This window comes from Salinisphaera dokdonensis CL-ES53, from assembly GCF_040361215.1.
In the GTDB taxonomy this organism is placed as follows: domain Bacteria; phylum Pseudomonadota; class Gammaproteobacteria; order Nevskiales; family Salinisphaeraceae; genus Salinisphaera; species Salinisphaera dokdonensis.
In genome coordinates this window covers 854487-910649 of record NZ_APND01000001.1, presented here as the reverse complement: position 1 = coordinate 910649, position 56163 = coordinate 854487, and the positions used below count along the sequence as shown (strand labels likewise).

Genomic DNA, 56163 nt, shown 5'->3' with positions numbered 1-56163 from the left:
GCTCGCCGAGCTGCAGACCGAGATCGAGGCGTTGCGGTCGTTGGTCTATCGCTGCTGCGAACGCTATATCGCCGATCCAAACGACAGCGGCGTGCTGCAGCTGGCGTCCATGGCCAAGCTCAAGACCGGCCGGCTGGTGCGCGAAGTCAGCGACGCCTGCCTGCAGTACTGGGGCGGGCAGGGCTATATGTGGGAAGCCGAGGTCTCGCGTGCCTATCGCGATACGCGGCTGGTTTCGATCGGCGGCGGTGCGGACGAAGTCATGCTCGGCATCATCTGCAAGACCATGGGCATTCTGCCCGGCCAGCGCGGGTAGTCGTCGTGGCCATCCTGCCTACAACGGTCGAGCCGAACTCCGATACCTACAAGCACAACCGCGAGGGCATGCTCGGCGCCGTCGAGGCGCTACGCGAGATCGAGGCCAGCGTTCACGCCACCGAGCAGAGCAAGGCCGCGCGTTTTCGCGAGCGCGAGCAACTGCTGCCGCGCGATCGGGTCAATCTGCTGCTCGATCGCGGCTCGCCGTTTCTGGAACTGTCCACGCTTTGTGGCTACGGCTGTCACGACGACAGCGACGGCTCGCTCGCCGGTGGCAACAGCATCTGCGGCATCGGCTATGTGTCCGGCGTGCGCTGCATGATCAATGCCTCCAACAGCGCCATCAAGGGCGGCACGATGACGCCCTGGGGCGTGCAGAAGACGCTGCGGATCCAGGAGATCGCGCGCCTGCAGAAATTGCCCGTCTTGTCACTGATCGAATCCGGCGGCGCCAATCTGCTTTATCAGGACGAGATGTTCGTGCCGGGCGGGCGTACCTTCGCGAATCAGGCGCGGCTATCGGCCCAGGGCGTGCCGCAGATCACCGTTGTGCACGGCTCGTCCACCGCGGGCGGCGCCTATATGCCGGGGCTGTCCGACTACGTGATCATGGTGCGCGGGCGCGCGAAGGTATTTCTCGCCGGCCCGCCGCTGCTCAAGGCCGCAACGGGCGAGATCGCCGACGACGAGGAACTCGGCGGCGCGGACATGCATGCCGGCACGGCCGGCACCTGCGAATACCTGGCCGCGGACGATGCCGACGGTATCCGCCAGGCACGCGAGGTGGTCGCCCGGCTGGACTGGAACGCCCGGCAGCAGATCTCCGCGCTGCCGGCTTTCGATACGCCGCATCACGATATCGACCAACTCTGCGGCATTGTCGGCGACGACCACCGCAAGCCTTACGATTGCCGCGAGGTCATCGCCCGGCTCGTCGACGGCTCCGACTTCGACGAGTTCAAGGCCGATTTCGATGCCCAGCTGGTCTGCGGCCATGCGGCCATCGAGGGGCGCACGGTGGGCTTTCTCGGCAACAACGGGCCGATCACCACGAAAGGTGCGAACAAGGCCGCCCAGTTCATCCAGCTGTGCTGCCAGTCCGATACGCCGCTCGTTTTCCTGCAGAACATCACCGGCTACATGGTCGGCAAGGACGCCGAGCAGGGCGGCATGGTCAAGCACGGCTCTAAGATGATTCAGGCCGTGGCCAATGCGCATGTGCCCAAGATCACGCTGGTAATCGGCGGCTCCTTCGGCGCCGGCAACTACGGCATGTGCGGACGCGGGTTCGACCCGGATTTCATCTTTGCCTGGCCCAATTCGCGCACCGCGGTCATGGGCGGCGAGCAGGCGGCCGGGGTGATGCGTATCGTCACCGAAGGCAAATATGCGGCCCGCGGCGAGCCGGTGCCGGAGGGCATGATCGAGAAGATGCATGCCGGGATCACTGCCAAGTTCGAGGAACAGGCCCATGCCTTCTACGGCAGCGCGCGGCTGTTCGACGACGGCCTGATCGACCCGCGCGACAGTCGCCGCGTGCTGGCGTTCACGCTGTCGATTTGCCGCGAAGCACGTCGCCGCGATCTCTCGGCCAACAGCTTTGGCGTGGCGCGTTTCTGATGACAGCGCATGTCGACACGCAGCGCGTCGGCCGCCGGTCATATTCATTCCTGGCGGCGCCGCGCATTCATCCGGAGATGGTCTGATGTCGTTACCGCAAACCCGTCACCTCGCACTTGATCTGGCCGACGGCGTGCTCCGGGTCACGCTCGATCGGCCCGATGTCTCGAACGCGCTCAACGGCGAAATGGTCGAGGAGCTCGCGGCAACGGTCGAAGCGATCCGCGACGATCGCAGCGTGCGCGCGCTCGTTCTGCAAGGCCGGGGGCGGCATTTCTGTGCCGGCGCGGATCTGAAATCGATTGCCGGTGATAGCGGGGCCGAGGCCCGTTCGCGCGTGGTCGCTTTCAATCGTCGTTTTGGCGAGGTGCTAGCCCGGATCGACAGCGCACCGCAGGCGGTGGCCGTGGTGGCCCAGGGCGCGGCGCTCGGCGGCGGCTTCGGCCTGTTGTGCGTCTCCGATATCGCGGTCGTCACCCGCGACGCGAAGATGGGCATGCCCGAAACACGCCTCGGACTGCCGGCTGCCCAGATCCTGCCGTTCGTGGTCGCGCGTATCGGGCTGACGCAGGCGCGCCGTATCGCCATGTGCGGGCTGCGCTTCGACGGCGCCGAGGCCTATCGACTGGGCGTGGCCCATGAGCTGGCAGACGATGCGGATGATGCCGCGTCGCGCCTCGAATCCGTACTGGCCGACATTCGTGCCTGCGCGCCCGGCGCGAATGCGGCCACCAAACAGATTCTCGGCGCGCTCGGTGTCGCGCCTACGCCCGAACTGCTCGACACGGCCGCCGAACGCTTCGCCGACTGTCTGACCGGCGACGAGGGCCGTGAAGGCACTCGCGCCTTCACAGAGAAACGCCCGCCGTCCTGGGTCAGCGACCAATGAGCCGCCCGCCTGTTCTGCTGCCGTCGCGCTGCGATGTATCCATAGAGTTCGACACATGACTGATTCCCGAGGCTCGGTGATGACACCTTTCGACCGTGTACTCGTCGCCAATCGCGGCGAGATCGCGGTGCGTATCGTGCGTGGCGCGCGAGCGGTCGGATGCCAGAGCGTGGCCGTCTATTCCGCCGCCGACACCGAAGCCTTGCATGTGTGCGAAGCCGACTCGGCGGTCGCGATCGGCGGCGCACCGGCGGCCGACTCCTATCTGTCGATCGAGCGGCTGATCGCGGCAGCGCGTGCAAGCGGCGCCCAGGCGATTCATCCCGGCTACGGTTTTCTCGCCGAGAACGCCGACTTCGCGCGTGCCGTGGAAGCGGCCGGGCTGGTGTTCGTCGGACCCGGCGCCGAGGCCATCGAACTCATGGGCCGCAAGCGTGAAGCCAAGCAGCGCATGATCGCGGCCGGCGTACCTTGCGTGCCCGGCTATGGAGGCGCGGATCAGTCCGACGAGACGTTGATCGTCGAGGGCAAGCGCATCGGTTTTCCGCTCATGGTCAAGGCTTCGGCTGGCGGCGGCGGTCGTGGGATGCGGCTGGTCCAGCGCGAAGCGGATCTGGCCGAGGCGATCAAGGGCGCGCGCTCGGAAGCGAGTAACGCCTTCGGCTCGGACGAGCTGATCCTGGAAAAAGCCGTGCTGGGCGCGCGTCACGTCGAGATTCAGGTGCTCGCCGATCACCACGGCCACGTCATCCATCTGGGCGAGCGCGACTGTTCGGTGCAGCGTCGGCACCAGAAGGTCGTGGAAGAAGCGCCGTCCCCGGCCGTGGACGAGACGCTGCGTGCGCGTATGGGTCAGGCGGCCGTCGATGCCGCTGCCGCCATCGGCTATCGCGGCGCGGGCACGGTGGAATTCCTGCTCGATGCGACCGGCGACTTCTACTTCATGGAGATGAATACCCGGCTTCAGGTCGAGCATCCAGTCACGGAGATGATCACGGGCCTAGACCTCGTCGCCTGGCAGCTGCGTATCGCGGCCGGCGAGCGGCTGACCTTGACCCAGAGCGACGTGCAGTTCGATGGCCACGCGATCGAAGTGCGCCTGTGCCTGGAGGATGTCGCCGAGGATTTCATGCCGCAGACCGGTCTCGTGCGGGCATGGCGGGCGCCGAGCGGGCCGGGCGTGCGGGTCGACCACGGCCTGTTCGAAGGCCAGACGATCACGCCGCACTACGATTCCATGGCGGGCAAGATCATCGCCTGGGGCGAGACGCGGGAGATCGCGCGCCGGCGCCTCGTCGCGGCGGTGGCGGATACGCTGTTGTTCGGGCCGACCAACAATCGCGATTTTCTGGCCCGGATTCTGGGCCACCCCGTGTTCGTCGCGGGCGAGGCGAATATCGGTTTCGTTGGCGACCATATGGCGGATGCCACGGCGGCCCAAGCGCCGACCGCAGAACACCGCGCGCTCGCCGCAGCGGCTCTGCATGCGCACGGCACGGCTGAAATCGCCGGCCGCGCCGGGCTCGCGCCCGAACTGCTCGACTGGCGTAGCGCCAATAGCAACGAAACTCCGTTGACGCTGGAGCAGGCGGGCGAGCGCCATGAACTGCGTCTGCGCGGCGCGGGCAGACGGTACGAGGTCTGTGTCGACGAGGTGTGGATCGCGCTCGAACTCGGACGGCGGCGGGGCACGAGACTCGACTACACCCTGAACGGCGTGGCGCGTCGCGCGGACGTGTTGTGTCGCGACAATGCGGTGTGGCTGTCGGCCGCGGGGCGCACTGCGGTTTATACCGACGTCCTGCGCTGTCCGCCCGATCGGTCTGCTGGCGGCGGGGACGGGCGAATCGATGCACGCATGGACGGGCGCATTCAGCGTGTCGATGTGGCCGTCGGTGACCGCGTTGTTGCCGGCGACATCCTGCTGGTGCTGGAAGCGATGAAGATGGAGTTCTCGATCACTGCCGATATCGACGGCGTGATTGAAAGCCTCGGTTGTGCCCCCGGCGACCAGGTCGCGGCCCGACAGTTGTTGGCAGTGATCACGCCGGATAACCTCTGAGGCCGTATTTGCCCAGCGCTTCCCCGATGCCTCGACGGTCTCGTTTCCCCTCCGTCTCGCTCGCCTTGGTCGGCGCCAGTATGCTCGCGGGTTGTGCAAGCACGCCGGTTTACGACTTCGTCGATCCGGCGCATCGTGACGCACGCTATGACGGCTTTCTCGCCTATGCGGCGTTCGAGGATCTGGCACTGCGTGCGGCCTTCGAGGATGCAGTCTGCACTCGGCTTTTCAAAGCCGGCCATGCCTGCGAGACGATGCTGTCGGCGGCACCGCCGACCCGCGAGCAGGACGCCGCCAGCCGTCATGCGGCAAGCCGGCGTAGTGGTGCGCAGGCCACGCTGCTGATCAATGTGGCCGACACCCAAAGTCCGGAACGGGCCTCACTTGCCCACGGCCAGCCCGCCTATGAAATCAGCCTGCTGGATAACGCACGGCAGGAAGTGGTCGCACGCTTTGCAACGGAATCCCAGGCAAAACGCGGTATGTCGACTCGGAAGCAGGCCGATCGTCTGGCGCGTCGACTGGTCGGCGCGTTGGAGCGCGAATCGCTGCTGTTCGAGCGGCCGTAAAGACGGCCATGGCACGCGCCTCGGGCGTGTTCTAAGAAGGGACTGTGGAGCGGCGGACGAGATTCGAACTCGCGACCTCGACCGTGGGAGGGTCGCGCTCTACCAACTGAGCTACCGCCGCGGCACCCGCACAGCTAACGTCATCTCTCGATCTTTTGCAAGCGTCGGCGCGGCGCTTTTCGCAACGCGCCGGGCGGCGCTTGCGTATCCAGATACGAGTTAACGAAATCGCTGGCAGCGCAAGCGATAGCGGCATAGGCTGGATACGCCGGATCGCGATGACCGGAATCGGCTTCAACAGGTGATGAGGTGTTCGATGAACAAGGCGTTGATCACAGGCGGCACCGGTTTTGTCGGCCGACACCTGTGCACGTCGCTGCTGACCGACGGCTGGTCAGTGGAAGTGGTCACGCGGGATACCGCCGCCGCGGCGCGAGTGTTGCCGGAAGGCGCGATGCCGGTGGCGGCCCTCAAGGTCGCCCAGCCGGCCGATGTGGTGATCAATCTCGCGGGCGAGAACCTCGCGGACGGGCGCTGGACCGAGTCGCGCAAGCGCGAAATGCGCGAAAGCCGGCTCCGGATCACCCGCGAGCTAACCGAAGTCATCGACAACTGGCCAAATCAGCCACAGGTACTGGTCAGCGGGTCGGCGGTCGGCTACTACGGCGCGCGCGGCGATGACGTGCTCGACGAGCGCGAGCCGCCGGGCGACGAGTTCCAGTCGGAACTGTGCGTAGCCTGGGAGCAGGCGGCACGCCGGGCCGAGGCGCAGGGCGTGCGGGTATGCCGTATCCGTACCGGTATCGTTCTCGGCGCCGACGAGGGCGCGCTGGCCAAGATGATTACACCGTTTCGGTTCGGGCTTGGCGGCCACTTCGGCAACGGCCACCAGTTCATGCCGTGGATTCATATTCGCGACGAGGTGGCGGCGATCCGTTTCCTAGCCGAAAACCCTGAATGCAGCGGTGCCTTCAATCTCACCGCGCCACGGCCCGTTTCGAACCGCGAGTTCACGACGACGCTTGCGCGCGTCTTGCACCGGCCCAAGCTGGCCTGGGTGCCCGGGCCGATGCTGAAACTGATGGTGGGCGAGATGGCACATCTTCTGCTCACCGGCCAGCGGGCCATTCCAGACGCACTCGAGCGCGCGGGTTTCAATTTTGAATTCAAGACATTGCAGCCGGCGCTGAGCGATTTGCTCGGCGATTGAGCCTATGGCCGAACAGATTATCGCCGCACTCGAAAAGATAGTCGGCGCCAACCAGGTATTGCGCGGGGATCGAGCGAAACCCTATCTGACCGAATGGCGGCGCGCCTTCCAGCCGGTGGCGCTCGCTGTCGTCCGACCTGGCAATACCGGCGAGGTCGCAGCGCTGGTGCAGAGCTGTGCCGACTTCGATTGTGCCGTGGTGGCCCAGTCCGGCAATACCGGACTGGTCGGCGGGTCGGCGGCAAGCGACGCGCGCCGGCATGTGATCGTGAATCTCGAACGCATGGACCGGGTGCGCGAAATCGATGCCGATAACGCGACGATGACCGTCGAGGCCGGCTGTACGCTCGCCGACGCACAGCAGGCCGCGGCCGATGCGGGCCTGTATTTCCCGCTCACCCTGGCTTCGCGCGACCGGTGCCGGATCGGTGGCAATCTCGCCACCAATGCCGGCGGGCTGAATGTCGTTCGCTACGGAAATACCCGCGATCTGGTGCTCGGCCTGGAAGTCGTGCTGGCCGATGGGCGGGTCTGGCATAACCTGAGCGGACTGCGAAAAGACAACAGCGGTTTCGACCTCAACGACCTGTTCGTCGGCAGCGAGGGTGCGCTCGGCGTGGTCACCGCGGCGGTGTTCAAGCTATACGACCCTGTCGTGCAGCAGGTCACGGCGCTGTTCGCGCTCGACGCGCCGGAGCAGGCAGTCGCCTTGCAGCGACGCCTGATTGCAGCGTCCGGGCACAATCTCACCGGTTGCGAACTGATGTCGCGACAGGCGGTGTCGCTGGCCTGCACGCATATCGAGGGCTGCCACGAGCCGTTCGAGGTGGATCACGACTGGTATCTGCTTGTGGATCTGGCCAGCTCGGCACAGGGCCATTGGCTGCACGAAGTAATGGCCCAGGTGGTCGAGCATGCACGGCGCGACGGGCTGCTCTCAGACGTGGTCATTGCGCATGACGACGAGCGCGCGGCGGCCCTGTGGCATCTGCGTGAGTCGCTGCCGCCCGCACAAGTGGCCGAAGGGGCATCGATCAAACACGACATCTCGCTGCCGATCTCGAAGTTGCCGATGTTTCTTGCGCGAGCGCTACCGGCGGTGCGAGAGGCGCTGCCGGGCGTGCGGCCGTGCCCGTTCGGCCACGTCGGCGACGGCAATCTGCATTTCAATCTGTCGAAACCGGCAGGCGCCGACGATGAGACGTTTCTCGCGCAATCGGAGACGGCCCACACCGTGGTGCACGATATCGTGGCCGAGATGGGCGGTTCGATCGCGGCCGAGCACGGCATTGGCCGGCTTAAGGTCGAGGCGCTTTCGCGCTACAAGCAACCGGTCGAGCGGGACATGATGCGTGCTATCAAGGCCGCGCTCGATCCCGACAACCGGCTCAACCCGGGGGTGATTGTCGACTGACCCGGCTTGGGTCAGCTCGACGCGACACCCCCTCTAGCCGCTGGCCATGCCGGCTGCGTTGACCAGCGCAATCAGCGGTTGCGGGTAGATTCCGAAGAAGGCGACAGCGGCGGCAAGCAGCAGCACCATGATGCCGCCGGACTGCTGGCCCCAGCCGGAAACCGCGTCGCGCCGGCTTTCGCCCGGCTCGTCGAGGAACATGATGACCATCATGCGCAGGTAGTAGTACAGGCCGATGGCACTGCCGGCCACGATGCCGCCCGCCAGCCACCACAGGCCGGATTCGACGGAAACCGCGATCACGTAGAACTTGCCGAGAAAGCCGGCGGTCATGGGGATGCCGGCCAGCGACAGCATCATCACCGTGAACACCGCGGCCAGATACGGCCGACGCCAGAACAGGCCGCGATAGTGATGCAGTGCGCCGGCGTCGGTGCCTGAATAGGGGCTGGAAACGAGCGTGACCACACCGAAGGCGCCGAGCGTGGTGGCGACATAAGTCGCGAGATACACGCCGACGGCTTCGGTGCCCAGATCGCCGCCGGCGACGATGGCGGTCATCAGATAGCCCAGATGCGCGATCGAGGAATAGCCGAGCAGACGCTTGACGTTGCGCTGTCGCAGGGCGAGCAGGTTGCCGATCATCATCGAGGCGAACGCGATCACGCCCATCAAGGTCAGCAGCCAGTCGTTGGCGGCCGGTGCGGCGAGGGTGAAGAAACGCAGCAGCAGGGCGAAGACCGCGACCTTGCTCACCGTGGCTAGGAACGCCGAGACGGGGCCGGGCGCGCCTTCGTAGACGTCCGGCGTCCAGACATGGAACGGCACGAGCGACAGCTTGAACGCGAGTGCGACGACCATCATGCCGACGCCGATCAGAACCCACGACTGGTGCGCGCCGCCGTTGGCCATGCCGTCGACCAGGCCCACATATTCGAGCGAGCCGGAGGCCGCGTAGAGCAGCGCCATGCCGAACAGCAGGAAGGCGGACGCCGCGCCCGAGAGCACCATGTACTTCAGGCCGGCTTCTAGCGAAATACGATCCCGGTAGGCATAGGCGACCATGCCGTAAAGCGGGACCGACAGCAGTTCAAGGCCAATGAACAGCGAGGCGAAATGCCGGCTTGCGATCAGCGCCAGTGCGCCGCCGGCCGAGCACAGCAGTAGCAGATAGAACTCTTCGCGCCGGTCCGGAAGCGTTTCGAGATAGGCATGGGCCAGCGTCGTACACGCCAGCGAGGCGACAAGCACTATGGCGCCGAACAGCACCGAGAAGTCGTCGATGATGAACAGCGGCGTGACCTGGATCGGGGTGACCTGCAGCACGCCGATCAGCGACAGCAGCGCCGCGTTCAAGCCGATCACGGTCAGCGTGGCCGCGGTGAAATGATGCCGGCGTACCGCGATTGCCAGCATCACGGTCACGATGGTGGCGCAAAGGATGAGCAGGGGCGCCAGCGCGAGCACATGGGTGAAGAACTGAGTCATGACGCCTTTCGCCTAACGGGTCGGCAACGGAGAGACGGCGAACCAGTCGGTGACCTCGGTCATCGCCGTCTGCGAGATATCAAGCACGGTATTCGGGAACAGCCCCACCCAGAGGGTGAGCACGAGCAACAGCAGCATCATGCTGTACTCGCGTGGGTCGAGCCCGCCCAGCGATGCTTCCGACTTGGGTGTGCCCCAGTACACGCGGTGCATGAGCACCAGCGAGTAGATGGCCGCGAGTATCAGCCCGCCGCTGGCGAGCACCACCACCCACGGCACGCTTTCGAAAGCACCGAACAGGATCAGGAACTCGCCGATGAAGTTACCGGTGCCGGGCATGCCCAGCGAGGCCATGACGAACACCAGCGCGAAGCCGGGTAGCGCGCCCATACGGCCGAACAGGCCGCCCATCTCGCTCATGTTGCGGGTATGGATACGCTCGTATATCTGACCGGAGATGATGAATAGCCCGGCCGCGGAGAACGCGTGGGCGACCATCTGCACGATCACGCCCTGTAGCGCGAGCAGCGTGCCGGAATAGATGCCGATGAGCACGAAGCCCATATGCGAGATGCTCGAACAGGCGATCAGGCGTTTGACGTCAGTCTGTGAGAAGGCGAGCAACGCGCCGTAGTAGATGCCCACGAGGCCGAGCGCCATCGCGACCGGCGCGAACTGCGCCGAGGCTTCCGGAAACAGCGGAATCGCGAACCGGAGCATGCCGTAGGCTGCAGTCTTGAGCAGGATGCCGGCCAGATCGACCGAACCGGCGGTCGGCGCCTGGGCATGAGCATCCGGCAGCCAACCGTGCAGCGGCACCACCGGCAACTTCACCGCGAAGGCGATGAAGAAGCCCAGCATCAGAACGTAGGAGATCGCGCCGGTCAGCGGCGTGTCACGCAGCACGACGTAATCGAAAGTGAACACGCCGGTCTGGCTGTAGTGGGCGAACACCAGGCCGAGGATTGAGACCAGCATCAGCAGGCCGCTGGCCTGGGTGTAGATGAAAAACTTCATCGCCGCGCCGATTCGGGTATTGCCCTTCGATCCGCTATGTCCCCATAGCGCGATCAGGAAATACATCGGCACCAGCATCATTTCCCAGAAGAAGAAGAACAGGAAAAGGTCGATGGCCAGGAACACGCCGATCACGCCGCCGATGATCCAGAGCAGGTTCAGATGGAAAAAGCCGATCCGGTTGGTGATCTCGCGCCACGAGCAGACCACGGCCAGCACGCCGAGAAAGCCGGTCAGCATGATCATGATCAGCGACAGGCCGTCGATCGCCAGATGGAAGGAGATGCCGAAGCGCTCGATCCAGCCGAGACGGAACTCGCGCACCCAGCTCGGCGAATCGCCCACCGTGCCGGCCAGCGAATAGTCGCCGGTCATCCACAGCCAGAGCGCGAGGCCGACCACGATAAGCATGGTCAGCAGCGCGATCCAGCGCGGCACCTGGGAAGGCGCATGGCGGCTCTCCAACTGCCAGCACAGCAGGCCGCCGATGAAGGGAACGAAAAGAAGCCAGCACAGGATCATTGAAAGCGTTCCTTATCCGAACAGCAGAGCCGCGAGCAGCACTGCGGCGCCGGCGAACAGCGATATGGCATACCAGCGCAGCCGGCCGTTCTGGGTCGTGACCAGCGCGCTATTGAGCATTAGCGCGAACTGCGGCGCGATATTGACCGTCGAGTTGATCCAGTCGCGCCGGTGCAGGCGGGTGAGCATCAGATAGGGGCGCACGAACACGAGGTCATAGAGCGTGTCGAAACCCCAGGCGTGATGCCAGAAGCGCCACAGGCGCATGCCGACCGGACCGGAGGCCATGTGTTCGGCCTTCTCGCGCTTGCCGAGGAACAGGGCGGCCGCCACGCCGAGGCCGACTATGGCCACTACGCTGGACAGCAGCTCGATGATGATCTTGATCGTGCCGTGCTCGCCGCCTTCATGCACCGGCAACACATCGGCCAGCGGCGGATGAATCCAGGCGCCAACGAAGGTCGAAAGAATGGCCAGCACGATCAGCGGCAGATGATGGGCGATGCCCGTGCCGGCGTGTGCGTGCAGCTTCTCCTCGCCATGGAAGGCGATGAAGATCATGCGGAAGGTATAGAGCGCGGTAAGGAACGCACCGGCCAGACCCGCGAACCACAGGATGTAGTGGCCGTTGGCGAACGACATCCAGAGGATCTCGTCCTTGGAGTAGAAGCCGGCGGTGATCAGCGGCAGGGCAGCCAGGGCCGCGCCGCCGATGATGAACACCCAGTAGTCCAGCGGTAGCCGCTTGCGCAGGCCGCCCATCTTGAAGATGTTCTGTTCGTGATGACAGGCGATGATCACCGAACCCGAAGCCAGGAACAGCAGCGCCTTGAAGAAGGCATGAATCATCAGATGAAAGATCGCGGCGTCCCAGGCGCCCACGCCCAGCGCCAGGAACATGTAGCCGATCTGGCTCATGGTCGAATAGGCCAGCACGCGCTTGATATCGGTCTGACAGAGCGCGGCAAAGCCAGCCAGCAGCAGCGTCAGCGCGCCGATCACGCCCACCAGCGTAAGCACCGCCGGAGCGAGCTCGAAGATGACGTGCGTGCGCGCGATCAGATAGACACCGGCGGTGACCATGGTCGCAGCATGAATCAATGCCGAGACCGGCGTGGGGCCGGCCATGGCATCGGGCAGCCAGGTCTGTAGCGGCAGCTGGGCCGACTTGCCGACCGCGCCGCCGAGCAGCAGCAGGGCGGCGATATTTGCCATCGTATCGCCTTCGGCCCAGGCCTTCGGCGCCTCTTCCAACAGCGTCTGGATATCCAGGGTGTCGAAGGTGGTGAACAGCAGGAACAGGCCGATGGCTAGGAACACGTCGCCGATACGGGTGATCAGGAACGCCTTGAACGCCGCCCAGGCGTTGGCCTCGTCCTTGTAGTAGTAGCCGATCAGCAGGTAACTGCACAGGCCCACGCCTTCCCAGCCGAGGAACAGCAGGAACAGGTTGTCGCCGAGCACCAGCAGCAGCATGGCGACGATGAACAGGTTCATGTAGGCGAAGAAGCGCCCCATGCCCGGTCCGCCTTCCAGGTCGTGCTTCATGTACCAGCCGGCGAACAGGTGGATTAGAAAACCCACCCCCGTGATCACGCCGAGCATGGTCGCCGACAGGCCGTCCAGATAGAGCGCGAAGGCGGGCGTGAAGTCGCCGACGGACACCCAGGTCCAGAGCGTCTGGCCATAGGCTTCGCCGCTGGCGGCAAAGCCGTAGATGATCATCGCCGAAACAAGCGCCGACAGGCCGATTGAGCCGGCGCCGATCGTCGCCGCGGCGCGATCGGACATACGCGGGAAGAACGACAGCGTCACGCTGCCGAGCAGGGGGAACAGGACTGTCAGGGCAAGCAGGTTCATCCGTGCATCTCGCTGGCGGCGTCGATGTCGATGGTCTTGAAGCGGCGATAGAGCTGCAGCAGCAGGCCGAGCCCGATGCTCGCCTCGGCGGCGGCGAGTGTGATGACCAGGATGAACATCACCTGGCCGTCGGGCGCGCCGTGGGCAGAGCCGGCGACGATGAAGGCCAGCCCGGCCGAGTTCAGCATGATCTCGAGCGACATGAGGATGAACAGCGTGTTGCGGCGCGTGACCAGCCCGATCAGGCCGAGCGTGAACAGCAGGGCGGCCAGCACCATGCCGTGTTCCATGGGAATACCGCTCATTGTTCGCCTCCCAGGTGACGGCGTCCGCGGGCCGCGGCGACGCGCTTGCGTTCGGCGATGTCGCGATCGTCACGTCCCAGATGGGCCGCGACCACGAGTGCGGCCAGCAGCACGAAGGCCGCCAGCTCGACCACCAGTACGTACGGCCCGAACATCGCCCGGCCCACGCGCTCGGCCATGAGCGGCGTGCTGTCGACGGTGCCCAGAGAACTGCCGCCGGCCATGGCGGCCAACAGCACCGTGATCAGCACCACGCCGAGCACGCCCGGCCCGATCCATATCCGCGGCGCCATCCAGGTTCGTTCCCGGGCGACGGTTTCGTCGTTGAGATTGAGCATCATGATCACGAACACGAACAGCACCATGATCGCGCCGGCATAGACAATCACTTCCAGCGCGGCCGCAAACGGCGCGCCCAGCGTGTAGAACACGATCGCCACCGATAGCAGCGACATGATCAGATACAGCAGCGCATGCACCGCGTTCGAGCAGGTAATCACCCGTGCGGTCGCGGCAACGGCAACGATGGCAGCGAGATAGAATGCGAATTCCATTTGCCCGGCCCCTAGGGAAGCAGCGTCTTGACGTCGATGGGCGCCGACTCGTTCTCGGCCTCGCCCTTGTCCTTGCCGCCCACGGCCATGCCGGCGACGCGATAGAAGTTGTAGCCCGGGCGCTTGCCGACGCCGGAGATGGTCAGATCGGATTTCTCGTAGACCATGTTCTGGCGGTCGAACTCACCCATCTCGAAATCGGGGGTGAGCTGGATGGCGTAGGTCGGGCAGGCTTCCTCGCAGTAGCCGCAATAGATGCAGCGCGAGAAGTTGATCCGGAAACTCTCCGGATACCAGCGCCCGGTCTCGTCCTCGCCCTTGACCACGCTGATGCAGTCCACCGGGCAGGCCACGCTGCACAGGTTGCAGGCGACACAGCGTTCGGCGCCGTCCGGGTCGCGCGTGAGCACGATACGCCCGCGATAACGCGGCGGTAGGTACGGCTGCTCTTCCGGATACAGCACCGTATCGCGCTTGCGAAAGGTGTGCATCAGGGTCATCCAGATGGTGCGCAGGACACTCAGCATAAGCGACTCGAGCAACGACAATGATTGGCGGTCTTCACGGTCAAGATATTCATGACTGCGCCACCACGACAGCGCCGGTTATGGCGACGTTGACCAGGGTGATGGGCAGCAGGATCTTCCAGCCGAAAGCCATGAGTTGGTCGTAGCGTGGCCGTACCGTGGCGGCGCGTAGCAGCACGAAGAACACGATGAAGAAACCCGCCTTCAACGCGAACCACACGAAGCCGGGCAGGATCGGGCCCAGCCAGCCGCCGAAGAACAGCACCGTCACCAGGCAGGAGATCAACACGATACCCAGATACTCGCCCACGAAGAACATGCCGAACTTCATGCCCGAGTATTCGGTGTGATAGCCGGCAGTCAGCTCCTGTTCGGCCTCCGGCAGGTCGAACGGTGCGCGGTGAATCTCGGCGCAGCCGGCGATGAAGAAGATCACGAAGGCCGGGAACTGCGGAATGACGTTCCACATGCCGGCCTGGGATTCGACGATCTCGCGCAGGTCGAAGCTGCCGGCCAGCAGAACCACGCCGAGCAGGCTCAGCCCCATGAAGACCTCGTAGGAGATCATCTGGGCGGCGGTACGCATCGCTCCGAGCAGGGCGTATTTATTGTCAGAGGACCAGCCAGCGAGAATCACCGAGTACACGCCTAGCGAACTCATGGCGAGGATGAACAGAATGCCGATGTTCATATCCACCACGCCGAGCGTTTCGCTGAACGGAATGACGGCGAAAGCCATGATGGTGGTGAACATGATGATCGCGGGTGCGATCACGAACACCGCCTTGTCGGCGAAGGGCGGAATCCAGTCTTCCTTGAAGAAGATCTTGATCATGTCGGCCGCAACCTGAAGGATGCCGAACGGCCCCACCCGGTTGGGCCCATAGCGGTCCTGCCAGAGGCCGAGCAGGCGCCGTTCCACCCAGATCAGCAGCGCAGCGGAGATCACCACCGCGAGCAGGATCGCGATGGTCTCGAACGCGGTCAGCGCGATATCGAGCAGGGTGTCGGTACTGACGCCGAACATCAGGGATTGACCTCCGCCGGCAGACGTACGCCCATCAGCCCGTGCGCGCCGATCGGTACGCCGATGGTCTGGTCGGGCATGCTCGGATCGATGGTCACCGGCAGCGAATGGATCTCGCCGTCGATGGTCAGGCGCAGGGTGTCGGCCGCAGCCAGCCCGAGCGACTTCGCGGCCGCTTCGTTAACCGTGAACCAGGCCCTCGGCATACGTTCCTGAATCGCCGGCGCCTTGGCCGACTGCGATTCACTGCCGAAGATGTGATAGCGGGGGATCGCCTGCCAGCCCTTGACCAGCTTGGGCTCGGCGGGTGAGTAAGCGGGCACGCTGGCATCGACCTTGAGCAGGCGTGTGCCGGGATCGCCACCTTTGAGATGGCCACCCACTTCATCCTGAAAACGGGTGATCGCGGCCTGGTTCGAATCCCAGCCCGGCGCCCAGGCATAGGACATCAAGGCCGGCGGCTGCTCGCTGCCGTGATAGCCCTCCATGGAGTAGGCCAACGGCGAGTCGGCATCGACTTCCGGGCGTTTCTCGCGCACGTCGACGTTGGCATACAGCGCGGTACGGCCGGAGAAGCGATGCGGGCTGCGCGGAAAACGCATGCCCGACTTGCGGAAGCTCGTGCTTGGCGCGGCCTCCTTGATGCCGGTGAACTGCGGGCACTCGGTCTCGATCGCATCGATCAGGTCGTCCATGCCGTGCCAGTGCACCGGCTTGCCGACCGCACGGTTGAGGTCGGCACACCAGCGCCAGCCTTCCTGCAGCGGCGCTTCCGGGATGAAGACCTGGAAGAAGCGCTGGGCACGGCCTTCGTTGTTGATCAGCGTGCCGTCGGATTCGGCAAAACTGCCGGCCGGCAGCACATAGTCGGCCTTGGCGATGGTCGCGGTCATGCTGTGATCCAGCACGATCAGGTTCTTCGCGGCCTTGATCGCGGCGTCGACCTTGCCCTGCTGGGCGCGCTCGTAGAGATCGTTCTGCATCACGACGAGCGTGTCGGCGCGGTTCGACGTGATCGCGTCGAATGCGTCGTCCACATCGCGATCGCTCATCATCGCCATGCCGAGACTGTTGGCCTCGCCCAGGGTGACGAACAGGCCGGCGTCGTCGTGCACGGATTCGAGCGCGCGCATCACGTTACCGGCGGCCGTCAGCACAGCCTCGCTGCCGAGGCTGGTACCGGCGACGATCAGCGGCTTCTTGGCACTCTTGAGTGCGGTCGCGATGGTCTCGGCGTGGGCACGGGTGGCGTCGTCGAGATCGGCCGGCATGGGCGCGGCGTCGTCGAGCATCGCTGCAACCGCAAAGCCGAGCTCGGCGATACGCGCCGGGCGCAGATGGAATAGTTCGGTGGCGACGTCGTCGAGACGGGTCGCGGCCGGTACCGCCATGAACAGCGGGCTGAAGAAGAAATGCCCCTCGTCACGTACGGCGCGGTTATGCCATTTCGGAATGTTGGCGGCCTTGGCCAGCTCGTAGCGCTTGTTGCGTACGGATTGGCGCAGGGCCAATGCCAGCCGCGGCGCGAACTGGGTGACGTCTTCGCCGAGGACAAACACCGCGTCGCAGGACTCGACTTCGCGCATCGTCGGCAGACGCCCGGCGTGGCCGCGCAGCAGCGACAGCGCTGCACGGCTGGCGTGGCTGTCCGGCGCGCTCATGCCGTTATGGAAATTGTCGGCACCGACCAGATGCCGGAGGGCGTAGTTGTCTTCCAGCGACGCGCGCGGCGAGCCGATGCCGACCAGCCCGTTCGCCTCGGCCAGCACGCTCTTGAGCGAGGCCAGCATGGCGTCCATGTCCCGCGGCTCGAGCACGCCGTTGGCGTCGCGCTGCAGGGGCTGGCGCGGACGGTCTTCGCGATTGACGAAACCGGCGCCGAAGCGGCCGCGATCGCAGAGGAAATAGTGGTTGATCTCGCCGTGGTAGCGGTTCTGGATGCGCTTGAGCACGCCCTGACGCGAGCCCGGGCTGGTGTTGCAACCCAGCGAGCAGTGGGTGCAGATGCCCGGGGCGTTCTGCATGTCCCATTTGCGGGTGTAATGCGCGCCGAGCGTCTTGTCGGTAAACACGCCGGTCGGGCAGACCTCGACCAGGTTGCCCGAGAACTCGCTGTTCAGCGGGCCATCGGCTTCACGGCCGAAATAGACATTGGAATGCGAGCCGAGCACACGAAGATCGTCGCCATCGGCATAGTCGCGGTAGTAGCGCACGCAGCGATAGCAGGCGATACAGCGGTTCATCTCGTGATTGATGAACGGGCCGAGATCCTGGTTGCGATGGGTCCGCTTGGGCCCGCGATAGCGCCGGCGCGTATGGCCGGTCATCAGGGTCATGTCCTGCAGGTGGCACTCGCCGCCTTCCTCGCAGACCGGGCAGTCATGCGGATGGTTGATCATCAACCATTCGACGACCTGGGCGCGGAAATCGCTCGATTCCTGATCGGCGATCGAGAAACAGCCGCCATCGCTGGCCGGCGTCATGCAGGCCATCACGATCTGGCCTTCGGTATCGTTTTCGTCCTTGTACTGCTTCACCGCGCACTGGCGACAGGCACCGACCGAATGCAGTTCCGGGTGCCAGCAGAAATAGGGCAGGTCGAAGCCCTTGGAGAGGGCGACCTTGAGCAGGTTGTCGGTGTCGTCCACCTCGAACTGCTTGCCGTCGATCTTGATCGTTGCCATCGCTAAACCGTGCGCTAGTGATTCGAGACCGCGTTCGCTGCCTGCGTGCTGTCCGGCGTCGTGGCGTCGTCGGGGATCAGCGCGGCGAGTTCGTCGCGGAAATACTTGAGGCCGGATTCGAGCGGGCCCATTGCACCCGGCGCATGGGCACAGAAGGTCTTGCCGGGGCCGAGCAGCTTGACGTGCAGGTCGAGCAGCTCGATATCGCCCGGGTTGCCCTTGCCGGCTTCGAGGTTGGTCAGGATGCGTTCCACCCAGGGCAGGCCGTCGCGACAGGGCGTGCACCAGCCGCAGGATTCCTGCGCATAGAAATGCTCGAGATTCTTGAGCACGCCGACAATCGGGGTCTGGTCGTCCATGACCACCATGGTCGCGGTGCCCAGCCGGCTGCCGACTGCGCCCACGCCGTCGTAGTCCATCGGCGTGTTCAGATGCTCCTGGGTGAGCAGCGGTGTGGAACCGCCGCCCGGCAACAGGGCCTTGAGCTCTCGTCCGCCACGGATGCCGCCGAAGTGGTCGAGCACCTCCGACAGCTTGGTGCCCAGAGGCAGTTCGACCAGGCCGGGACGTGCCACATGCCCGGACGCGCCAAAGATCTTGGTGCCGCCATCCTTGTGCAGGCCAAGCGATTGATACCACTCGGCGCCGTTGTTGATGATATGCGGGACGTTGCAGATCGTCTCGACGTTGTTGACCGTGGTGGGCTGGCCGAACAGGCCCGAAGCAGCCGGGAACGGCGGCTTGTGGCGCGGCACGGCACGTCGGCCCTCAAGCGCGGACAGCAGCGCGGATTCCTCGCCACAGATATAACGCCCGGCGCTCATATGCAGGTACATCTTGAGCTTGTAACCGGTGCCGAAAATGTCCTCGCCGAGATAGCCGGCCTCGGTGGCCTCGTCGATGGCGCGCTGGAGCTTGCGCTGGCATTCGGTGTATTCGCCGCGAATGAACACGTACGCGATATCCGCGCCGATCGCATAGCTGGAGATCGCCATCGCCTCGATGAACTGATGCGGGTCGCCCTCCATGAGCAGCCGGTCCTTGAAGGTGCCGGGCTCCATTTCATCGGCGTTGGCCACCATGTAGACATGGGCGGGACGTTTTTCGGGGTTGTCTTCGAAGCGCGGCATGAAGGACCACTTCATGCCGGTCGGGAAACCCGCGCCGCCACGGCCGCGCAGACCGGCTTCCTTGACCAGTGCCGCGACGTCGGTCGGCTTCATCTCCTGGACGACCTTCTTGTAGGCCTCCCAGCCGCCGGCCTTCTCGTATTCCGCGATCCACATGGGATCGCGGTTGTCGCGGATGTTCTTGGTTAGAACCTTTTCCATGCTCGCTTTTCCTCGGCTTGCGCCTAGGGGTACTCCGCCAGAATCGCGTCCACTCTCTCCGGTGTGAGCCGGCCGTGGTAATCGGTATTGATACGCATGGCCGGGCCGTTGTCGCAGTTGCCCAGACAGCAGATCGGCAGCAGGGTAAAGCGGTTATCCGGCGTGGTCTGGCCGAACTCAATGGCCAGCGTCTTCTTGAGGTACGCCAGGATTTCCTCGTACCCGGTCAGGTAGCAGGATATCGAATCGCAGATCATGATCACGTGCCGGCCGACCGGCTGGCGAAAGATCAGGTTGTAGAAGGTCGCCACCGCTTCCATCTGGGTCGGCGTGACGCCCACGACCGCAGCCGCGGCTTCCAGCGATTCGTCGGATACCCAGCCGCGATGTTCCTGCACGATCTTGAGCGCCTCGATGGTCGCGGCGCCCGGATCCTCGTACAGGGTCATCTCGTGCTGGATGGCCTCGATTTCGGTCTGCGAGAGTTTCATCGGTCCACGTCTGCCATCACGAAGTCAATCGAGCCGATGATCGCGACCAGATCCGCCACCAGGCCACCCTGCGAGATCAACGGGATCTGTTGCAGGTGGGCAAAGCTGGGCGTACGGATGCGCGTGCGATAGCTCATCGTATGCTTGTCGGAAATACTGTAGTAGCTGTTCAGGCCCTTGGTGCCTTCGACCATGCAGGACGATTCCATCGCCGGTAGCACAGGGCCCCAGCTCACGGTCAGAAAGTGTGCGATGAGCGTTTCGATGTCGTGCATCGTGCGCTCTTTCATCGGCGGCGTGGTCAGCGGGTGGTCGGCCTTGTAGTCACCGGACGGCATGTTCTTCATGCACTGCTCGATGATGCGACAGCTCTGGAACATCTCTTCGATACGGACGTCGAGCCGATCCTGGCAGTCGCCATTGGTGCCCAGCGGGACCTCGAAGTCGAAGTTCTCGTAGCCGGAGTAGGGCCGCGCCTTGCGCAGGTCGAAGTCCACGCCGGTCGCGCGCAGGCCGGCGCCGGTGATGCCCCAGTCGATCGCCTCATCCTGGGAGTAGGCGCCGATATGCTTGGAGCGCTTCACCAGCACGCTGTTGCGCGCCATGGCTTTCTTGTATTCGGCCAGCCGCGGCGGGAACCAGTCGATGAATTCCTTGACCTTGCGATCCCAGCCGTTAGGCAGGTCCATCGCGAGGCCGCCGATACGGAAGAAGGCCGGATGCATGCGGAAACCGCAGATCGCCTCGATCACGTCATAGGCCTTCTGGCGGTCCGAGAACATCCAGAAGATCGGGCTCATCGCGCCGATGTCCTGCACGTAGGTGCCGAAGAACATCAGGTGGCTGGTGATACGGAAGAACTCGCAGAGCATCACGCGTACGACCTTGACCCGTTCCGGCACCTGGATGCCGAGCACGTGCTCGAGGTTCATCACGTACGGCAGCTCGTTCATCACGCCGCCGAGATAATCCACGCGATCCGTATACGGAATATAGGTGTGCCAGGACTGGCGCTCGGCCATCTTCTCGGCGCCGCGGTGGTGGTAGCCGATATCCGGCACCGCACCAACGATCTCTTCGCCGTCGAGCTGAAGCACGATACGGAAAACGCCGTGCACCGACGGGTGGTTCGGGCCCATGTTGAGGAACATGAACTCGCTGTCCTCGGACTCGCGCTTCATGCCCCAGTCTTCGGGCTTGAACTGCAGTGCGTCTTCTTCCTCGTCCTGGCGCTTGGGATCGAGATGCAGCGGCTCGAACTCGGTGGCGCGCGCAGCGTGGTCCTTGCGCAGTGGATGACCTTTCCAGGTCGGCGGCATGAGAATCCGGCGCAGGTTCGGGTGCCCGTCGAAGGTGATCCCGAACATGTCCCAGACTTCGCGCTCGTACCAGTTGGCGTTGGGCCAGATATGGGTCGCGGTCGGGGTGGTGAGGTCGTCGTCGAACAGACTGACCTTGAGCCGAATCTCGGCAACCGGCGACAGGCTCAGCAGGTGGTAGACCACCGTGAAATCGCCGGCCGGCTGATTGATGCGATTTTCGCGCACGCGCTCGTCGATCGCGGTGATATCGAACAGCATCCGATAATGCGGTGTGCTGTCCTGGCGCAGGAACTTGAGCACGTCGCAGATCAGATCGCGGCCGATCCACAGCGTGGGCATGCCGTCCGCGGTGATCTGCTCGTGCAGGGCGCGCTCGCCGAAGCGTTCGGCCAGCTGCTGCTGAATGTTCACTCGATCCAGCATCAGACCGAATCCGGCGTACGCAGGGTAGTGGCCGAGAGGCGTTCGGTGCGCTTGCGATCACGCATGGATAGCTTGGGCCGCTGGGTCACGCCCTGCGGGCCGATCATCCAGGACAGCGGGCGCTTTTCCGCGCCGATGTTTTCCTGCAGCAGCAGCAGGCCTTCGAGGAAGGCCTCGGGCCGCGGCGGGCAGCCGGACACATACACGTCCACGGGCAGGAACTTGTCCACGCCCTGGACCACGGAATAGATGTCGTACATGCCGCCGGAGTTGGCGCAGGAGCCCATGGAGATGACCCAGCGCGGCTCCATCATCTGATCGTAGAGACGCTGGATCACCGGCGCCATCTTCAGAAAGCAGGTGCCGGCGATCACCATCACGTCCGACTGACGCGGGGTGGCACGGATGACCTCCGAGCCGAAGCGGGCCATATCGTGCGGTGCGGTCAGGGCGGTAGCCATTTCCACATAGCAGCAGGACAGGCCGAAGTTGAACGGCCACATCGAGTGCTTGCGGCCCCAGGCGACCATGTCGTCGAGCTTCGCGGTAACCACATTACGCGCCAGCGCGTCCTCGATCGTGCCGCCACTGGCGTCGTCGCCACCGGCCGAACCCGGTTTCGGATTCTTGTCAGTGCTCGTGAGTGACCATGCCATCAAAGATTGTCCTGTCGATGGTTCAATCGAAAATCGTGTTCATGAGCTCGACGCGTCTTCATGACGCGGAGTCGAGGTTGCGGCGACGGTTGCTCTCGATCGCGTCGAGGCGATACTGCCGCGGCGCCTTGGGCGCCCAGTCGAGTGCGCCGATGCGCCATTCGTAGATCAGGCCCAGTGTCAGCACGCCGAGGAAGAACAGGAATGCGAAGTAGCCGGGCCAGCCCAGCGCGGGCGCGGCGATGGCCCAGGAGAAGATGAAGACCACTTCGAGATCGAAGAGCACGAAGATGATCGCCACCAGATAGAACTTGGCCGAAAAGCGCATCCGGGCGCTGCCGGTCGGCTTGATGCCCGACTCGTACGGCTGATTGCCCAGGCGCGAGTTATGGCGGCCGCCCAGTACAGCCGATATGCCGAGCATGGCTAGAATCAGGCCCAGCGCACCGGCCGTGAAAAGCAGCAGGGGCCAAAGCACGACGGCTTGTTCGGTAGCGGCATCCATAACGTGTTCCTATTCTACGCGAAGCCATCGCGAACCGATGACCCCTCGCGAGCACTCGCGACGAGTAGTAGGTGCAGTGTACAGAAAGAAGCCGTAAGCCGGCGTCCCCTCGTAGCCAGCCGATGCGCAGCGCATCGAAGCGATAACGGTAGCCGATTTGCCCCCGATTTGGCGAACCATGCACTCGAATAAATGAGCAATCGATGCAGGTTCTTTGGCTAAATCGGCCGTGCGAGCTATGGTGAGGTCAACAACCGATTGGAGGCACCCGATGGCACAGAACGTCGCCCAGAAACTGATCGAAGCGCACTTGCTGGAAGGCGAGATGACGCCGGGCAAGGAAGTCGCCCTGCGTATCGACCAGACCTTGACCCAGGATGCGACCGGCACGCTGGTCATGCTGGAACTGGAGGCCATGAAGCTCGACCGGGTGAAAACCGAGATCTCGGCCCAGTACGTCGACCACAACCTGATCCAGGAAGATAACAAGAACCCGGACGACCATCTGTTCCTGCAATCGGCGTGCGAACGTTTCGGCGTGTATTACTCGCGCCCGGGCAACGGTATTTCGCATGCGGTGCACATGGAGCGCTTTGGCCGTCCCGGCAAAACGCTGTTGGGTTCGGATAGCCACACGCCCGCGGGCGGCTCGATGGGCATGCTCGCAATTGGCGCGGGCGGTCTGGAAGTGGCCATGGCCATGGCCGGCGAGCCGCTTTACACCAAGATGCCGAAGGTGTTCGGCGTGAAACTGACCGGCAAGTTACCCGATTGGGTCTCTGCCAAGGACGTCATCCTAGAGATGCTACGCCGCCACGGCGTATCGGGCGGTGTCGGCACGATCATCGAGTACTACGGGCCGGGTCTCGACAACCTCGAGGCCATGGATCGGCATGTGATCGCCAACATGGGCGCCGAACTGGGCGCGACCACGACCGTCTTCCCGGCGGATCAGGAGATCAAACGGTTTCTGAAGTCGCAGGGCCGCGAGGACGAATACGAGGAATGGGTCGCCGACGAAGGCTGTGAATACGACAAGCACGACGAAATCGACCTGTCGACGCTGATTCCGCTAATCGCCAAGCCGACGTCCCCGGGCAATGTCGTGCCCGTGGAAGAGTTGGCTGGTGACGAGCTGTATCAGGCCTATGTCGGCTCGTCGGCCAACCCCGGCTATCGCGACTTCGCCATGGCCGCCGAGATGATGCGCGGTCGGCAAGCGTCCAAGCATGTCTCGTTCGACGTGAACCCGTCCTCGCGCGCGATGCTTCAGACGCTCGCTCGCGACGATCGCCTCGGCGTGCTCATCGGTTCAGGCGCACGTATTCACCAGGCTGGTTGTAACGGGTGTATCGGCATGGGACAGGCGCCGGCGTCCGGTCGCAACAGTCTGCGCACCACGCCGCGTAACTTCCCGGGCCGTTCGGGCACCAAGGAAGACTCGGTCTTCCTGTGCTCGCCCGAAACCGCGGTCGCCAGTGCCCTTATGGGCAAGATCACCGATCCGCGCACGCTGGACTTTGACTATCCGAAGGTCGCCAATCCCGACGATCCGGTCATCAATGACCAGATGATGGAGGCGCCGCTGGATCTCGAAGACGCTCGCAAGGTCGAACTGGTCAAGGGGCCGAACATCAAGTCGCTGCCCGACTTCGACGGCATTCCGGACGAGTTCGAACTGCCCGTGCTGCTCAAGGTCGGTGACGATATCTCCACCGACGAGATCATGCGTGCCGGCGCCGAGGTGTTGCCGTTCCGTTCGAACATTCCGGCGATTGCCGAGTTTGTCTACGACGTGGTCGATGAGGAATATCCGACCCGCGCGAAGAGCACCGGTGACCACATCATCGTGGGCGGTTCCAACTATGGGCAGGGCAGTTCACGCGAGCATGCCGCAATCGCGCCGCGCTATCTCGGCCTGCGCGCCGTCATCGCCAAGGATTACGCTCGGATTCACTGGCAGAACCTTGTCAACTTCGGTGTTCTGCCGCTGATCTATACCAATAGCGACGATCACGAATCGCTCAAGCAAGGCGCCAAGCTGTCCATCAAGGGGCTGCACAAGGCGCTCGCCGAAAGCGATACCGTGACCGTCGAGGTCAAGGGTGGCGAGCCGATCGAATGTCGGCATGGTCTGTCGCCGCGTCAGGTCGAGATTCTCATGGCCGGCGGCCTGATCAACTGGAAACGTGATCAGGGCTAGCACTATCAGGTGACCGCTTTCCGTTGCCATCCTCGCGTCATCTGGGTTCGTATAATATGTCGGCGTCGTCGTTATAGACGGCGTCGGCCCGGGCCTGCGATCGACGCGGGATCTTGGGGGCACCGACCCCATAGAAAGACGGGGTCCTATCCCAGCGGCATCGAGAGATGGCGGGATTCGAACAATGACCAAGCTATATCGAGATTGCCGCGAGTCGTGCACCTTGTCGCTTTGCGACACCGACCGAGCCTGTATCGCAGCGCGCCTGGTTGACCTCGGCGTGCAGTACGAGCACGTCACACTTCCGGCGGTGTCTTTCGACGGCGAAGCGGGGCATGACGAGATCATCGGTAGCTATATCGAGCCGCTCGATCATCTGCTCTCGCGCATTCCGCGTGTGGCACTCGATGTCACCCGTATTCTTCCCTCGCATCCGCGGCGGGCAAAGCTCGAGCGCGAGCTCATGACCGAGCACGCGCACGATGTGGCAGAAGCCCAGGTGCTCATTCATGGCGGCGGCGTGCTCTACCTGCGGGCAGACGACGATACCGTTCTGGCGCTCGAGTGCGAGGCCGGTGACTACGTCCGTGTGCCGCCGGAGCGGGTGCACTGGTTTGAAATGGATGCCCAGCAGGGATTCTGTACGATCCGCCTGTTCGAGGACGCGACCGAGCCCCGTGTCAGCCATCGCGGCGTCGACATGCGTGGCCGGTATGAACTTTCCTGACGCGTGCCGTGTCCGATTCTGTCGTGACGTAAGCGTGCCAGCCGTACGCACGCGTATTTTTGTATCGCTGCCGCGACAGGCGTATTCTTCGTGCGCCTAAGAGTGTTCTCACGGCTTTAATTTACGGGAAACGTATTCATGGATGAGCAATCCGTCGTAACCGCGTATCGCCGCTTGTCGCGGCAATACGATCGTTTTTTCGGCCCGGTTTTCGAACAGGGACGAGAAGTCGCGGTGCGGAAGATGGACTGTCGCCCCGGCGATCGTGTCCTTGAAGTCGGCGTCGGCACCGGCCTGTCGCTCGATCACTACGGTGACGGCGTCGAGGTGGTTGGCATCGATGTTTCTCCCGAGATGTTGGACTACGCCAAGGCGCGCGTGAACGGCAATGCCGATCGTATCTCGCTCGCGCTTATGGACGCCCAGGCGCTCGAATATGCCGACGACAGCTTCGACAAGGTCGTTGCGATGTACGTGGTTTCGGTCGCGCCCGACCCCAAGAAAGTCGTCGAAGAGATGAAGCGCGTCTGCAAGCCCGGCGGCGACCTGTTCATCGTCAATCACTTCAGCCAAGGCAAAGGCGCGATGGCCTCGCTCGAGCGCATGGTGTCGCCGCTATCCAAACTGGTCGGCTTCCGCCCGTCCTTCCCGCTCGACGAATTTCTCGAGATGGCCGAGCTCGACGTGGTCGAGACCCAGCCCGTAAACGCCTTCGGTTACTGGACGTTCATCCACGCTCGCTGCCCCGCCTAGAGAGAGTTCGATCTACGCCAACGCCCGGCGTAGTCCACGTTTGCTGTGCCCGGCAGTCATTCAGGCCGACTGATGCGTGAAAGCATCTTGACCTGCCGCCCGATGCTTCTGCCGTAGCGCGACTAGTGAAACGCTATTCCGTCGATTTTCGCGTGAGAGAATATAAGCTCTTGATTTTCCGTTCGGGATCGTAGGTAAACAGCTGCATACGACGCCTATTTGCATCGTATCGGCGCCCGTGTATATGTTCGAAGTGCGGTAAATAAATAAGAAATGGAGTATACGATGAGACATTTCATCCTAACTCTCGCGCTTCTGGTTTGTTTCTACACGGGTGTCGCGCTCGCGGCTGTAAACATCAATACGGCCGATGCGGATTCACTCACCGCCTTGCCGAACATCGGGGACACCAAGGCGATGGCGATCGTGGCGGATCGTGATGCAAACGGTCCTTACGAATCGATTGATGAACTGACTCGAGTAAACGGTATCGGCGAGAAGACCGTGGATGGTCTTCGAGACCAGGCCAGCGTCGGGGATAGCGAGGACGATTCAATGTCCTCAAGCGACTCGAGCAGCTGATTAACGGCTAAGAGCGCCCGAAACCGACGCTCTAAAAGGAAAAGCCCGCCTTCAGCGGGCTTTTTCATGTCAGGCGTATGCGTAGGGGCCGCCGGCCTCAAGTGCGCGCTGGTAGGCGGGGCGCTCGTGAATGCGCTTCACGAACGCGGCAATGTTCGGGCAGCGCTCATTCAGCTCCTGCTGGCGGCTGCTGGCAGCTTCAAGAGGAAAGCTCATCATGATGTCGGCGGCCGTGAAGTCGTCGCCGACGAACCACCGGTGCTGGCGCAGTTCGTTCTCCATGTAGTCGAGGTGGAGGTTCAGCTGCGGCCGGATGAACTGTTTCTTCACGCTGGCGGAGATCGCCTTGGCGATCGGCTTGATCACGAACGGGGATTTCTTCTCGACGGTATCGAAAATCAGATGCAGCAGTAGCGGCGGCATGGCAGAGCCTTCCGCGTAGTGAAGCCAGTACTCGTAGTTCAGCCTTTCTTCACTGCCAGCTTCGGGGGCGAGCTTGCCGCCGCCGTGGCGATCGACCAGATAGTCGATGATCAGTCCGGTTTCGGCGACGGTACGCTTGTCGTCGGTGATGACCGGGGATTTGCCCAGTGGGTGCACATGGCGCAGTTCGGCCGGTGCGAGCATCGTTTTCGGATCGCGCTTGTAGTGCTTGACCTCGTACGGGATATCGAGCTCTTCGAGCAGCCATAGAACGCGCTGCGAGCGCGAGTCCTCGAGATGATGGACCGTGATCATCCTGTTCTCCCCAGTACGGACGAAATCGAGCGTCAACATACGCCATCGCGGCGTAATTGTCAGACGTTAGTCGTATTCGTTGGCCGTTGTCACTAGTTCAGCCGCGAGCACGGCGCCCGCCGCTCGGGCCGGGGGCGGTTGGGGGCGTCCAGACATTACGGATGGCTTGTCGACCGGTCTCGGGGAAGCCGTTGGAGAACCTTAGTCGTGCCTTTCGGCCATGGCCTTTGCACTCGATATCGCCGCGGTCGATATGGTGGAGAGCGATGACATCCCGAACGGCAGACAGAAAGCGTGCCGGCACTTTGCCATGGATGACCGTCGCGCCTTCTGGGGTGACGCGAATCCTGAAAACGAGACGGAACCGGTCGAGCATTCGGGCAGGCTTGCGTGCGCAGGATTTGATGTCACAGTTTGCGCATGAGTGAAACCGCGCACAACAACGCTTCGGTTCGGGTCGATAAATGGCTCTGGGCTGCACGCTTTTTCAAGACGCGCTCGCTGGCTTCGAAGGCGGTGAAGGGCGGCAAGGTGCATGTCAACGGTCATCGCGCCAAGGCCAGCACCGGCGTGCATATCGACGACCGGCTCGATATCACCAAGGGCGAAGTCACTTTCGAGATCGACGTGCTCGATCTATCGGACAAGCGCGGCGCGGCTGCTATTGCGGCCACGCTCTATGCCGAGACGCCGGCCAGCCTGAACACACGGCAGCAACAGGCGGAGGAGCGCCGCGTGGCACGCGCGTCGATGCCGCGCCCGGACATCCGACCTGACAAGAAACAGCGCCGAGCGCTGCGCCGCTTCAAGCAGGGTGAGTGAGTTTCAGCGGCAATTCGCCGGCAGATAGCGATCGGGAACGCCGCCACTGTTGGGCGCCGTGCAATTCCAGCTTATCGACCCCTGGCCTATATCCGCCTGGAGATAGAGCACGGCGTCGTCGATGGGAAAGCCGGCATAGCGAATCCGGATCGACGGCGTGTCCGCGTTGTTATTCCACCAGATCCGTTTGACGTAGCGCCCGGAGGCAGCCCCGGTATCCGAGTTGTTCGGCAGGTTCAGTTCGGCAAGCAGCTTCAGCCAATTGTTGTTGGCTACGTTGGGTAGGCTGCCGTTGACGCTGTAATACTCGCCCACGGCGTTTTTCACGGGCCCGGCCAGAGCGAGGCCTTCGCTGACCTTGGCCCGCGCGATGTAATTCATGTACACCGGAACGGCGATCGCTGCGAGTATGCCCACGATCGCCACAACGATCATCAACTCAATGAGCGTGAAGCCCGCACTATTGGTTTGTCGGCGTCGAGGATGACGGGATCGGTTCATGGCCGCCCCTTGTTGTTCTGGCATGTGATTTATGTTCTGCGTGGCGGACAGGGGCATATTCATTATAAATCGGCCGCGCGCGCATTTTCTGATCAAGTCACTACAATTGTCCTGCGGGTTGCTCGCTCCACGAAGAGCCTACAACCTCGTTGATCAATTTACGCAAAAGGGGAACTTGATGACGGATCGATCCAGAAAGGCGCGCCGTGCCGGCGTTGCCGCGACGATGGCCATAACGCTACTCGGTAGCACGGCTTGCGGCGTGATCCTGTATCCGGAGCGCAAGGGACAGGTCGACGGGCGTATCGATCCCGCCGTCGCGGTGCTCGACGGTATCGGTCTGCTGTTCTTTCTCGTGCCGGGCGTGATCGCGTTTGCCGTGGATTTCGCCACCGGTGCGATCTATCTGCCGGGCAGCGCGAATAACACCACGCTTGATCTGGACGAGTCCGAACTGGTCAAGCTCAAGAACGGCGAGCTGGATGCCGCAACCATCGAGCGCAAGATCGAGGAAAAAACCGGCGAGAAGGTTTCGCTGGCCGATCCGGCGCTGCGCACCCGCAAGCCCGACGGTCAGGCCTGGCTGCCGCTGAATGCGGTGCTCGACCAGACCCAGTTCGCGGCGCTGACCGGCGTTCGCCAGCAGGCCGCACGCTAGCGTATTGCGCAATTCGGTACCCGCTCGCCCTCGCTTGAAAAAGGGGGCGGGCGCGGTAGCATGCCGAGACCACCTTTTCACCGGAAAGCGACTCGACATGTCCGAGACCATTGAATACAAACGCCCCGACGGCAAGACCGCGGCCGGGTTCTATGCCGAGCCGGATACCGCGAACGCCCCCGGCATCGTGGTGATCCAGGAATGGTGGGGCCTCAACGACCAGATCAAGCGGGTCGGCCAGCAATGGACCGATGCCGGCTACCGCGTACTCGTGCCCGATCTCTACCACGGCGAGAAAGCCCTGGACGAGAAGGAGGCCGAGCACAAGATGAACGATCTCGACTTCGGCGATGCCGCCACCCAGGACATCCGGGGTGCTCTGCAGTATCTGAAGGCCGACAGCGACAAGGTCGGCGTGATCGGCTTCTGCATGGGCGGCGTGCTGGCGGTGCTGTCGGCTATGAACAACGACGACACGGATGCCGCGGTGTCCTGGTATGGCATTCCGCCCGAAGAGGCCGGCGATCCGAGCGTCATCTCGGTGCCGTTGCAGTGCCATTTCGCCGAACGGGACACGTTCTTCCCGATCGATCAGGCCGATGCCTTCGAGGAAAAGCTCAAGGCGGCCAACGTGCCCTATGAGGCCTATCGCTACGATGCACCGCACGCTTTCGGCAACGAGGACTGGGACTACTACGACGCCGAGGCCAGCAAGGCGGCCTGGCAGCGCAGCATGACGTTCTTCGAAACGCATCTGAAGGGCTAGCGAAAGGGTTTTGCTGACTTGCGGAAGGCGGCCTGCGGGCCGCCTTTTTTGTTGCCGGGCCTGCTGGCCTGCCTAATGGCTAAGCAGGCCGAGGTGCATCAGCCACCACAGCCCGCCGCCGGCGAGCGCCATGCTCGATGCACTCGCGGCGACGAACAGGCCCAGGCGCCGGCCACCGAGGCAGAACGCCAGCACACTCTTGAACAGCACGCTGCTTATCGCCGCGACCACCAGGGCCTGGGCGGCAGTCTCGGTATCGACGCCGTCGCTGGCCAGCTGCGCGATCGACAGCGTCACGGCGGTCAGGTCGCCCATCGCCGCCACGGCCGCGACCACGAAAACGCCCGCGCTGCCGATCGTCTCGTGTGCGGCGTTGGCAGCGAGCGTAATGCCGATCAGGAGCACGGCGAAGCGCAGGGTCTCCTTGAGCCGGAACGGCGGGCCGTGGCGGCGCGGTGCGCGCAGGCCGGATGTGTCGATACGCCACCGCAGCAGCGCGGCCGCAATCAATGCCACCGCCATCAGCGTGGCCAGGCCGATCCATGCCGCGCGCGCCAGCGCCGGGTTGGCGGCGGCCGCGACGATGAGCATGCGAACCATGCCCATGGCCAAAGACAGCACAATGCCAACGGCGAGCAGATCGTCGAGCCCGCGCGTGCGCCGGGACAGGCGGGCGAAGTTGATCGTCAACGCGGTGGAAGAGGCGAGGCCGCCGAACACGCCGGTGGTGAGGATGCCGCGGGTCTGGCCGAGCACGCGCACCGCGAAATGGCCGGCAAAGGAAATGGCGGCCACAAGCACCACCAGCATCCAGAGCCTGTAGGGATTGAGCGCGTCCCAGGGTCCAAGACCGCGGTCGGGCATGAGCGGCAGCACGAGCACCGAGATCATCAGCAGCTTGAGGGCGGCGATGAGCTCGTCGCGGTCCAGGCGTTCGATCCAGCGATGAAGTTCCGGCTTGAGACCGAGCAGTGTCGCCACGACCACCGCGGCAGCGGCGGCCAACGCCGGCTCGCCGGTGGTCGCGAGTGCGGCCAGCGCGAAGGTGGCCATCGCGGCCATCTCGCTGGTGATGCCGTAGTCGTCGCTTTCGCGTGACGAAACGATATGGGCTGCGATCAGGATCGACGCCATCGCGATGAGGCCCAGCCCGAGTACCAGCGGCCCGACCGTAAGCGACAGCTGGCCGGTCACACCGCCGGTGACGCCGATGATGGCGAAGGTTCGCAAACCGGCGACACGCTGGCCGGACACCGCATCGCGCTTCTGCCAGCCGCGCTCGAGGCCGATCAACAGACCGATCGCCAGCGCCACCGCAACGTTGCGGAACAGGATCAGCGTGCTGTCGGTGTCCATCGGCGTCCCGCGGTCGTGCCCCGTAGACGATTGTAGGCCGAACGACGCCGAACCGGGGCTAGGCGCTCGCAGCAAAACCCGGCAGGATGATTCGCTTTACGTCGGAGTTGCCCATGTCCCGGTCCGAAACCGTTGTCCTCGAGCGCCACGATGACCGCGTGCACGTCTGCCTGAATCGGCCGGAGAAGCACAACGGCATGAATTTCGACATGCTCGATGCGGTCAACGACAGTGCCAAGGCGCTGGGCAAGGACAAGGATCTGCGCTCGGTGGTGATCCGCGGCAACGGCCCATCGTTCTGTGCCGGGCTGGATTTCGGCTCGGTACTGAAGTCGCCGCTGACCGCCGCGCCGGTGATGATGACGCAGCTGATGCTGCCCTACGCCAATCGCTTTCAGCGCTGGAGCCTGGCGTGGCGCGATCTCGGCGTGCCGGTGGTCGCCGCGATCCATGGCAACTGTTTTGGTGCCGGCATGCAGCTCGCGCTCGGCGCGGACGTTCGCGTCGCGGCACCCGACGCCAAGCTGTCGGTCATGGAAGCCAAATGGGGCCTCGTCCCGGATATGGGCGGCGCGGTGCTGCTGCGCGAACTCGTGCGGATCGACGTCGCCAAGCAGCTGGTGATGAGCGCGAAGATCATCAGCGGGCGCGAGGCGCACGAACTGGGTCTGGTGACGCATCTGGCCGATGACCCGGTCGCGCGCGCCGAGGAGGTTGCGGCCGAGATGAGCGCCTGGTCACCGGATGCCGTGGCTGCCGGCAAGTTCCTGCTGCAGGAAGCCTGGGATGGCAGCGAATCCGATGCCACCGCCTCCGAACGCCGTTGGCAGCGGCGCCTGATCGGCCGCCGAAATCAGCGCATCAGCATCGCCCGCAACGGCGGCGAGCCCGACAAGCCTTTCGAAAAGCGCAGCGTGGGCTGAGCGGGTGCGGCGACCGCGTCGCTATTCGGCGTCGGTAAAGACCGGCAGGTGGCCGAGAGAGAAGATGTCGTGCCAGTTCTCGCGCTCACCCTCGGTGAGAATGGCCGCCTCGGCAGCGACCGTGGCCCCGGCCAGATCCATGATCGTGCGCATCGCCTGCAGCGTGGAGCCGGAACTGATCACGTCGTCGACCAGCACGATCCGCGAATCGGTGACGAGATCCCGATCCTTGGCGTCGAGGTACAGCGTCTGCGGCTTGCCTGTGGTAATCGACAGAGTCTCGGCGCGCAGCGCGTCGCCCATATACGGCTTGTAGTTCTTGCGCAGCACGACATACGGCTTGCCCGTCGCGACCGACAGCGCATGGATGAGCGGAATCGACTTGGCTTCCGCGGTCACCAGCACGCTGTAGTCGACCGTCTCCAGCTGCGCGCCGAGCGCGGGCCCGGCCACTTCGACCAGTTCGGTGTCGCCGAGCACGTTCAACACCGCGATCCGCGTGCCGGGTGCGACTTCGAACAACGGCAGCTCGCGGTGCAGGCCGGCGATGTCGATGGCGTAAGTGGCGGCACTGGGCGTCATGGCGTCTTCCTGAAACGGTGTCGGTGGCCGGCCGTGTTCGCCGCCGGCGCTGAATCAAGCGCGGTATTTTGCACGACGCAGGCGACAGGCTCGAATTTTGCCGGTCCGGATAGGGGTGCAGCAGGTACGAATGGTAGATTTAGCCACCGGTCTTTAACGATCCACGAATTCCAGATTCCACAAGGAGCATGCATGCAGACTCGAGCCGCCGTACTGCGCGAGATGGCCCCGCCGCGCCCCTACAGCGATTCGCAGCCGTTGCGTATCGAAACCTTCGAGCTTGCCGCGCCGCAGTCCGGCGAAGTGCTGGTGAAGGTGCACGCGGCCGGGCTGTGCCATTCAGACCTGTCCACCATCGACGGAAACCGCCCGCGCCCGACGCCCATGGTGCTGGGGCATGAGGCCGCCGGCGAGATCATCGAGGTCGGCCCCAATGTGCGCGACTTCGCGGTCGGCGATCACGTGGTCTGTTCTTTCGTGCCCAGCTGCGGCCACTGCAACTACTGCGCCGACGGCCGCGCCGCGCTCTGCACGCCCGGCGCCCAGGCCAATAACGCGGGCACGCTGCTCGATGGCGGCCTGCGTCTGAGCGACAAGGGTGAAGACGTCTATCATCATCTCGGCATCTCGGGCTTCGCCGAGCATGCGGTGATCCGTACGGAGTCGCTGGTCAAGATCGATCCCTCGCTGGATTACGAGATCGCCGCGGTATTCGGCTGCGCCGTGCTCACCGGCGTGGGCGCGATGGTGCATACAGCGCAACTGCGCCTGGGCCAGACGGTGCTCGTGGTCGGTCTCGGCGGCGTGGGCCTGTCGGCCGTGCTTGGCGCGATCGCCGGGGGCGCTGCCCAGGTGATCGCCGCAGATATCGACGACGACAAGCTCGAGCGCGCGCGCGAACTGGGCGCGACGGCGACCGTGAACACCAAGGACGAAAATGCCTTGGAAAAGGTCAAGGATCTGACCGGCGGCGGCGTGGATGTCGCGGCCGAGTTTGCGGGTGTACAGCCGGCACTGGAGTTCGCCTTTGCCGCAACGGGCAAGGGCGGCAAGACCGTCACCGCAGGCCTGCCGCACCCCGATGTGCGCCTGCCGGTCTCGCCGACCCAGTTGGTGGCCCAGGAACGCACGCTCATGGGCTCCTATCTCGGCGGCCATGTGCCCAAGCTGGATATTCCTGAATACATTGCGCTTTACCAGGCGGGTCGCCTGCCGGTGGACAAGCTGCTCACGCATCGCCTTACGCTCGACGAGATCAATACCGGCTTCGAGCGTCTGGCAGCAGGGCAGGCGATTCGCCAGGTGGTTCTGTTCTAGCTGACCTGTCTGGCTCGCTAGCACCGGTGCGTGCTGCAGAACGCTGGCCCGTATCGCTTCATAGAGCGGTCTGGCATCGCTGGATGTGGCACATGTGTACTGCCAACAGGTAGCACTACGCATGTTGCGTTGCAGCTTGCGCGATCCGTGCTTCCGCTGCATTGTGCAACGACACGAAAACGAAGGAGAGGTTCGATGTTGAAGAAGACGATCATGCTCGTGATGTTCGCAGCGCTTTCGACCATGGCGGTCGCCGCACAGGCGAAGACCGTGGAAATCGAGGCGAAGAACAGCCTGCGGTTCAGCCAGGAATCGATCACGGTCAAGCCGGGTGAAGAAGTCACGATCAAGCTCGTGAACAACTCCAAGCTGCCGGCGTCTGCCATGGCGCATAACTGGCTTCTGCTCAAGGCCGACGCCGATGCGCGGAAGCTCGACGAAGCCGCGGCCAGTGCCAAGGCGAACGACTACGTTCCGAGCGACATGAGCGATCAGATCATCGCCCATACGGGTCTCGTGGCCGGCGGCGAGTCCGATACGGTGACGTTCACCGCGCCGGAAGAACCGGGCGATTATGAGTACATCTGCACCTTCCCGGGCCATTTCGCGGCCGGGATGAAGGGCACGCTGACGGTGAAGGCCGAATAGAGCGCATGGCCGGCTGAATGTCGGCTACGGCCCCGTCGCATCGCGGCGGGGCTTTTTTGTGCCCGGCGCATAGATGAATTGTCCGCAATCGACTTGATTCGGCTCGCGTGACCTCCAAGTCACAGGGGTATCAATGTTGTTCGAACAAGGAGCCTTCATGGCCGTCGACAAACTACTTTCGCCCGTCAATTTCGGTGCCGTGCAACTGCCCAACCGTGTGGTGATGGCGCCGCTGACGCGCTCGCGCACGCCTGATCAGGTGCCCGGGCCGATGCAGCAGGAATACTATGCCCAGCGCGCCGGTGCGGGCCTGATCATCTCCGAGGCGACCAATATCTCGGAGAGTGCGCGAGGCTATGTCTATACGCCGAGCATCTTCACCGATGAACAGGAAGCCGGCTGGAAGGGCGTCGTCGATGCCGTGCACGACGCCGGCGGCCGCATGTGTCTGCAGCTGTGGCACGTCGGCCGTGTCGGCCATGAGATGGTGCACCCGGACGGCCGCAAGCCGGTCGCGCCGAGTGCGATTCGCGGCGAAGGCGCCAAGAGCTTCGTCGAATTCGAGGACGGCTCCAACGGCCTGCAGGACTCCAGCACGCCGCGAGCGCTGGAAACCAAGGAAATCCCCGAGGTAGTCGAGGAGTATCGCCAGGCCGCGATCCGCGCCAAGCGTGCCGGTTTCGACCTGGTCGAAGTACATGCGGCCAACGCCTACCTGCTGCAGCAGTTCATGGCCACCGGCTCGAACAAGCGTACCGACGCCTACGGCGGCTCGATCGAGAATCGTGCGCGTCTGCCGCTTGAAGTGGTCGACGCGGTGGTCGAAGTGATGGGCGCCGATCGTGTCGGTATTCGCATGTCACCGTTCATCGAGCTCTTCGGTCTCACCGACGACGAGCCCAAGACGATGGCCTTCTACATGGCCGAGCAGCTCAACCAGCGCGGCCTGGCCTATCTGCACGTCAACGAGCCCGACTGGGCCGGCGGCGATATCAAGCTCACCGACGAGTTCCGCAAGGCCCTGCGCGAGCGCTTCGCCGACGGCGCGTTGATCTTCTGCGGTCACTACACCGCAGAGGGCACCGAGGAACTGATTGCGAAGGGTCTGGGCGACGGCGCGGCGTTCGGCCGGCCTTACATCGCCAATCCGGACCTGGTCGAGCGCTTCCGTATCGGTGCCGAGCTGGCCAAGCCGGACGAGGCCACCTACTACGGCGGCGACGAGAAGGGCTACACCGACTATCCCTTCCTCGACGAGCAGGGCAAGACCGGTACCGCATAAACGGTTCGATCAGTTCTGCGAACGAAAAAGCCGGCGGGTGTTCTCGCCGGCTTTTTCATGGCTGGCGCGTAACGGGGTCTAGAGCACCCAGTAAAGGGTAAGCGGAATCAAAGCGAGCGCGATGACATGGCCGACGGCCACGATCGCAGCAACCTGCTGCGGCGCGATCTCGAACTGCTCGGCGAGCATGTAGTTGAGCACGGCCGGCGGCAGGGCACCGAACACGATCAGCAACGCCGCCAGCGGCGGCTCGGGCTGGGTGATCAGCACCCAGGGCACCGCCACGATCAGCCCGGTCAACGGGCACAGCAGCCCGCCCCAGAAACCGGCCGCCCACTGGCCCGGCGCGCCGTCGGCCAGGCGCACGCCGAGCGCGACCAGCATCAGCGGGATCGATATCTCGCCGAGCATGCGGATGCCGGGCTCGATCATCGCCGGTGCATGCCAGTCCATCACCATGCCGAGCACGCCGGCGAAGGTCGCCACCAGCATGGGGTTGGTCACGAGCCGCTTGATATGGATCGAGTCTCCTAGCAGCCACAGGCCGACGGTGAACTGCAGCAGATTCTCGGTGACCAGCAGTACGACCGCCAGCGGCAACGCATCTTCCCCGAACGCCAGAATGGCCAGCGGCAGGCCGAGGTTGCCGCAGTTGTTGAACATCGCCGGGCCGATATAGATCGCCGCGTCGCGTTTCGTGACCCGCACCCAGGCCCAGGCCAGTAGCCCCGAACCGAGCACGATGACGGCCGCGCCGATGGCCGCCATGATGAAATCGTCGCCGCCCTGCGAGCGCTCGGTCAGCGCGTGAAAGATCAGCGCCGGGGTGAAGATCGTGATGTTCAGGCGGTTGGCGTCACGCAGATCTGTCGGGCGCTTGCGGCCATAGGCATAGGCCAGCGCGATGATGCCGAATACCGGCACCGTGATTTCCAGAATCCGGATCAGCACGTGCTCTCCCATAGGCCCAATGGTGGGCAAAGCGCGACATTCTATCTGTATTGCGCAGCGATCGCGCCATCTGGCGATAATCGGCGTGCGTATACTCGGTCGCCGTATTTGCCGATCAGGAGTTTGGCCATGTTCATCGCCATGAACCGTTTCAAGATCAAGCCGGGCTGCGAAGAGGAATTCCTCGCCATCTGGCGCGAGCGCGATACCCACCTGCAGGACGTGCCGGGCTTCAAGCAGTTCAACCTGCTGCAGGGCGCGACCAACGACGAGTACACGCTGTTCGCCTCGCATTCGGAATGGGAGTCACGCGCCGCCTTCGAGGCCTGGACCCAGTCCGAGGCGTTTCGCAAGGCGCACGCGAACGCCGGCGCACGCAAGGATATCTATCTCGGCCCACCGCAGTTCGAGGGTTTCGACGTCAAGATCTAGCGATCGGGCGGGCGGTCGATCTCGGGCGGCGGCCCGCCCGGCCGCCGGCGCAGGAAACGTGCGAAGCGGGGCAGGCCGGTGGCCGTCTCGCCGTTGTAGCGATAGGTGATCCACGAGCCGACCGGCGGCGGATCGGCGCGCTGCGCATCGGTAAAACCACTGCCGATGGCGAACTCGCGACCGTCCGGCGTACGAACGTCGAGCGAGCCCATCAGCCCTTCGAGCCGACCCTGGCCGGGGTTGTGGCCGATTACCCGGGCTTCGGCATCGTCGTACGGCTTGAGTTTGAGCAGATCGTCGCTGCGTCCGGCCCTGTATTTCGCGCCGCCGCGATGCAGGATCAGACCTTCGCCACCGCGCGCCAGCACGCGATCCATCGCCGCATCCAGCGCCATCGCATTTGTGACTCTGAACTGGTGGACGGCGATGACCCAAGGCTGGTCGATTTCAGCCACCACGTCGCGGATCGCCGGCACGCGGGTATCGAAAGAGCCGACATGATCCGGAAGGTCGAACACGCGATACCGAACATCGCGCCAATCCGCTTCGGCTGCGCCATGCGAACGCGCGATGCCGGATACGCGAGCAAATTCCCCGTAGCCGGTCCATAGCTCGCCGTCCATCGCATGCTCGGGCCAGCCGGCGGTGAACCAGGGCGGCGTATGAATGACCAGTCCGCCACGGGTGATCAGTCGTTCGCCATTCCAGTAACCGCGTACGCCGTCATATTTTTCGCTGATCCAGTATTCGGCCAGATCAATGCCGCCGTCATAGGTCTCGGCAAGGGTGACCTGCGGCGGGGCGGCGGCATGTACCGCGAGCGCGGATACGGTCAGCGCCAGCCAGAGCAGGCCGAGCGCCCGGTTTGGCGTTCGTCTGTTCATTGCATGCTCCGGCTACGACGCTAGCGCAGAGCGGCCGTCTCTATCCAGTCAGCGGTCGCGGCAGGCGCGGCGACCGACAGTTACCCACGCGGTACGTGGCTGGTCAGGATATGGCGTAGCTGTGAGCTGTCGACCAGTGGATCGTCGGGATTCACCACGATCTGTGAGCGCGCCAGCACGTAGCTCTTGCCGGTGATCGTGTTCTCCACGACGTCGTGCGGGCCGCCCTTGGACACGCGCGTGAACGAGCCGACGAAGCTGGAGCCACGCAGCGACACGGTTTCCAGCCTGTCGCCCGGCTGCATGCGGCCTTCGTGGTGCATGAGCGCCATGCGGGCCGACGTGCCGGTGCCGGTGGTGCTGCGACAGATCACGCCAGGGTGCACATAGGTGGCTGAGCGCGAGCGGTAATGATCGCCCGCGATCTGCTCGACCGGGCCCATGAAATGCAGGAACGGCAGCGGGCCGACGTCGCCCAGCGAGTAGTGCGAGAAACCGCGTTCTTGCAGGATCGCTTCCACGATCGCCTGCGCGCAGTGGGCCAGCCGGGATTCCTCGTCGCGGGTAAGTTCGAAGCCGAGTTCGGTCGCATCGACCAAGGCATAGAAGCCGCCGCTATACGCCACGCTGTAGGTCACATCGCCGATCAGAGGCACATGAATCGTGGCCCGATAGGTATCGATATAGCTGGGCAGACCTTCGCAGGTGATGGTCTCGACCACGCCGTTCTCGACGTTCGCCTCGATCTGGACCAGACCGGCCGGTGATTCGAGCACGAACTGCTGGCGGCCTTCGTACTTGGGAATCATGCCGGACTCCAGCAGGGCGGTGGCCGTGCAGATGGTGTTCGAGCCGGAATAGATCGGGTAGCCCATCACTTCCATGATGATGTAACCGGCCTGGGCCTGCGGATCGGTCGGCGGCACAACGAGATCGACCGACATTTCCGGAATGCCGTAGGGCTCTTCCAGCAGCAGGGTGCGAAGGCCGTCGGCATCGTCGCGCAGATATTCCATCTGATCGCGAACGGTCTCGCCGGGCAGGGCATTGATGCCACTGACCACGATACGGCTGACGTCGCCGCCGGCGTGGGTGTCGATGATCTGAAAGGAGAGTTCCTGGGTCATGGCTCGGTCTCTGATCGGCGCGGCGGCAGTCGATGCTGCCGCCGCCGGGAATCCAGTTGCTGCGGCGCCTGCCGGACACAGACGTCGCAACGTGGCCGTGCAGACACACGGCTCAAGGTCGAATCTTGTATGAACGGTGTTGTCGGGCAGGCTTTATTGCGCAAGCGCGTGCGGCGCGCCATGGGCGTCCCACTGGGCATCGGGCACGATCACGATCTTGCCGAGATAGTTGCTCGACCGGTCCATGAAATAGCGCTCGGCTTCATGTAGGTCGGAGAGTTTGAACGCGGCATGCAGCACCGGCTTGAGATCGCCCGAACGAATCCAGGCGACCAGCTGTTCGGCTTCGGCACGGGTGCCGTGCGACACGCCGAAGATCTGCACCTGATAGAGATAGATGCGTGTCCACAGCATCTCGCTGACGTTGCCGCCGCTGGCGCCGGCGATGCTCAGGCGCGGGTAGGTGCGCCGGCGGGTCATGTCGAAGATCATCGTGTCGATGAAGCGATGGGTCATGTCGCCGCCGACCAGGTCCATCACCGCGTCGAAGGGTTCATCGTGGGTGACTTCTCGCACCTTGGCCGTGAAGTCGTCCATGTCGGCCCGGTCGAACACCGCTTCCGCGCCGAGCGCGCGCAGGGCGTCGGCCTTGTCCGGCGTGCTCAACGCATAGGGAATGGCGCCGATCACGCGGCACATCTGGATCAGCGCGGTGCCTACGCCGCCGCTGGCGCCAGTCACCAGCACGCGTTCGCCGGCTTTCACGCCGGCCGCAGTGAGCATGTGATAGCCCGTCTGATAGGAGCACATCCCCATGCTTGCGAGCTGCGCGTCCGACAGGTCGTCGTTGTCCACGGCATGGAACTGGTCGGCCGGCACGGCTACGTACTCGGCATAGCCGCCGTCGGCGCCGTGGCCGTAGTAATCTGGGGTGAGATTGATATCGCGGCGCGCGTCGGCGTAGATATTGAAATCGAGCAGGCCGCGCTCGCCGATACGCGTCGTGGCGACGCCTTCGCCGACGGCCGCGACGCGCCCGACCACATCGGCGCCTTGGACACGCGGGAAGGTCAGCGTGGGCGAACCGCCGATCGCGAAAGACGTCACGTCGTCCGCATCCTTGGTGGGGTACAACCCTTCGCGCGCCTTGCGATCGGTGTTGTTCTTGGCCGTGGCCGTGACTTGTACCAGCACCTCGCCGGCTGCGGCGGTTGGTGTGGGTACATTCGAATCGTAGACCAGCTTGTCGATGCCGCCATGCCCGGTCAGCAGCATGGCCGACATGGTTTCGGGGAGTCCTTGCGATGCCATGGGGCGCTCCAGAAAACGGTCGCTGTATAAGCCGTCGACGATATCAAAGACCCGGGGCGAAACCGATTACAGCCTGCGCGCGGTAGAACCAACTAAAGCGATAGCGGCTAGCGCGCCTCGGCCACCAGTTCGGTCAGTCGCTGGGTCACGACCTTGCGGCGTTGCAGGGCGGCCTGTGTCGCGAGTGTGATCGCCATTTGCTGATCGCTGGCCGGAACCACCGACCGCACATGGCGGATTCGTGCATCGCGATAGGTGAGATAGCTCGGATAGCACTGCGCTTGGGCGCGCATCGCGGCCTCGCGCGCAGGCAACTGCCGGTCCGCCACATAGGGCATGGCCGCGGCATAAGTGCAGTTCCAATAGCGCTGGTATTGCGCTTCGGAGGGATCGGTACGCGGCGGCGTACCGGCGCATCCGGCGGCGACCAGCAGGCCAAGTGCCGAAAACGCCCATAGCGCCCACGATGTCGACGCCGCTGCTGCGCAGCGACGGTTTCGACTGCGTGAGCTACTGCTGCCCATCGCCGCGGTTACCGGACGGTGTATCCCGCTCGGCGGATGACGCGGCCGGTGGGCGTTCGGCGGCATCGGTGCGTCCCGTGGCGCGTGCGTTGCGGTGCTCCTGAAAGCGCCCCCAGACGTCGCGCGCCGTGCTCTTGATTCGTTCCTGGTTCTCGGGCTTGCGCAGCCAGTTCATGGCCAGCGCCCCTAATGTTCGTTTCATGTCTGCTCCTGCCTGCGGCGGTGCTTCGCTTGTTATCGAACAATGTGGGCACGATGGCCCGTGGTCAACGCCGGCAGGCAATATGGCGGCCGGACGCCACCTAGTCGCCCGCGGCCTCGACGCAAAAACGGGCGCGCGGGAAATGCACGCGTACCGGCGTGTTCTGCGGGCCTTCACGCTCGATCGTCATGACATCGCGGCCGATGGCGACAAGCTGTCCGGTCACGGCTTCGGTGCCGTAATCGGTCGCGGCTACCGTTACGGTCGTGCCGGGAGCAAGCTTGTGTGCGACCGACTCGGGCAACGGTTGCCATTCAGTGGTTTCCACGGCGATCGAATGCGCCTGTGCCGCGTCGAGGTCCTTGCGCTGGCCGTGGCCTATCGCGCGTATCCGGTCGGCCCAGGCGAGCAGGTTCGGATAGGCGTCGAGCAGATCCGCAATCCCCGCGTTGCCGCGGATGTACCAGACCGGGTGATAGACCGCGAAGTCGGCCAGCGTCGGCTGTTCACCGAGCAGGAAATCGCGCGCCGCCAGCTGTGCGTCGAGCGCGGCCAGTGACGGCGGCAATACCGCTTCGGAGAATGCGGCATCCGGGCGTGCGACGTTGCCGTTGGCGAACAGGTCGGCACGATCGGCCTGGAACTTGGCGAGACCGTCTTCGCCGAGTTTCTCGACAAGGAACGCGCGGCCCGCCGGGCGGAACATGGCGGGCACGGCCGCCAGGAACAGCTGGCGATCGCCGAACTGTTCCAGCGCGACCACGCTCGCCGTGTCGGCGGAAGGAATCGCCGGCGGGGTCGGCTCGAGCGTCTCGATCGTGCGTGCGATCAGCCTGGTGTCGCAGTAGATATCGCGCCCGATCTGCATGACCGGCGTCTTGCGATAGCCACCCGTAAGCGCGACCAGATCCGGCTTGGGCATGATCCGCGGAATGAGCACCGACTGCCATGCGAGCGCCTTGTACCCGAGCAGGGCGCGGACTTTCTCGGAGAAAGGCGAGGCTTCGAAGTGATGCAGAATGATCGAGGACATGCAGTCGGCCGGGTTGGGTCAGGCGGCCAGTCTGCGTGGCCGGCAACGCGCTGGCTACTGCAGCACCCGGATTGACTGGATTGTTGGTAGTTCTCAGCCCTCGGTCTGCGCGGCTTGCGCCTGGCGCCGGGCCGCGGCGTAGACGCAGTAGCCTGCGATGAGCGAGAACAACAGGCAGACCGTCATTACCGCGCCCCAGCCCTGCCATTCATAGAGCGAAAGCATCACGCTCGAGCCCAGGGTGCCGCCGGCAAATACCGCGGCCACGAACAGCGCGCTTACCGTGCCCGACTGCGAACGGGCGAAATAATCGTTGAGCAGCACGATCTGGGTCGCCTGATGGAACACCATGCTGCCGCATAGCAGCACCACGCCGATCACCAGAGCCGGGAACGAGCCCTGGATGACGCCGCACAGGCCGACCACGAACAGCACGGCCGCGGTCAGGGTGGCGTTCGGCAAGCCACGGCTCACGCGGGTGATTCCGGGCGCGCCGAGCGATGTCGCGATGCCCACCGCATAGCCGCCATAGACGATCGCCAGCATCAGCGTGCCGCCGCGCTCGTAGCCGATCTCGAACGGCAGGCAGGTCAACACCGTGGTCAGCACGCCGAAGGCCAGCGCGAGGCCCGGAAAGGACAGGCTCACCGGCGTACGCCAGCTTTTGCTGCGCTCGGGCGCCGATGCCGTGCCGGTCGCCGTGGGGCTAGAACGGCGCCGCAATTCGCTGGCCAGTGTCGGCGGTTTGCGCAACAGCCAGGCCGAGAACAGCAACATCGCCGTGATCGCAAGGCTGCCCAACTGCCAGTGCTCGAAGGCGACCGAGCCCACGGCGAGCAGGCGCCCGGTGACGCCGCCGACAATCGTGCCGGCCGTATAGAGCGCGAGATCGCGGGCGCGGCTTTCCGACCCCTGGATATTGGAGGAGCCGGTGATCACGGCCGGAATCAACAACGGCAACAGCATCACCTGCAGCGCGCGCAGCAGGAAATAGGGCACGGCGGCGAAGGCGATGGCCTGCATGGCAAATAGCGCGGCCAGCAGGAGCTCGGTGACGAGCACGATGCGCATGGCACGGCCCACGGTGATGAAACGCCCGAACAGCACCGGCCCCGAGGTGAGCACGATAAAGGCGAACGTCATGGGCATGGCAGACCAGAGCACGGACACGTCAAAGGTGGTCTGGATCTGCGCGGCCAACGGCTGCGGGAAATAGATACAGGCCGCCGCCGCGGCGCCGGCCACACCCAGCCGGATGCCGTCTCGGTAGCTGCTCATGACTGCACTGCGGTGACGATCTCCATGGCGCCTAGCAGGCCAGAATGTGTCCTATGCAGCAAATCTGGCCCGGTATCGAATAGCTGCACGGCGCGCTTCAATCGAGACAGGAAGCGAACGCCCGTTCGGTGCTAAGTTGTTCATCGATAAAACAACACAGGCCGCTGATAACCACGGCGGACCGCGAAGGAGAATCCATGGCCCATCCCGATGTCAGTTCAGACCCGCTCATCCTCGAGCCCGAGCGCCCGATCATCGATCCGCATCATCATCTCTGGGATCGCTCGCGGCTGGCGCTCGGCGATGGGCCGTTCGCCGACCACGGCTTCAGCGCCATGCTGCGCGAGCGCCCGCGCTATCTGCTGGACGAGCTGCTGGCGGATACCGACAGCGGCCACGATATTCGCGCCACGGTCTTCATCGAATGTCGCGCCATGTATCGCGCCACCGGCGAGAAGGCGCTGCGCTGCGTGGGCGAGACGGAATTCGTCAACGGCGTGGCCGCGGTAGCCGCCAGCGGCGTCTATGGCGAGACCCAGGCCTGTGCCGGGATTGTCGGGCATGCGGATTTGCGCGGCGGCGAAGCGCTAGCCGACGTGCTGCAGGCGCATATTCAGGCCGGCGGCGGGCGTTTTCGCGGCATCCGCCAGAGTGCGGCCCATGACGGTGACCCGAGCGTGCTCGGGCCGCTGTCCACTCGCGGTGCGGCCAAGGAACTGTTGAGTGACCCGGATTTCCGTCGCGGCTTCGCCGCGCTCGCGCCGCTTGGCCTGAGCTTCGATGCCTGGCTGCTGGAGCCGCAGCTGCCGGAACTGCTCGATCTCGCCCGTGCGTTCCCGGATACGACCATCGTGCTCGATCATGTCGGTGGGCCGGTGGGCATCGGCGCCTACGCCGGCCAGCGCGATGCGCGATTCGAGGGCTGGCGTGAACAGATTCGTGCGTTGGCGAATTGTCCGAACGTGGTGGTCAAGCTCGGCGGCCTGGCCATGCCGTTTGCGGGTTTCGAATGGTCCTATCGCAATCGGCCGGCCACACATGAAGCGCTGGCTGCCGCCTGGGCACCGTATATCGAAACGTGTATTGAAGCCTTCGGTGCTGAGCGCTGCATGTTCGAGAGCAATTTCCCGGTCGATCATTTCACCTGCGATTACGCCACGCTCTGGAATGCTTTCAAGCATCTCGTCGCCGACTACAGCGAGGCCGAGAAGAGCGCGCTGTTCTCGGGCACCGCGGCGCGGGTGTATCGCCTGGGTGAAATCGCCGCTTCCGGATGACCGCTCGTCTGCGCCGCGCGCTACCCTGAGCGTCTTTTACTGGGGAGACCGGACTCTTGGGCCTATTACAGATCAGCGCGGTCGTCGTGTCGCTGGCCGCTTTGCTGGCGTTCTTCAATTACCGGGTGGTTGGTCTGCCCACCACGATCGGGGTGATGCTGCTGAGTCTTGTGGTGTCCGCCGCGCTGGTCGCAGCGGATTTCTTCGGGCTCTGGAGCATCCGCGAGCATGCCGATTCCTGGCTGCTGGGAATCGACTTCAACCGTACGCTGATGGACGGCATGCTCAGCTTCCTACTGTTCGCCGGCGCGCTGCAGGTCAACCTGGGCGATCTGTTGAAGCACCGCTTCTCGATCGGTGTACTGGCTTCGGTGGGCGTGGTGCTGTCCACGGCCATCATCGGCGGCGTCACGTATTTTCTCGTGCCGTTTTTCGGCTTTGAACTGCCGTTGGTATTTTGCCTGCTGTTCGGCGCGCTCATCTCGCCGACCGACCCGATCGCGGTGCTCGCACTGCTCAAGCGGGCGGGCGTCAGCAAGGAGCTGGAAACCAATATCACCGGCGAATCGCTGTTCAACGACGGTGTGGCTGTCGTCGTTTTTCTGGCGCTGCTGGGGCTCACGGATGCGGGCCATGTCAGCGGCACCGGCGCGATCGCACTGCTGTTCGTGCAGGAAGTCGCCGGCGGCGCGGTGCTGGGGCTGGCGCTGGGTGGCCTGGCGTTCTGGATGCTGCGTCAGATGGACGATCATCAGGTCGAGATCCTGGTCACGCTCGCCCTCGTACTCGGCGGCTACCAGCTGGCGCTGTCGCTGCACGCCTCCGGGCCGATCGCGATGGTCGTGGCCGGGCTGCTGATCGGCAACCACGGACGGCTGTTCGCCATGAGCGAGACCACGCGCGAACATCTCGACATCTTCTGGGAGATCATCGACGAGATCCTCAATACCGTGCTGTTCGTGATGATCGGCCTGGAGATGATCCATATCACCCTCGACGGCGGTTATCTCGTCGCCGGGCTGCTGGCGATCCCGCTGGTTCTGGTCACCCGTTATGGCTGCGTGAGTGTGGCGTTGCAGCTGGTCCGGCCTTGGCACCGGCTGGGCGACAACGCTAGCGCGCTGCTCACTTGGGCCGGGCTGCGCGGCGGCATTTCCGTGGCCCTGGCCCTGGCGCTGCCGGCAGGCGAGCCGCGCGATGCGATCATCACCATCACCTATTGCGTGGTGCTGTTCTCGATCGTGGTGCAAGGCCTGACGGTCGGGCGGGTCATCGGCCGCCTGAGCCGCTGACGTCATCCCATGGCAGAAGGTGCATTGCGTGTGTCGCAACAATCCCTATGTAGACTGCCGTACACGGTATCGCCACCCGTGGCGGTCATCCTCTCCTGTGAAAGGACCAACGATTCATGAGCAACGATAACGAATACACGCCGCCGGCCGTCTGGAAATGGGAGAAGGGCAGCGGCGGCAAGTTCGAGAACATCAACCGCCCGATTGCCGGGCCGACGCATGACAAGGAATTGCCCGTCGGCAAGCATCCGTTCCAGGTCTACTCGCTGGGCACGCCGAACGGCGTGAAGGCGACCGTGATGTTCGAGGAACTGCTCGAAGCCGGCCACAGCGGCGCGGAATACGACGCCTGGCTGATCAACATCGGCGAGGGCGATCAGTTCTCCAGCGGCTATGTCGAGATCAACCCGAACTCCAAGATCCCGGTGATGGTCGATCACAGCGCGCCCGAGCCGCAGCGCGTGTTCGAGTCCGGCTCGATCCTGGTGTATCTGGCCGAAAAGTTCGGCGCCTTCCTGCCGAGCGATCCGGCCACCCGTACCGAAACCATGAACTGGCTGTTCTGGCAGATGGGCAGCGCGCCGTATCTCGGCGGCGGCTTCGGGCATTTCTATGCCTATGCGCCGGTGAAACTGGAATACCCGATCGATCGCTTCGCCATGGAAGTGAAGCGCCAGCTTGATGTGCTCGATCGCCGTCTGGCCGAATCGCGCTATCTGGCCGGCGACGAATACACCATCGCTGATATCGCCACCTGGCCGTGGTATGGCGCGCTCGCCAAGGGCCGTCTCTACGACGCCGGCGAATTCCTGCAGGTGCAGGAATACAAGAACGTGCTGCGCTGGGCCGACGAGATCGAAGCCCGCCCCGCGGTACAGCGCGGACGCATGGTCAACCGCCCGTTCGGTGATCCCTCCGAGCAGCTGCGCGAACGCCATGACGCCAGCGACTTCGAGCTGAGAACCGAAGACAAGCTGCAGTCGGCAGACTGACGGTGTGGTGGCCGGGGCCGGCCGAGGGTCTGGCCCCGGCCGTTAACCGGATTTTCGTCTCGCCGTCAGGTGTCGGCGGTGGGCGTAGGATCTTCGTCCTGCGTGATGCGTTATGCCCTGTATCGACTTGATCATCGAACTGTCGGCCGCCCAGTGCCATGCCCATTACGCTGGGTCTGTCGAGCAGATCCATGCGCGTAGCGTGGACGGGCGCCGCGTACTGTTGCCGGCACAGGCGCTACGGCGTGTGGTGACGCGTGACGGGGTGCACGGCATCTACCGGCTCACTTATGGCGCCGACGGCCGCTTCGAATCACTGCGGCGTATTGCCGATACGCCGAGTCACTGACGGCCAGAACTCGCGTCGCAGACTGGAATTGCGCTGGCCGGGCGCCAACCATTGTTTCGGTCAACGCATGAATCGCTCAGGCACGCGCAGCTCTTGCCAGGCGCCGCATTCCAACCCGCCCAGCGTCCAGTCACCCATACCCACGCGGACCAGCCGCAGCGTCGGCAGGTCGACCGCTGCGGTCATGCGTCGCACCTGGCGATTGCGCCCCTCGCGAATCGTGATTTCCAGCCATGTCGTGGGTACGTTCTTGCGATAACGCACAGGCGGATCGCGCGGCCATAGCGCCGGCTCGCTCATCACGGTCACGTCGGCCGGTCGGGTCGGGCCATCCTTGAGCGTGGGGCCGGCGCGCAGGGCGTCGAGTTGTTCGGGGCTGGGTTCACCGTCGACCTGTGCCCAGTAGGTCTTGGGCAGTTTGTGCTTCGGGTCGGTGATCCAGGCCTGGAGCTGGCCGTCGTTGGTGAGCAGCAGCAGGCCTTCACTGTCGCGGTCGAGCCGCCCGGCGGGGTAGACGCCCGGCACGTCGATATAGTCGGCCAGTGTCGCGCGCTTGTCCGCATCCGTGAACTGGGTGAGCACACGAAACGGCTTGTTGAAGGCGAGCAGCCGCGGCGTCACGGGTCTCGCCGCGGGCTTGCGGCGGGCTTTGGGACGTCGCGGCGGACGTTTATTCGGCGGCGGCTTGCTCATGGGGCAGGGCGCAGAACGACAGGTGGCGCAGGCTACCAGTCCTTCGCCCAACTCGAACGGCCGAGCTCGATGATGCGTTCGATCTCGTCGTCCGGCACGCAGTCGGCGTTGCCGCGTTCGAGCGGGTCGTAGTGGAAGACGAACAGCCGTGACGCGAATTCGGCGATCGGCAGCGATGCTTCGCCGGGGATTTCGCCGTGGCCTTCGGTGGTGGTGACGATGCCCTGGCCCCAGTCCTGGCCGCTGTCGTTGTTGGGGTTGTAGAAGTACACGCGCATTGCGTTGTCCGGGTCGAGCCCGACCCGCAGGATGCTGATCGCGTGGCGGCCGACATAGCGCGCTGCGCTGTCGGTGACGGCAATGCCGGCAGGCTGCGAATGAATCACCGGCATGCTGCCGTTGTAATAGGGGTGGTAGCAGGCATAGAAGTGGCGGACGAAGCCCTCGTAGTCTTCGATCTCGCCCGACTCGTGATCGGCGATTACGCGAAAGCCCTGGCCGACCCACCAGCCGTAGAACTCGGGGTTGATCCAGCGGTGCAGGTCGTCGTCGCGCTCGCCGCAAAGCCGGCCCATCTCGATATAGATGCGATCCAGATGCGGCACGAGTACGAGCGAGACCGGGTCCACATCGAGCGGGCGTTCCTTGGCCAGTCCGGCCTCCAGGCCCTTGGACGACACGCGCTCGCCTTCGAAACGGGTGAGTACCTCGTCGTCGCGCGCGGCCCAGGCGACGAGTTGCAGCAGATAGTCCGGGTCGTTGTCGGCCCACATCGACAGGCCGATCACCGATTGGCAGGTGGGATTGTTGCCTTGCCCAACGCCCAGCGGCTGGCCGAGCAGGCCCAGCACGCCGGCCAAGAGATAGACCCGCGGCGGCTGGCGATCGCCAAAGACTTCGCGCAGGTTCTCGGCGGTCTCGGCAGACAACGGCAAACGAATCTGACGCCACAGCCCGGCTGCCACCGGCGTCGAGAACAGCACGCCGCGCTCGAGCAGCATCGCGAGCCCGTAGATCGCCTGGCAGGTCTCGACGAACACGGCCTCGTCGATCAGCGTATGGATGAGCTCGCGGTAGCAGAGCAGTGCGTCGCGGCCGGTCGGGCTCAGGCCGAGAGCGATCGGAATCAGCGCATCGCCGCCACCCTGCGGGATGGAACGCAGATGGCGCAGGAACACCGCGTGATAGACCGAGACCAGGCCGGTGTCGTGCATGGCCTCGGCAAAGCCGTTTGCCTCGCCATGCAGTTCGTCGCGGTCCATCGCGGCCAGGCGCTCGGCGTAGACCGAAAGGCCGGGGTCTTCCGCACAGCCCGGCGCCGGCGCGAACAGCGATTCGACCAACCGCTTGGCATCGTCGTTGTCGGCGGCGGCTGCAAGCTCCGGGTCGTAGAGACAGGTGGCGATCTGGATCACCATCTGGCGTGCATCGTCGACCTGGATCGGGCGCTGGGCGAGGATGCGCCACACCTCGTTCACCAGGCTGTCGAGAATGCTCTCGTAGCCCATATGGGCGAGCTGGTACTGGTAGAGCGCCTGTACGGCGCGCCCGAGATCGTCCTCGCGTTCGCGGTCCGCCTCGCTGAGCGTGCCGGACAACAGATCCAGGTTGAGCGCCATGACCTGGGTCAGGAAATTGCGTGCGCGCTCTGCAGCAATGCCGGGATGGAAATACTCGCCCTTGGCCACGGCCAGCAGGCGCAGTTCACTCAGCGCTTCGATCGCTGTCGTCGCGCGATCGCCCTGGCGCAGCGAACGCACGGCCAGCGCGGGCTGCAGGATGTTCGGCTGACCCCAATCGCTATGCGCGAACACTCCGGCCGACTCGATCTCGGCCACCCGCGCATGCAGCGCTTCGGCGCCGCCTTCGAGGGCGAGCATTGCCGCCGCGCATTCGAGCACTTCGATCTTGGCGGGCTTGCGCTCTGTCTTGCCGGTGATTGGGGCCAGGTGCGCCAGCCCCGCGTCGAAGTCGGCTGCCAGCGTGGCCAGAGAGGCGGTGTGTTCGGTCATGTGTATCCGTTCAGAAAAAATCGGGCAGGACGCCGTCGTTCTCGCCCGCATTGACGCACTAATTGCAGCCGAAAACCAGTCGTAATCTTCGCTATGGCCGCAAGTCGACTGGCCGCGTATGCGTTGGGGTTATCGGACCGAGCGAAAGCGTGGATAGCCCGGGTCTTCATGTCCATGTCACCGGTAGGTGACGCGCAGAGTCACGCGGCAGCATGCAGGTGCGCAGTAGGCTGCAATAGCGCGGGGGGAGCAGGATGCTACCGCCAATCGCGATACCCATCGTCGCTGTCGACAGGAATGGGTATTGTGGGCTTGGGTGCTGTCGTTGTGCGGGTCCGAGCGTCAAGGCCCATACGGCAGAGCATGTGCAATTGTCTGTAAACGACAGAGAAATTAGACGTGAAACGTCATTTCATTTGAGGCATGATCCCACGCATCCGGATTCGCCGGATGGCCGACGGTGCACCGTATAAAAAAGCGCGTGCCGTTTGCTTCGCGATACAACACGGAGGAGATATCCGATGGATTCGACCACTTTCAAACGCGGTCTGCTGGCCGGCGCCACGGCGCTTGCCCTGACGGCTTTCCTGGCGCCGAGCACCGCTCTGGCACAAGACAGCACCACCTGGCGCGTGCAGTCGCACTGGCCGAGCTCCAGCAGCTCCTACGAGGACAGCCTGGTGCGCATCAAGAACGTCATCGAAGAGCGCACCGATGGCCGCGTGAAGCTCAAGCTCTACCCGGCCGGCGCCCTGTTCAAGGCGCAGCAGACCTTCGACGCGGTCAAGCGCGGCACCATCCAGATGGGCACCATCGCGCCGGCCTATGCACAGAACCAGATGAGCCTTGCCGGCATCGCCTCGGGCCTGCCGTTCGCTTTCCGCAACGTCTGGGAAGTCGCCTACTTCCACAAGAACCTCGGCTTCGAGGACATGCTGCGTGAAGAAGCCGCCGAAGAGGGCATCTACTGGTCGACCGACAAGGTCTACCCGACCGAAATGGTCGTCGATCGCCCGATCGAGAGCATGGAAGACTTCGAAGGCCTGAAGATCCGTTCCTCCGGTGCGCTGCAGACCTTCCTCACGGAAGCCGGCGCGTCGGCGAGCTACATCCCGGGCGGCGAGCTCTACACCGCGCTGTCCAGCGGCGTGGTCGATGGCGCGCACTGGGGCGCGGCGCAGGGCGCAGCCAGCATGAGCCTGTATGAAGTGGCCAAGTACCACGTCAAGCCGGCGCTCAACATCGCGGGCACGGACGTGTTCATCATCAACCAGAAGGCGCTCGACAAGCTTTCGCCGGAAGACGCCAAGACGGTCAAGGACGCGCTCAACGAGCAGTTCTGGGTGCGCACCAACGAGTATCTCTACAAAGAGCAGCTCGCACTGGCCGGCGCCATGGAAAAGGACGGCGTGAAGATCACCGAGCTGCCGCCTGAAGTCCAGAAGAAGCTGACCGAAGTCGCCCAGGCCTCCTGGGAAGAGCAGGGCGAGCGCAGCGACAAGGCTGCCGAAGCGCTGGACAAGGTCAAGAAGATGCTGACCCGTCTGGGCTATCTCGACAGCGACGCCTGAACCCAGTCTCGTACTGACCACCGCCCCGTTGGCCCTTGAGGCCATCGGGGCGGACTTTTTTCGCGGGAGTCGCCCATGCGCGTGTTCACCGGATTCATCAACGGCATCACCCGGCTCAACGACTGGATCGGTCGAGCGGTGGCGCTGCTCATTTTCGTCATGTTCGCCGTGCTGCTGCTCGGCGTGCTCTATCGCTATGCGCTCGACGCGCCCCGTGTGTGGACCACCGAACTCACGCAGTTCGTGTTCGGGTTCTATGCGGTGATGTCGGGCGGTTATGTCATGGCCCATCGCGGCCACGTGAACGTGGACCTGCTCTATAGCGCGCTGCCACTGCGCGCGCGGGCCGTACTCGACGTGCTCACCTCGTCGCTGTTCTTCCTGTTCATGGTCACGCTGCTCTATTACGGCGGCATCATTGCCTGGGAGTCGGTCGACAGCATGGAGACCTCGTATTCCGCATGGAATCCGCCGGTCTGGCCGTTCAAGATCGCGATCCCGGTGGCGGCCTTCCTGCTGCTGATGCAGGGCATCGCCAAGCTGGTCGAGGACATCGCGATTGCCGTGGGTGCCATCGACGGCCCGCTCGACGCCCCGGCGGACGCTGACAAGGAGGAAGCAGCATGAGCATTGAACTCACCACGCTGCTGTTCTTCGGCGCGCTGCTGTTCTTCCTTGTCCTCGGTCTGCCGCTGACCTTCGTGCTCGGCGGCGTGTCGGTGGTGTTCCTCTATTTCACCTGGGGGATCGATTCCTTCTACCTCGTCGCCTCGCAGATCTGGGGCACGATGGAGAGCTTCACGCTCGTCGCGATTCCGCTGTTCGTGTTCATGGCCATGATCCTGGAGCGAACCGGCGTCGCCAAATCGCTCTACCGCATGATGTATCTGTGGTGGGGGGGCACACGCGGCGGCCTGGCGATCGGCACGGTGTTCATCTGTGCCGTGTTCGCAGCCATGTGTGGCATCAGTGGTGCAGCGGTGGTTGCCATGGGCACCATCGCGCTCCCGTCGATGCTAGAACGCGGCTACGACAAGCATATGGCGCTCGGCGCGATCAATATTGGCGGCGGGCTGGGCATTCTCATTCCGCCCAGCATCATCATGATCCTCTACTCGCTGATCACCGGCGTGTCGGTGGGCCAGATGTTCGCCGCCGGTATCCTGCCGGGCATTCTGCTGGTGGTGCTGGTCGCGATCTACGTGCTCGTGCGCTGCTATTTCCAGCCGCATCTCGCGCCGGCGCTGCCGCCGGAAGAGCGGGGCGACTGGCCCGAGAAGTTCCGCGCGTTGGGTGCGGTGCTGTTGCCGATTCTCATCGTGGTGATGGTGCTCGGCTCGATCATGGCCGGCGTGACCACGCCCACCGAGGCCGCCGCCATGGGCGTGCTCGGCGCGTTGATCTCGGCCGCCGTGTATCGCAAGTTCACCTGGACGCTGATCAAGGAGGCGAGTCTTCGCACCTTCTCCCTGACCGGCATGATCATGTGGATCCTGTTCGCGGCCCATGCCTTCAGCGCGGCCTACCAGAGCATGGATGCCCAGGCCATGATCGAAGGCTGGATGCAGGCGATTCCGGGCGGGCCCTGGGGCACGATCATCGCCATGCAGGTCATCCTGTTCCTGATGGCCATGGTGCTCGACCCGGTCGGCATCATGCTGATCACGCTGCCGGTGTTCATGCCGATCGTCGAGGCCCTCGGCTTCGACCCGATCTGGTTCGGCATCCTGTTCGTGATCAACATGGAAATCGGCTACATGACGCCGCCGTTCGGCTTCAACCTGTTCTATCTCAAGGGCGTCGTACCGTCCTCGATCACGATGCAGGATATCTACCGTTCGGTGCTGCCCTATGTGCTCGTGGGCATCGTGGGGCTGGCGATCATCATGATCTTCCCGCAGATCGCCACCTGGCTGCCGGATCTGGTGTTCTAGCCGATCCGCCAGGCGAAACGAAAAAGCCCGCCGACTCTTTGAGCCGGCGGGCTTTTTTTATGCGTGCTGTATCGGCGCGCGGGTTCAGGCCGTCTTGTCGCGGCGCGGCAGGGTCCAGTCCGGGCGCACGAAATGACAGGTATAGCCGCTCGGGAATTTCTCCAGATAATCCTGGTGTTCCGGTTCGGCCTCCCAGAAATCGCCCGCCGGCTCCAACTCCGTGACCACTTTGCCGGGCCAGATGCCGGATGCATTCACGTCGGCGATGGTGTCCTCGGCCACGGCTTTCTGCTCGTCGCTGGTGTAATAGATCGCCGAGCGATAGCTGCGACCCATATCGTTGCCCTGGCGGTTCTTCGTCGTCGGATCATGGATCTGGAAGAAGAACTCCAGCAGCGAGCGATAGCTAATCCGTGACGGGTCGTACACGATCTCGATCGCCTCGGCGTGATCGCCGTGGTTGCGATAGGTGGCATTGGGCACGTCGCCACCGGAATAACCCACGCGGGTCGAGACCACGCCGTCGTAGCGGCGAATCAGGTCCTGCATGCCCCAGAAGCAGCCGCCTGCCAGGATTGCTCTTTCGGTTTGGGCTGTCTCAGTCGCCATCAGATGTCCTCCACTTGATCGATGAACTCGCCGTAGCCTTCGGCCTCCATCTCGTCCTTCGGGATGAAGCGCAGCGACGCCGAGTTGATGCAGTAGCGCAGCCCGCCGCGGTCGGCCGGGCCGTCGGGAAATACGTGGCCGAGATGGCTGTCGCCATGCGTCGAGCGCACTTCGGTACGGGTCATCCCGTGCGAGTCGTCGCGTAGTTCATTTACGTACGCGGGCTGGATCGGTTTCGTGAAGCTGGGCCAGCCGCAGCCGGATTCGTACTTGTCGCTGGAGGCGAACAGGGGTTCGCCGGAGACGATGTCGACGTAGATGCCCGGTTCCTTGTTGTTCAGGTATTCGCCGGTGCCTGGGGGTTCGGTGCCGCTTTCCTGGGTTACCCAGTGTTGGGTTTGGTCTAGATTGGAGAGGGCTTCGGGGGATTTGGTGTAGTTGGGCATGGTCGCTTTTCGTATCGTTTGCGAATACAGCGAACGATGATGGTTTGTGGCGTGAAATCAAGCGCAACTTATTTGGTCTAACCGTGGGCTAGGATCGTTGCGGACTTGCAACGACGAAGGTCATGTCTGGTTTGTTATTGCTGCCTGCTTCCTTTTTCGTGATGTGCGTACTGAACCTGTAATCGATAAGTGCTTTTAAGCACCTAATCCGCACTGTTATAGCGCTATGCGCAAAAGTGGCGAGATGCTATATGTGTTTTTGGTCGTCTGCTTGGCGTCGTTCTTAAAAGGCATTGGGTATGGAGTGGAAAGAGCTTGCCGCCTCCGCGATTGGCAGTTTAGCTTGGCCAATAAGCATATTCGTAATGTTCTTTCTTGTGCGGGGGAGGATAAGCGAATTAATAGAAAAGTTAGGCAGGCTGAAGTACAAAGACTTAGAGCTTGATTTTAGTAAGCTAAAACATCCTAAGCCAATAATAGACGCTTCTTCACGTACTCTAGGTCGAGATGAAGGCGTCGCTATAAAGGACAGTGAATCCGAACAAGTATTCAGCTCTCTCGAAGACCAGATATTCGAAGCGGTGGAGGACGCTC

The 56163-nt window shown here is 63.8% G+C and carries 58 protein-coding genes and 1 tRNA gene (2 of these 59 running past the window's edge); 28 read left to right on the top strand and 31 right to left on the bottom strand.

The window, feature by feature from the left end; all coding sequences use genetic code 11:
* The 5 genes from SADO_RS04245 to SADO_RS04225 all read left to right on the top strand — a co-directional run.
* Positions 1-316: the final stretch of an acyl-CoA dehydrogenase family protein gene (locus SADO_RS04245; RefSeq protein WP_353109487.1), read on the top strand. The gene continues 851 nt to the left of window position 1, outside the view; only the last 316 of its 1167 coding nucleotides appear in the window; its start codon lies off the left edge, out of view; its stop codon occupies positions 314-316.
* Positions 317-321: 5 nt separating this feature from the next.
* Complete coding sequence (locus SADO_RS04240; protein ID WP_353109485.1) at positions 322-1938, top strand: acyl-CoA carboxylase subunit beta; 1617 nt, start codon at positions 322-324, stop codon at positions 1936-1938.
* A gap of 82 nt (positions 1939-2020) precedes the next feature.
* Entirely contained in the window at positions 2021-2827 is an 807-nt protein-coding gene (locus tag SADO_RS04235; RefSeq protein WP_353110080.1) for an enoyl-CoA hydratase-related protein, read from the top strand.
* Between the two features lie 55 nt (positions 2828-2882).
* A complete protein-coding gene (locus tag SADO_RS04230; RefSeq protein WP_353109483.1) occupies positions 2883-4889 on the top strand; it encodes an acetyl/propionyl/methylcrotonyl-CoA carboxylase subunit alpha in 2007 nt (668 codons plus the stop codon).
* Between the two features lie 26 nt (positions 4890-4915).
* Entirely contained in the window at positions 4916-5458 is a 543-nt protein-coding gene (locus tag SADO_RS04225) for a hypothetical protein (protein ID WP_353109482.1), read from the top strand.
* Positions 5459-5503: 45 nt separating this feature from the next.
* Here the strand turns inward: SADO_RS04225 and SADO_RS04220 are convergent.
* Positions 5504-5579, bottom strand: a tRNA-Gly gene (locus SADO_RS04220).
* 195 nt (positions 5580-5774) lie between these two features.
* Between SADO_RS04220 and SADO_RS04215 the strand changes: the two genes are divergently transcribed.
* Positions 5775-6668 carry a TIGR01777 family oxidoreductase gene (locus tag SADO_RS04215; RefSeq protein ID WP_353109481.1) on the top strand — a complete coding sequence of 298 codons (894 nt, stop codon included), beginning with the start codon at positions 5775-5777 and terminating at the stop codon, positions 6666-6668.
* Positions 6669-6672: 4 nt separating this feature from the next.
* A complete protein-coding gene (locus SADO_RS04210; protein ID WP_353109480.1) occupies positions 6673-8082 on the top strand; it encodes an FAD-binding oxidoreductase in 1410 nt (469 codons plus the stop codon).
* Positions 8083-8115: 33 nt separating this feature from the next.
* Here SADO_RS04210 and nuoN read toward each other — a convergent pair whose 3' ends face one another.
* From nuoN to ndhC, 13 genes are read right to left on the bottom strand one after another with little or no spacing between them, the layout of a single operon-like run.
* Positions 8116-9570, bottom strand: a complete 1455-nt coding sequence (gene nuoN / locus SADO_RS04205; RefSeq protein ID WP_353109478.1) for an NADH-quinone oxidoreductase subunit NuoN — start codon at positions 9568-9570, stop codon at positions 8116-8118.
* A gap of 12 nt (positions 9571-9582) precedes the next feature.
* Positions 9583-11109 carry an NADH-quinone oxidoreductase subunit M gene (gene nuoM / locus SADO_RS04200; RefSeq protein ID WP_353109476.1) on the bottom strand — a complete coding sequence of 509 codons (1527 nt, stop codon included), beginning with the start codon at positions 11107-11109 and terminating at the stop codon, positions 9583-9585.
* 12 nt (positions 11110-11121) lie between these two features.
* Positions 11122-12969, bottom strand: a complete 1848-nt coding sequence (gene nuoL, locus SADO_RS04195; protein WP_353109474.1) for an NADH-quinone oxidoreductase subunit L — start codon at positions 12967-12969, stop codon at positions 11122-11124.
* Positions 12966-13274 (bottom strand): NADH-quinone oxidoreductase subunit NuoK, encoded by a 309-nt coding sequence (gene nuoK / locus SADO_RS04190; RefSeq protein WP_353109472.1) that lies wholly within the window; start codon positions 13272-13274, stop codon positions 12966-12968. The genes nuoL and nuoK overlap by 4 nt, the downstream gene beginning before the upstream one ends.
* On the bottom strand, positions 13271-13828 hold the full coding sequence (gene nuoJ, locus SADO_RS04185; protein WP_353109470.1) for an NADH-quinone oxidoreductase subunit J: 558 nt from the start codon (positions 13826-13828) through the stop codon (positions 13271-13273). Before nuoJ ends, nuoK begins: the two co-directional genes overlap by 4 nt.
* A gap of 11 nt (positions 13829-13839) precedes the next feature.
* Positions 13840-14355: an NADH-quinone oxidoreductase subunit NuoI gene (gene nuoI, locus SADO_RS04180; protein WP_209060715.1), complete on the bottom strand. Its 516-nt coding sequence runs from the start codon at positions 14353-14355 to the stop codon at positions 13840-13842.
* Positions 14356-14404: 49 nt separating this feature from the next.
* On the bottom strand, positions 14405-15382 hold the full coding sequence (gene nuoH / locus SADO_RS04175) for an NADH-quinone oxidoreductase subunit NuoH (protein WP_353109469.1): 978 nt from the start codon (positions 15380-15382) through the stop codon (positions 14405-14407).
* On the bottom strand, positions 15382-18066 hold the full coding sequence (gene nuoG, locus SADO_RS04170) for an NADH-quinone oxidoreductase subunit NuoG (RefSeq protein ID WP_353109468.1): 2685 nt from the start codon (positions 18064-18066) through the stop codon (positions 15382-15384). The genes nuoH and nuoG overlap by 1 nt, the downstream gene beginning before the upstream one ends.
* A 14-nt stretch (positions 18067-18080) precedes the next feature.
* Positions 18081-19397: an NADH-quinone oxidoreductase subunit NuoF gene (gene nuoF, locus SADO_RS04165; protein ID WP_353109467.1), complete on the bottom strand. Its 1317-nt coding sequence runs from the start codon at positions 19395-19397 to the stop codon at positions 18081-18083.
* Positions 19398-19420: 23 nt separating this feature from the next.
* Positions 19421-19888: an NADH-quinone oxidoreductase subunit NuoE gene (nuoE, locus tag SADO_RS04160; protein ID WP_353109465.1), complete on the bottom strand. Its 468-nt coding sequence runs from the start codon at positions 19886-19888 to the stop codon at positions 19421-19423.
* Positions 19885-21633, bottom strand: a complete 1749-nt coding sequence (gene nuoC, locus SADO_RS04155) for an NADH-quinone oxidoreductase subunit C/D (RefSeq protein WP_353109464.1) — start codon at positions 21631-21633, stop codon at positions 19885-19887. Before nuoC ends, nuoE begins: the two co-directional genes overlap by 4 nt.
* Positions 21633-22289 carry a NuoB/complex I 20 kDa subunit family protein gene (locus SADO_RS04150; protein ID WP_353109462.1) on the bottom strand — a complete coding sequence of 219 codons (657 nt, stop codon included), beginning with the start codon at positions 22287-22289 and terminating at the stop codon, positions 21633-21635. The genes nuoC and SADO_RS04150 overlap by 1 nt, the downstream gene beginning before the upstream one ends.
* Before the next feature lie 58 nt (positions 22290-22347).
* Positions 22348-22794 (bottom strand): NADH-quinone oxidoreductase subunit A, encoded by a 447-nt coding sequence (ndhC, locus tag SADO_RS04145; protein WP_353109461.1) that lies wholly within the window; start codon positions 22792-22794, stop codon positions 22348-22350.
* Between the two features lie 271 nt (positions 22795-23065).
* Here ndhC and SADO_RS04140 point away from each other — a divergent pair, with 271 nt between their 5' ends.
* The 4 genes from SADO_RS04140 (at position 23066) to SADO_RS04125 (ending at position 27059) form a co-directional block, all read left to right on the top strand.
* Positions 23066-24997, top strand: a complete 1932-nt coding sequence (locus SADO_RS04140; RefSeq protein WP_353109459.1) for an aconitate hydratase — start codon at positions 23066-23068, stop codon at positions 24995-24997.
* 184 nt (positions 24998-25181) lie between these two features.
* The gene (locus tag SADO_RS04135; protein WP_353109457.1) at positions 25182-25724 is read left to right on the top strand and encodes a hypothetical protein; all 543 of its coding nucleotides are present in this window, start codon (positions 25182-25184) and stop codon (positions 25722-25724) included.
* A 138-nt stretch (positions 25725-25862) separates the two neighbouring features.
* Positions 25863-26477 (top strand): class I SAM-dependent methyltransferase, encoded by a 615-nt coding sequence (locus SADO_RS04130; RefSeq protein ID WP_353109456.1) that lies wholly within the window; start codon positions 25863-25865, stop codon positions 26475-26477.
* A gap of 285 nt (positions 26478-26762) precedes the next feature.
* A complete protein-coding gene (locus SADO_RS04125; protein WP_353109454.1) occupies positions 26763-27059 on the top strand; it encodes a ComEA family DNA-binding protein in 297 nt (98 codons plus the stop codon).
* Between the two features lie 69 nt (positions 27060-27128).
* Here SADO_RS04125 and SADO_RS04120 read toward each other — a convergent pair whose 3' ends face one another.
* Positions 27129-27797 carry a glutathione S-transferase gene (locus SADO_RS04120; RefSeq protein ID WP_353109452.1) on the bottom strand — a complete coding sequence of 223 codons (669 nt, stop codon included), beginning with the start codon at positions 27795-27797 and terminating at the stop codon, positions 27129-27131.
* Positions 27798-27894: 97 nt separating this feature from the next.
* Entirely contained in the window at positions 27895-28101 is a 207-nt protein-coding gene (locus tag SADO_RS04115) for a DUF3634 family protein (RefSeq protein WP_353110078.1), read from the bottom strand.
* On the opposite strand from SADO_RS04115, the gene SADO_RS04110 reads away from it, so the two are divergent.
* Both SADO_RS04110 and SADO_RS04105 read left to right on the top strand, forming a co-directional pair.
* Positions 28018-28221, top strand: a complete 204-nt coding sequence (locus SADO_RS04110) for a hypothetical protein (RefSeq protein WP_353110092.1) — start codon at positions 28018-28020, stop codon at positions 28219-28221. The genes SADO_RS04115 and SADO_RS04110 overlap by 84 nt on opposite strands.
* Complete coding sequence (locus SADO_RS04105; protein WP_353109450.1) at positions 28218-28619, top strand: RNA-binding S4 domain-containing protein; 402 nt, start codon at positions 28218-28220, stop codon at positions 28617-28619. The genes SADO_RS04110 and SADO_RS04105 overlap by 4 nt, the downstream gene beginning before the upstream one ends.
* A 3-nt stretch (positions 28620-28622) precedes the next feature.
* Here SADO_RS04105 and SADO_RS04100 read toward each other — a convergent pair whose 3' ends face one another.
* On the bottom strand, positions 28623-29120 hold the full coding sequence (locus tag SADO_RS04100; RefSeq protein ID WP_353109448.1) for a pilin: 498 nt from the start codon (positions 29118-29120) through the stop codon (positions 28623-28625).
* Positions 29121-29298: 178 nt separating this feature from the next.
* Between SADO_RS04100 and SADO_RS04095 the strand changes: the two genes are divergently transcribed.
* Both SADO_RS04095 and SADO_RS04090 read left to right on the top strand, forming a co-directional pair.
* Positions 29299-29778 carry a hypothetical protein gene (locus SADO_RS04095; protein WP_353109446.1) on the top strand — a complete coding sequence of 160 codons (480 nt, stop codon included), beginning with the start codon at positions 29299-29301 and terminating at the stop codon, positions 29776-29778.
* Between the two features lie 97 nt (positions 29779-29875).
* Positions 29876-30544 (top strand): dienelactone hydrolase family protein, encoded by a 669-nt coding sequence (locus tag SADO_RS04090; protein ID WP_353109444.1) that lies wholly within the window; start codon positions 29876-29878, stop codon positions 30542-30544.
* A 72-nt stretch (positions 30545-30616) separates the two neighbouring features.
* On the opposite strand, the gene SADO_RS04085 is transcribed toward SADO_RS04090, so the two are convergent.
* Positions 30617-31900 carry an MgtC/SapB family protein gene (locus SADO_RS04085; RefSeq protein ID WP_353109442.1) on the bottom strand — a complete coding sequence of 428 codons (1284 nt, stop codon included), beginning with the start codon at positions 31898-31900 and terminating at the stop codon, positions 30617-30619.
* Positions 31901-32013: 113 nt separating this feature from the next.
* On the opposite strand from SADO_RS04085, the gene SADO_RS04080 reads away from it, so the two are divergent.
* Positions 32014-32823 (top strand): crotonase/enoyl-CoA hydratase family protein, encoded by an 810-nt coding sequence (locus tag SADO_RS04080; RefSeq protein ID WP_353109440.1) that lies wholly within the window; start codon positions 32014-32016, stop codon positions 32821-32823.
* Positions 32824-32844: 21 nt separating this feature from the next.
* Here the strand turns inward: SADO_RS04080 and SADO_RS04075 are convergent, their stop codons facing one another.
* Complete coding sequence (locus SADO_RS04075) at positions 32845-33405, bottom strand: phosphoribosyltransferase family protein (protein WP_353109438.1); 561 nt, start codon at positions 33403-33405, stop codon at positions 32845-32847.
* A 192-nt stretch (positions 33406-33597) separates the two neighbouring features.
* On the opposite strand from SADO_RS04075, the gene SADO_RS04070 reads away from it, so the two are divergent.
* The 3 genes from SADO_RS04070 (at position 33598) to SADO_RS04060 (ending at position 36652) form a co-directional block, all read left to right on the top strand.
* Positions 33598-34722: a zinc-dependent alcohol dehydrogenase family protein gene (locus SADO_RS04070; protein WP_353109436.1), complete on the top strand. Its 1125-nt coding sequence runs from the start codon at positions 33598-33600 to the stop codon at positions 34720-34722.
* A gap of 195 nt (positions 34723-34917) precedes the next feature.
* Positions 34918-35370 carry a plastocyanin/azurin family copper-binding protein gene (locus tag SADO_RS04065; RefSeq protein ID WP_353109434.1) on the top strand — a complete coding sequence of 151 codons (453 nt, stop codon included), beginning with the start codon at positions 34918-34920 and terminating at the stop codon, positions 35368-35370.
* 157 nt (positions 35371-35527) lie between these two features.
* Positions 35528-36652 carry an alkene reductase gene (locus tag SADO_RS04060; protein ID WP_353109432.1) on the top strand — a complete coding sequence of 375 codons (1125 nt, stop codon included), beginning with the start codon at positions 35528-35530 and terminating at the stop codon, positions 36650-36652.
* Between the two features lie 78 nt (positions 36653-36730).
* Here SADO_RS04060 and SADO_RS04055 read toward each other — a convergent pair whose 3' ends face one another.
* Positions 36731-37603 carry an AEC family transporter gene (locus SADO_RS04055; protein ID WP_353109430.1) on the bottom strand — a complete coding sequence of 291 codons (873 nt, stop codon included), beginning with the start codon at positions 37601-37603 and terminating at the stop codon, positions 36731-36733.
* Between the two features lie 129 nt (positions 37604-37732).
* On the opposite strand from SADO_RS04055, the gene hmuQ reads away from it, so the two are divergent.
* The gene (hmuQ, locus tag SADO_RS04050; RefSeq protein ID WP_353109428.1) at positions 37733-38035 is read left to right on the top strand and encodes a heme-degrading protein HmuQ; all 303 of its coding nucleotides are present in this window, start codon (positions 37733-37735) and stop codon (positions 38033-38035) included.
* Here hmuQ and SADO_RS04045 read toward each other — a convergent pair.
* From SADO_RS04045 to SADO_RS04015, 7 genes are all read right to left on the bottom strand, one after another.
* Positions 38032-38919, bottom strand: coding sequence for a DNA ligase (locus SADO_RS04045; protein ID WP_353109426.1), 888 nt, complete (start codon positions 38917-38919; stop codon positions 38032-38034). The genes hmuQ and SADO_RS04045 overlap by 4 nt on opposite strands.
* A gap of 80 nt (positions 38920-38999) precedes the next feature.
* Complete coding sequence (locus SADO_RS04040) at positions 39000-40046, bottom strand: proline racemase family protein (protein WP_353109425.1); 1047 nt, start codon at positions 40044-40046, stop codon at positions 39000-39002.
* 153 nt (positions 40047-40199) lie between these two features.
* Entirely contained in the window at positions 40200-41357 is a 1158-nt protein-coding gene (locus tag SADO_RS04035) for a zinc-binding dehydrogenase (protein ID WP_353109423.1), read from the bottom strand.
* Between the two features lie 107 nt (positions 41358-41464).
* The gene (locus SADO_RS04030) at positions 41465-41881 is read right to left on the bottom strand and encodes a hypothetical protein (protein WP_353109421.1); all 417 of its coding nucleotides are present in this window, start codon (positions 41879-41881) and stop codon (positions 41465-41467) included.
* Positions 41868-42083 carry a hypothetical protein gene (locus SADO_RS04025; RefSeq protein ID WP_353109420.1) on the bottom strand — a complete coding sequence of 72 codons (216 nt, stop codon included), beginning with the start codon at positions 42081-42083 and terminating at the stop codon, positions 41868-41870. The genes SADO_RS04030 and SADO_RS04025 overlap by 14 nt, the downstream gene beginning before the upstream one ends.
* A gap of 100 nt (positions 42084-42183) precedes the next feature.
* Positions 42184-43116 (bottom strand): glutathione S-transferase family protein, encoded by a 933-nt coding sequence (locus SADO_RS04020; protein ID WP_353109419.1) that lies wholly within the window; start codon positions 43114-43116, stop codon positions 42184-42186.
* Between the two features lie 93 nt (positions 43117-43209).
* Positions 43210-44394 (bottom strand): MFS transporter, encoded by a 1185-nt coding sequence (locus SADO_RS04015; RefSeq protein ID WP_353109418.1) that lies wholly within the window; start codon positions 44392-44394, stop codon positions 43210-43212.
* A 197-nt stretch (positions 44395-44591) separates the two neighbouring features.
* Between SADO_RS04015 and SADO_RS04010 the strand changes: the two genes are divergently transcribed.
* The 4 genes from SADO_RS04010 to SADO_RS03995 all read left to right on the top strand — a co-directional run bounded on the left by SADO_RS04010 (position 44592) and on the right by SADO_RS03995 (position 48304).
* A complete protein-coding gene (locus tag SADO_RS04010) occupies positions 44592-45671 on the top strand; it encodes an amidohydrolase family protein (RefSeq protein WP_353109417.1) in 1080 nt (359 codons plus the stop codon).
* Between the two features lie 56 nt (positions 45672-45727).
* The gene (locus tag SADO_RS04005; protein ID WP_353109415.1) at positions 45728-46963 is read left to right on the top strand and encodes a cation:proton antiporter; all 1236 of its coding nucleotides are present in this window, start codon (positions 45728-45730) and stop codon (positions 46961-46963) included.
* A 116-nt stretch (positions 46964-47079) separates the two neighbouring features.
* On the top strand, positions 47080-47955 hold the full coding sequence (gene yghU / locus SADO_RS04000) for a glutathione-dependent disulfide-bond oxidoreductase (RefSeq protein ID WP_353109413.1): 876 nt from the start codon (positions 47080-47082) through the stop codon (positions 47953-47955).
* A gap of 112 nt (positions 47956-48067) precedes the next feature.
* Positions 48068-48304, top strand: a complete 237-nt coding sequence (locus SADO_RS03995; protein WP_353109411.1) for a DUF2835 family protein — start codon at positions 48068-48070, stop codon at positions 48302-48304.
* 60 nt (positions 48305-48364) lie between these two features.
* Here the strand turns inward: SADO_RS03995 and SADO_RS03990 are convergent, their stop codons facing one another.
* The gene (locus SADO_RS03990; protein WP_353109409.1) at positions 48365-48997 is read right to left on the bottom strand and encodes a pseudouridine synthase; all 633 of its coding nucleotides are present in this window, start codon (positions 48995-48997) and stop codon (positions 48365-48367) included.
* Between the two features lie 32 nt (positions 48998-49029).
* Entirely contained in the window at positions 49030-51009 is a 1980-nt protein-coding gene (locus SADO_RS03985; RefSeq protein WP_353109407.1) for a hypothetical protein, read from the bottom strand.
* Positions 51010-51530: 521 nt separating this feature from the next.
* Between SADO_RS03985 and dctP the strand changes: the two genes are divergently transcribed.
* From dctP to SADO_RS03970, 3 genes are all read left to right on the top strand, one after another.
* Positions 51531-52580, top strand: a complete 1050-nt coding sequence (gene dctP, locus SADO_RS03980) for a TRAP transporter substrate-binding protein DctP (RefSeq protein WP_353109405.1) — start codon at positions 51531-51533, stop codon at positions 52578-52580.
* Between the two features lie 75 nt (positions 52581-52655).
* Positions 52656-53207 (top strand): TRAP transporter small permease subunit, encoded by a 552-nt coding sequence (locus SADO_RS03975; RefSeq protein ID WP_353109403.1) that lies wholly within the window; start codon positions 52656-52658, stop codon positions 53205-53207.
* The gene (locus SADO_RS03970; protein WP_353109401.1) at positions 53204-54514 is read left to right on the top strand and encodes a TRAP transporter large permease; all 1311 of its coding nucleotides are present in this window, start codon (positions 53204-53206) and stop codon (positions 54512-54514) included. Before SADO_RS03975 ends, SADO_RS03970 begins: the two co-directional genes overlap by 4 nt.
* Positions 54515-54598: 84 nt before the next feature.
* Here SADO_RS03970 and msrA read toward each other — a convergent pair whose 3' ends face one another.
* Both msrA and msrB read right to left on the bottom strand, forming a co-directional pair.
* Positions 54599-55123: a peptide-methionine (S)-S-oxide reductase MsrA gene (gene msrA, locus SADO_RS03965; protein ID WP_353109399.1), complete on the bottom strand. Its 525-nt coding sequence runs from the start codon at positions 55121-55123 to the stop codon at positions 54599-54601.
* Positions 55123-55569, bottom strand: coding sequence for a peptide-methionine (R)-S-oxide reductase MsrB (gene msrB, locus SADO_RS03960; protein ID WP_353109397.1), 447 nt, complete (start codon positions 55567-55569; stop codon positions 55123-55125). Before msrB ends, msrA begins: the two co-directional genes overlap by 1 nt.
* A 299-nt stretch (positions 55570-55868) precedes the next feature.
* Here msrB and SADO_RS03955 point away from each other — a divergent pair, with 299 nt between their 5' ends.
* Positions 55869-56163, top strand: the 5' end (the start) of a protein-coding gene (locus tag SADO_RS03955; protein WP_353109396.1) for a hypothetical protein. The gene runs 659 nt beyond the window's last position; the window shows 295 of its 954 coding nt (coding positions 1-295); its start codon is at positions 55869-55871; its stop codon lies off the right edge, out of view.

Coding starts and splice junctions, on each gene's coding strand:
- nuoN (WP_353109478.1), bottom strand. CDS start 9,570: ATGACTCAGTTCTTCACCCATGTGCTCGCGCTGGCGCCCCTGCTCATC.
- SADO_RS04150 (WP_353109462.1), bottom strand. CDS start 22,289: ATGGCATGGTCACTCACGAGCACTGACAAGAATCCGAAACCGGGTTCG.
- SADO_RS04015 (WP_353109418.1), bottom strand. CDS start 44,394: ATGAGCAGCTACCGAGACGGCATCCGGCTGGGTGTGGCCGGCGCCGCG.
- SADO_RS04025 (WP_353109420.1), bottom strand. CDS start 42,083: ATGAAACGAACATTAGGGGCGCTGGCCATGAACTGGCTGCGCAAGCCC.
- SADO_RS03970 (WP_353109401.1), top strand. CDS start 53,204: ATGAGCATTGAACTCACCACGCTGCTGTTCTTCGGCGCGCTGCTGTTC.
- SADO_RS04090 (WP_353109444.1), top strand. CDS start 29,876: ATGTCCGAGACCATTGAATACAAACGCCCCGACGGCAAGACCGCGGCC.
- SADO_RS03995 (WP_353109411.1), top strand. CDS start 48,068: ATGCCCTGTATCGACTTGATCATCGAACTGTCGGCCGCCCAGTGCCAT.
- SADO_RS04140 (WP_353109459.1), top strand. CDS start 23,066: ATGGCACAGAACGTCGCCCAGAAACTGATCGAAGCGCACTTGCTGGAA.
- msrA (WP_353109399.1), bottom strand. CDS start 55,123: ATGGCGACTGAGACAGCCCAAACCGAAAGAGCAATCCTGGCAGGCGGC.
- SADO_RS04075 (WP_353109438.1), bottom strand. CDS start 33,405: ATGACGCCCAGTGCCGCCACTTACGCCATCGACATCGCCGGCCTGCAC.
- SADO_RS03985 (WP_353109407.1), bottom strand. CDS start 51,009: ATGACCGAACACACCGCCTCTCTGGCCACGCTGGCAGCCGACTTCGAC.
- SADO_RS04225 (WP_353109482.1), top strand. CDS start 4,916: ATGCCTCGACGGTCTCGTTTCCCCTCCGTCTCGCTCGCCTTGGTCGGC.
- SADO_RS04210 (WP_353109480.1), top strand. CDS start 6,673: ATGGCCGAACAGATTATCGCCGCACTCGAAAAGATAGTCGGCGCCAAC.
- nuoH (WP_353109469.1), bottom strand. CDS start 15,382: ATGTTCGGCGTCAGTACCGACACCCTGCTCGATATCGCGCTGACCGCG.
- SADO_RS04045 (WP_353109426.1), bottom strand. CDS start 38,919: ATGAACAGACGAACGCCAAACCGGGCGCTCGGCCTGCTCTGGCTGGCG.
- SADO_RS04010 (WP_353109417.1), top strand. CDS start 44,592: ATGGCCCATCCCGATGTCAGTTCAGACCCGCTCATCCTCGAGCCCGAG.
- SADO_RS04030 (WP_353109421.1), bottom strand. CDS start 41,881: ATGGGCAGCAGTAGCTCACGCAGTCGAAACCGTCGCTGCGCAGCAGCG.
- nuoI (WP_209060715.1), bottom strand. CDS start 14,355: ATGCTGAGTGTCCTGCGCACCATCTGGATGACCCTGATGCACACCTTT.
- SADO_RS04065 (WP_353109434.1), top strand. CDS start 34,918: ATGTTGAAGAAGACGATCATGCTCGTGATGTTCGCAGCGCTTTCGACC.
- SADO_RS04035 (WP_353109423.1), bottom strand. CDS start 41,357: ATGGCATCGCAAGGACTCCCCGAAACCATGTCGGCCATGCTGCTGACC.
- SADO_RS04020 (WP_353109419.1), bottom strand. CDS start 43,116: ATGTCCTCGATCATTCTGCATCACTTCGAAGCCTCGCCTTTCTCCGAG.
- msrB (WP_353109397.1), bottom strand. CDS start 55,569: ATGCCCAACTACACCAAATCCCCCGAAGCCCTCTCCAATCTAGACCAA.
- SADO_RS04070 (WP_353109436.1), top strand. CDS start 33,598: ATGCAGACTCGAGCCGCCGTACTGCGCGAGATGGCCCCGCCGCGCCCC.
- nuoE (WP_353109465.1), bottom strand. CDS start 19,888: ATGAAACTCTCGCAGACCGAAATCGAGGCCATCCAGCACGAGATGACC.
- SADO_RS04040 (WP_353109425.1), bottom strand. CDS start 40,046: ATGACCCAGGAACTCTCCTTTCAGATCATCGACACCCACGCCGGCGGC.
- nuoJ (WP_353109470.1), bottom strand. CDS start 13,828: ATGGAATTCGCATTCTATCTCGCTGCCATCGTTGCCGTTGCCGCGACC.
- SADO_RS04230 (WP_353109483.1), top strand. CDS start 2,883: ATGACTGATTCCCGAGGCTCGGTGATGACACCTTTCGACCGTGTACTC.
- SADO_RS04080 (WP_353109440.1), top strand. CDS start 32,014: ATGTCCCGGTCCGAAACCGTTGTCCTCGAGCGCCACGATGACCGCGTG.
- SADO_RS03990 (WP_353109409.1), bottom strand. CDS start 48,997: ATGAGCAAGCCGCCGCCGAATAAACGTCCGCCGCGACGTCCCAAAGCC.
- nuoG (WP_353109468.1), bottom strand. CDS start 18,066: ATGGCAACGATCAAGATCGACGGCAAGCAGTTCGAGGTGGACGACACC.
- nuoF (WP_353109467.1), bottom strand. CDS start 19,397: ATGGAAAAGGTTCTAACCAAGAACATCCGCGACAACCGCGATCCCATG.
- SADO_RS04085 (WP_353109442.1), bottom strand. CDS start 31,900: ATGGACACCGACAGCACGCTGATCCTGTTCCGCAACGTTGCGGTGGCG.
- SADO_RS04120 (WP_353109452.1), bottom strand. CDS start 27,797: ATGATCACGGTCCATCATCTCGAGGACTCGCGCTCGCAGCGCGTTCTA.
- hmuQ (WP_353109428.1), top strand. CDS start 37,733: ATGTTCATCGCCATGAACCGTTTCAAGATCAAGCCGGGCTGCGAAGAG.
- nuoC (WP_353109464.1), bottom strand. CDS start 21,633: ATGCTGGATCGAGTGAACATTCAGCAGCAGCTGGCCGAACGCTTCGGC.
- nuoK (WP_353109472.1), bottom strand. CDS start 13,274: ATGAGCGGTATTCCCATGGAACACGGCATGGTGCTGGCCGCCCTGCTG.
- SADO_RS04105 (WP_353109450.1), top strand. CDS start 28,218: ATGAGTGAAACCGCGCACAACAACGCTTCGGTTCGGGTCGATAAATGG.
- SADO_RS04125 (WP_353109454.1), top strand. CDS start 26,763: ATGAGACATTTCATCCTAACTCTCGCGCTTCTGGTTTGTTTCTACACG.
- SADO_RS04095 (WP_353109446.1), top strand. CDS start 29,299: ATGACGGATCGATCCAGAAAGGCGCGCCGTGCCGGCGTTGCCGCGACG.
- nuoM (WP_353109476.1), bottom strand. CDS start 11,109: ATGATCCTGTGCTGGCTTCTTTTCGTTCCCTTCATCGGCGGCCTGCTG.
- dctP (WP_353109405.1), top strand. CDS start 51,531: ATGGATTCGACCACTTTCAAACGCGGTCTGCTGGCCGGCGCCACGGCG.
- SADO_RS04130 (WP_353109456.1), top strand. CDS start 25,863: ATGGATGAGCAATCCGTCGTAACCGCGTATCGCCGCTTGTCGCGGCAA.
- yghU (WP_353109413.1), top strand. CDS start 47,080: ATGAGCAACGATAACGAATACACGCCGCCGGCCGTCTGGAAATGGGAG.
- SADO_RS04215 (WP_353109481.1), top strand. CDS start 5,775: ATGAACAAGGCGTTGATCACAGGCGGCACCGGTTTTGTCGGCCGACAC.
- nuoL (WP_353109474.1), bottom strand. CDS start 12,969: ATGAACCTGCTTGCCCTGACAGTCCTGTTCCCCCTGCTCGGCAGCGTG.
- SADO_RS04060 (WP_353109432.1), top strand. CDS start 35,528: ATGGCCGTCGACAAACTACTTTCGCCCGTCAATTTCGGTGCCGTGCAA.
- SADO_RS04110 (WP_353110092.1), top strand. CDS start 28,018: ATGGCCTTTGCACTCGATATCGCCGCGGTCGATATGGTGGAGAGCGAT.
- SADO_RS04100 (WP_353109448.1), bottom strand. CDS start 29,120: ATGAACCGATCCCGTCATCCTCGACGCCGACAAACCAATAGTGCGGGC.
- ndhC (WP_353109461.1), bottom strand. CDS start 22,794: ATGGATGCCGCTACCGAACAAGCCGTCGTGCTTTGGCCCCTGCTGCTT.
- SADO_RS04135 (WP_353109457.1), top strand. CDS start 25,182: ATGACCAAGCTATATCGAGATTGCCGCGAGTCGTGCACCTTGTCGCTT.
- SADO_RS03975 (WP_353109403.1), top strand. CDS start 52,656: ATGCGCGTGTTCACCGGATTCATCAACGGCATCACCCGGCTCAACGAC.